At 71.3% G+C, this 54,702-nt stretch carries 58 protein-coding genes and 1 pseudogene (2 of these 59 cut by a window edge); 20 read left to right on the forward strand and 39 right to left on the reverse strand.

Annotated features, from left to right (window positions below; translation table 11 throughout):
• From IG90_RS0102775 to IG90_RS0102825, 11 genes are all read right to left on the reverse strand, one after another.
• Positions 1–406 carry the 5' end (the start) of a pectate lyase family protein gene (locus tag IG90_RS0102775; RefSeq protein WP_030576896.1) on the reverse strand. Its footprint begins 935 nt before the window's first position, so 406 of the gene's 1,341 nt are visible here — the first part of the coding sequence; the start codon lies at positions 404–406; its stop codon lies beyond the left edge, outside the window.
• A gap of 75 nt (positions 407–481) precedes the next feature.
• On the reverse strand, positions 482–1,312 hold the full coding sequence (locus tag IG90_RS0102780) for a rhamnogalacturonan acetylesterase (RefSeq protein WP_030576899.1): 831 nt from the start codon (positions 1,310–1,312) through the stop codon (positions 482–484).
• A gap of 124 nt (positions 1,313–1,436) precedes the next feature.
• A complete protein-coding gene (locus IG90_RS0102785) occupies positions 1,437–2,771 on the reverse strand; it encodes an ABC transporter substrate-binding protein (RefSeq protein WP_030576902.1) in 1,335 nt (444 codons plus the stop codon).
• A 79-nt stretch (positions 2,772–2,850) separates the two neighbouring features.
• Positions 2,851–4,398: a glycoside hydrolase family 43 protein gene (locus IG90_RS0102790; RefSeq protein ID WP_030576905.1), complete on the reverse strand. Its 1,548-nt coding sequence runs from the start codon at positions 4,396–4,398 to the stop codon at positions 2,851–2,853.
• Positions 4,395–5,258, reverse strand: coding sequence for a DUF6807 domain-containing protein (locus IG90_RS0102795; protein ID WP_030576907.1), 864 nt, complete (start codon positions 5,256–5,258; stop codon positions 4,395–4,397). Before IG90_RS0102795 ends, IG90_RS0102790 begins: the two co-directional genes overlap by 4 nt.
• Positions 5,255–6,481, reverse strand: coding sequence for a Gfo/Idh/MocA family protein (locus tag IG90_RS0102800; protein WP_030576910.1), 1,227 nt, complete (start codon positions 6,479–6,481; stop codon positions 5,255–5,257). The genes IG90_RS0102795 and IG90_RS0102800 overlap by 4 nt, the downstream gene beginning before the upstream one ends.
• Positions 6,478–7,389 (reverse strand): carbohydrate ABC transporter permease, encoded by a 912-nt coding sequence (locus IG90_RS0102805; RefSeq protein WP_030576913.1) that lies wholly within the window; start codon positions 7,387–7,389, stop codon positions 6,478–6,480. The genes IG90_RS0102800 and IG90_RS0102805 overlap by 4 nt, the downstream gene beginning before the upstream one ends.
• Complete coding sequence (locus IG90_RS0102810; RefSeq protein WP_030576915.1) at positions 7,386–8,318, reverse strand: carbohydrate ABC transporter permease; 933 nt, start codon at positions 8,316–8,318, stop codon at positions 7,386–7,388. The genes IG90_RS0102805 and IG90_RS0102810 overlap by 4 nt, the downstream gene beginning before the upstream one ends.
• A gap of 133 nt (positions 8,319–8,451) precedes the next feature.
• On the reverse strand, positions 8,452–10,194 hold the full coding sequence (araD, locus tag IG90_RS0102815; RefSeq protein WP_030576917.1) for an L-arabinonate dehydratase: 1,743 nt from the start codon (positions 10,192–10,194) through the stop codon (positions 8,452–8,454).
• Entirely contained in the window at positions 10,191–11,093 is a 903-nt protein-coding gene (locus IG90_RS0102820) for a dihydrodipicolinate synthase family protein (protein WP_030576919.1), read from the reverse strand. Before IG90_RS0102820 ends, araD begins: the two co-directional genes overlap by 4 nt.
• A gap of 50 nt (positions 11,094–11,143) precedes the next feature.
• On the reverse strand, positions 11,144–11,800 hold the full coding sequence (locus IG90_RS0102825; protein WP_030576921.1) for a GntR family transcriptional regulator: 657 nt from the start codon (positions 11,798–11,800) through the stop codon (positions 11,144–11,146).
• Positions 11,801–12,067: 267 nt separating this feature from the next.
• Between IG90_RS0102825 and IG90_RS0102830 the strand changes: the two genes are divergently transcribed.
• From IG90_RS0102830 to IG90_RS0102850, 5 genes and pseudogenes are all read left to right on the forward strand, one after another.
• A complete protein-coding gene (locus tag IG90_RS0102830) occupies positions 12,068–12,877 on the forward strand; it encodes an NAD-dependent epimerase/dehydratase family protein (RefSeq protein ID WP_030576924.1) in 810 nt (269 codons plus the stop codon).
• Between the two features lie 144 nt (positions 12,878–13,021).
• A complete protein-coding gene (locus tag IG90_RS0102835; protein ID WP_030576927.1) occupies positions 13,022–13,411 on the forward strand; it encodes a VOC family protein in 390 nt (129 codons plus the stop codon).
• A gap of 10 nt (positions 13,412–13,421) precedes the next feature.
• A pseudogene (locus tag IG90_RS0102840) lies at positions 13,422–13,838 on the forward strand (aldo/keto reductase); the annotation flags it as partial.
• Between the two features lie 80 nt (positions 13,839–13,918).
• The gene (locus IG90_RS0102845; protein WP_030576933.1) at positions 13,919–14,146 is read left to right on the forward strand and encodes a type II toxin-antitoxin system VapB family antitoxin; all 228 of its coding nucleotides are present in this window, start codon (positions 13,919–13,921) and stop codon (positions 14,144–14,146) included.
• Complete coding sequence (locus tag IG90_RS0102850; RefSeq protein WP_030576936.1) at positions 14,143–14,550, forward strand: PIN domain nuclease; 408 nt, start codon at positions 14,143–14,145, stop codon at positions 14,548–14,550. Before IG90_RS0102845 ends, IG90_RS0102850 begins: the two co-directional genes overlap by 4 nt.
• An 89-nt stretch (positions 14,551–14,639) precedes the next feature.
• Here the strand turns inward: IG90_RS0102850 and IG90_RS0102855 are convergent, their stop codons facing one another.
• The 4 genes from IG90_RS0102855 to IG90_RS0102880 form a co-directional block, all read right to left on the reverse strand.
• Positions 14,640–14,960: a MafI family immunity protein gene (locus IG90_RS0102855; protein ID WP_030576939.1), complete on the reverse strand. Its 321-nt coding sequence runs from the start codon at positions 14,958–14,960 to the stop codon at positions 14,640–14,642.
• 219 nt (positions 14,961–15,179) lie between these two features.
• Complete coding sequence (locus tag IG90_RS45475) at positions 15,180–15,920, reverse strand: DUF397 domain-containing protein (protein WP_233435886.1); 741 nt, start codon at positions 15,918–15,920, stop codon at positions 15,180–15,182.
• Positions 15,921–16,076: 156 nt separating this feature from the next.
• The gene (locus tag IG90_RS0102875) at positions 16,077–16,331 is read right to left on the reverse strand and encodes a DUF6332 family protein (protein WP_030576942.1); all 255 of its coding nucleotides are present in this window, start codon (positions 16,329–16,331) and stop codon (positions 16,077–16,079) included.
• Positions 16,332–16,584: 253 nt separating this feature from the next.
• Positions 16,585–17,463 carry an MOSC domain-containing protein gene (locus tag IG90_RS0102880; RefSeq protein ID WP_030576944.1) on the reverse strand — a complete coding sequence of 293 codons (879 nt, stop codon included), beginning with the start codon at positions 17,461–17,463 and terminating at the stop codon, positions 16,585–16,587.
• 272 nt (positions 17,464–17,735) lie between these two features.
• Here IG90_RS0102880 and IG90_RS0102885 point away from each other — a divergent pair, with 272 nt between their 5' ends.
• Entirely contained in the window at positions 17,736–17,978 is a 243-nt protein-coding gene (locus tag IG90_RS0102885) for a type II toxin-antitoxin system Phd/YefM family antitoxin (protein ID WP_030576946.1), read from the forward strand.
• Positions 17,975–18,421, forward strand: coding sequence for a PIN domain-containing protein (locus tag IG90_RS0102890; protein ID WP_030576948.1), 447 nt, complete (start codon positions 17,975–17,977; stop codon positions 18,419–18,421). The genes IG90_RS0102885 and IG90_RS0102890 overlap by 4 nt, the downstream gene beginning before the upstream one ends.
• Positions 18,422–18,449: 28 nt before the next feature.
• Here IG90_RS0102890 and IG90_RS0102895 read toward each other — a convergent pair whose 3' ends face one another.
• Both IG90_RS0102895 and IG90_RS0102900 read right to left on the reverse strand, forming a co-directional pair.
• A complete protein-coding gene (locus IG90_RS0102895; protein ID WP_030576950.1) occupies positions 18,450–20,375 on the reverse strand; it encodes an AMP-dependent synthetase/ligase in 1,926 nt (641 codons plus the stop codon).
• 117 nt (positions 20,376–20,492) lie between these two features.
• Positions 20,493–21,788 carry an acetyl-CoA C-acetyltransferase gene (locus tag IG90_RS0102900; RefSeq protein WP_030576952.1) on the reverse strand — a complete coding sequence of 432 codons (1,296 nt, stop codon included), beginning with the start codon at positions 21,786–21,788 and terminating at the stop codon, positions 20,493–20,495.
• A gap of 100 nt (positions 21,789–21,888) precedes the next feature.
• Here IG90_RS0102900 and IG90_RS0102905 point away from each other — a divergent pair, with 100 nt between their 5' ends.
• Both IG90_RS0102905 and IG90_RS0102910 read left to right on the forward strand, forming a co-directional pair.
• Positions 21,889–23,214, forward strand: a complete 1,326-nt coding sequence (locus tag IG90_RS0102905; protein ID WP_030576955.1) for a 3-oxoacyl-ACP reductase — start codon at positions 21,889–21,891, stop codon at positions 23,212–23,214.
• 5 nt (positions 23,215–23,219) lie between these two features.
• Positions 23,220–24,086, forward strand: coding sequence for a MaoC family dehydratase (locus IG90_RS0102910; protein ID WP_030576958.1), 867 nt, complete (start codon positions 23,220–23,222; stop codon positions 24,084–24,086).
• Between the two features lie 61 nt (positions 24,087–24,147).
• Here IG90_RS0102910 and IG90_RS0102915 read toward each other — a convergent pair whose 3' ends face one another.
• Positions 24,148–24,792, reverse strand: a complete 645-nt coding sequence (locus IG90_RS0102915) for a TetR/AcrR family transcriptional regulator (RefSeq protein WP_030576962.1) — start codon at positions 24,790–24,792, stop codon at positions 24,148–24,150.
• Between the two features lie 199 nt (positions 24,793–24,991).
• Here IG90_RS0102915 and IG90_RS0102920 point away from each other — a divergent pair, with 199 nt between their 5' ends.
• On the forward strand, positions 24,992–26,230 hold the full coding sequence (locus IG90_RS0102920; RefSeq protein WP_030576964.1) for an alpha/beta hydrolase family protein: 1,239 nt from the start codon (positions 24,992–24,994) through the stop codon (positions 26,228–26,230).
• Positions 26,231–26,319: 89 nt separating this feature from the next.
• On the opposite strand, the gene IG90_RS0102925 is transcribed toward IG90_RS0102920, so the two are convergent.
• The 5 genes from IG90_RS0102925 to IG90_RS0102945 form a co-directional block, all read right to left on the reverse strand.
• Positions 26,320–27,693: a dicarboxylate/amino acid:cation symporter gene (locus IG90_RS0102925; protein WP_030576968.1), complete on the reverse strand. Its 1,374-nt coding sequence runs from the start codon at positions 27,691–27,693 to the stop codon at positions 26,320–26,322.
• Between the two features lie 494 nt (positions 27,694–28,187).
• The gene (locus IG90_RS0102930; protein WP_030576971.1) at positions 28,188–28,481 is read right to left on the reverse strand and encodes a DUF4229 domain-containing protein; all 294 of its coding nucleotides are present in this window, start codon (positions 28,479–28,481) and stop codon (positions 28,188–28,190) included.
• Between the two features lie 109 nt (positions 28,482–28,590).
• Complete coding sequence (locus tag IG90_RS0102935) at positions 28,591–29,127, reverse strand: GNAT family N-acetyltransferase (RefSeq protein WP_030576974.1); 537 nt, start codon at positions 29,125–29,127, stop codon at positions 28,591–28,593.
• Positions 29,128–29,245: 118 nt separating this feature from the next.
• Positions 29,246–30,409, reverse strand: coding sequence for an aminofutalosine synthase MqnE (gene mqnE, locus IG90_RS0102940; RefSeq protein WP_030576977.1), 1,164 nt, complete (start codon positions 30,407–30,409; stop codon positions 29,246–29,248).
• Positions 30,410–30,504: 95 nt separating this feature from the next.
• Positions 30,505–30,960, reverse strand: a complete 456-nt coding sequence (locus IG90_RS0102945; RefSeq protein ID WP_030576980.1) for an Lrp/AsnC family transcriptional regulator — start codon at positions 30,958–30,960, stop codon at positions 30,505–30,507.
• A 121-nt stretch (positions 30,961–31,081) separates the two neighbouring features.
• On the opposite strand from IG90_RS0102945, the gene IG90_RS44195 reads away from it, so the two are divergent.
• Complete coding sequence (locus tag IG90_RS44195) at positions 31,082–31,228, forward strand: hypothetical protein (RefSeq protein ID WP_157846280.1); 147 nt, start codon at positions 31,082–31,084, stop codon at positions 31,226–31,228.
• A gap of 7 nt (positions 31,229–31,235) precedes the next feature.
• On the opposite strand, the gene IG90_RS0102955 is transcribed toward IG90_RS44195, so the two are convergent.
• Positions 31,236–31,922 (reverse strand): UbiX family flavin prenyltransferase, encoded by a 687-nt coding sequence (locus IG90_RS0102955; protein ID WP_030576982.1) that lies wholly within the window; start codon positions 31,920–31,922, stop codon positions 31,236–31,238.
• A 122-nt stretch (positions 31,923–32,044) separates the two neighbouring features.
• Here IG90_RS0102955 and IG90_RS0102960 point away from each other — a divergent pair, with 122 nt between their 5' ends.
• Entirely contained in the window at positions 32,045–32,671 is a 627-nt protein-coding gene (locus IG90_RS0102960; protein ID WP_030576985.1) for a rhomboid family intramembrane serine protease, read from the forward strand.
• 42 nt (positions 32,672–32,713) lie between these two features.
• Here IG90_RS0102960 and mqnP read toward each other — a convergent pair whose 3' ends face one another.
• Positions 32,714–33,634: a menaquinone biosynthesis prenyltransferase MqnP gene (gene mqnP, locus IG90_RS0102965; protein ID WP_030576987.1), complete on the reverse strand. Its 921-nt coding sequence runs from the start codon at positions 33,632–33,634 to the stop codon at positions 32,714–32,716.
• Positions 33,631–35,088, reverse strand: a complete 1,458-nt coding sequence (locus tag IG90_RS0102970; RefSeq protein WP_030576989.1) for a menaquinone biosynthesis decarboxylase — start codon at positions 35,086–35,088, stop codon at positions 33,631–33,633. Before IG90_RS0102970 ends, mqnP begins: the two co-directional genes overlap by 4 nt.
• 156 nt (positions 35,089–35,244) lie before the next feature.
• On the opposite strand from IG90_RS0102970, the gene IG90_RS0102975 reads away from it, so the two are divergent.
• A complete protein-coding gene (locus IG90_RS0102975) occupies positions 35,245–35,604 on the forward strand; it encodes a PLD nuclease N-terminal domain-containing protein (protein WP_030576991.1) in 360 nt (119 codons plus the stop codon).
• Positions 35,605–35,845: 241 nt separating this feature from the next.
• Here IG90_RS0102975 and ccsB read toward each other — a convergent pair whose 3' ends face one another.
• The 7 genes from ccsB to hemL all read right to left on the reverse strand — a co-directional run bounded on the left by ccsB (position 35,846) and on the right by hemL (position 43,789).
• On the reverse strand, positions 35,846–36,925 hold the full coding sequence (ccsB, locus tag IG90_RS0102980) for a c-type cytochrome biogenesis protein CcsB (protein WP_030576992.1): 1,080 nt from the start codon (positions 36,923–36,925) through the stop codon (positions 35,846–35,848).
• A complete protein-coding gene (gene resB, locus IG90_RS0102985; protein WP_030576994.1) occupies positions 36,922–38,667 on the reverse strand; it encodes a cytochrome c biogenesis protein ResB in 1,746 nt (581 codons plus the stop codon). Before resB ends, ccsB begins: the two co-directional genes overlap by 4 nt.
• Positions 38,668–38,671: 4 nt before the next feature.
• Positions 38,672–39,454, reverse strand: a complete 783-nt coding sequence (locus tag IG90_RS0102990; RefSeq protein WP_030576996.1) for a cytochrome c biogenesis CcdA family protein — start codon at positions 39,452–39,454, stop codon at positions 38,672–38,674.
• A 4-nt stretch (positions 39,455–39,458) separates the two neighbouring features.
• On the reverse strand, positions 39,459–40,061 hold the full coding sequence (locus IG90_RS0102995; protein ID WP_030576998.1) for a TlpA family protein disulfide reductase: 603 nt from the start codon (positions 40,059–40,061) through the stop codon (positions 39,459–39,461).
• A gap of 67 nt (positions 40,062–40,128) precedes the next feature.
• Positions 40,129–41,388 (reverse strand): polysaccharide deacetylase family protein, encoded by a 1,260-nt coding sequence (locus tag IG90_RS0103000; protein WP_030576999.1) that lies wholly within the window; start codon positions 41,386–41,388, stop codon positions 40,129–40,131.
• 392 nt (positions 41,389–41,780) lie between these two features.
• The gene (locus tag IG90_RS0103005) at positions 41,781–42,485 is read right to left on the reverse strand and encodes a histidine phosphatase family protein (protein ID WP_030577002.1); all 705 of its coding nucleotides are present in this window, start codon (positions 42,483–42,485) and stop codon (positions 41,781–41,783) included.
• Complete coding sequence (gene hemL, locus IG90_RS0103010) at positions 42,482–43,789, reverse strand: glutamate-1-semialdehyde 2,1-aminomutase (RefSeq protein WP_030577004.1); 1,308 nt, start codon at positions 43,787–43,789, stop codon at positions 42,482–42,484. The genes IG90_RS0103005 and hemL overlap by 4 nt, the downstream gene beginning before the upstream one ends.
• 294 nt (positions 43,790–44,083) lie before the next feature.
• On the opposite strand from hemL, the gene IG90_RS0103015 reads away from it, so the two are divergent.
• Entirely contained in the window at positions 44,084–44,668 is a 585-nt protein-coding gene (locus IG90_RS0103015; RefSeq protein ID WP_073780093.1) for a hypothetical protein, read from the forward strand.
• Between the two features lie 229 nt (positions 44,669–44,897).
• Entirely contained in the window at positions 44,898–45,224 is a 327-nt protein-coding gene (locus tag IG90_RS0103020; RefSeq protein WP_030577006.1) for a hypothetical protein, read from the forward strand.
• On the opposite strand, the gene IG90_RS0103025 is transcribed toward IG90_RS0103020, so the two are convergent.
• A complete protein-coding gene (locus IG90_RS0103025; RefSeq protein ID WP_030577008.1) occupies positions 45,148–45,732 on the reverse strand; it encodes a TIGR03086 family metal-binding protein in 585 nt (194 codons plus the stop codon). The genes IG90_RS0103020 and IG90_RS0103025 overlap by 77 nt on opposite strands.
• A gap of 85 nt (positions 45,733–45,817) precedes the next feature.
• Here IG90_RS0103025 and IG90_RS0103030 point away from each other — a divergent pair, with 85 nt between their 5' ends.
• Both IG90_RS0103030 and IG90_RS0103035 read left to right on the forward strand, forming a co-directional pair.
• Complete coding sequence (locus IG90_RS0103030) at positions 45,818–46,639, forward strand: helix-turn-helix domain-containing protein (RefSeq protein ID WP_030577010.1); 822 nt, start codon at positions 45,818–45,820, stop codon at positions 46,637–46,639.
• A 95-nt stretch (positions 46,640–46,734) separates the two neighbouring features.
• Complete coding sequence (locus tag IG90_RS0103035) at positions 46,735–47,469, forward strand: Mut7-C RNAse domain-containing protein (protein ID WP_030577012.1); 735 nt, start codon at positions 46,735–46,737, stop codon at positions 47,467–47,469.
• Between the two features lie 16 nt (positions 47,470–47,485).
• Here the strand turns inward: IG90_RS0103035 and IG90_RS39080 are convergent, their stop codons facing one another.
• A complete protein-coding gene (locus IG90_RS39080; RefSeq protein WP_051859944.1) occupies positions 47,486–47,761 on the reverse strand; it encodes a hypothetical protein in 276 nt (91 codons plus the stop codon).
• Positions 47,762–47,964: 203 nt separating this feature from the next.
• Between IG90_RS39080 and IG90_RS0103045 the strand changes: the two genes are divergently transcribed.
• Positions 47,965–48,723, forward strand: coding sequence for an SDR family NAD(P)-dependent oxidoreductase (locus IG90_RS0103045; protein ID WP_030577014.1), 759 nt, complete (start codon positions 47,965–47,967; stop codon positions 48,721–48,723).
• Between the two features lie 153 nt (positions 48,724–48,876).
• On the opposite strand, the gene IG90_RS0103050 is transcribed toward IG90_RS0103045, so the two are convergent.
• Genes IG90_RS0103050 through IG90_RS0103065 form a run of 4 tightly spaced genes read right to left on the reverse strand, consistent with a single transcriptional unit; the run spans position 48,877 to position 52,902 of the window.
• Positions 48,877–49,950, reverse strand: coding sequence for an ABC transporter ATP-binding protein (locus IG90_RS0103050; RefSeq protein WP_030577017.1), 1,074 nt, complete (start codon positions 49,948–49,950; stop codon positions 48,877–48,879).
• Entirely contained in the window at positions 49,947–50,789 is an 843-nt protein-coding gene (locus IG90_RS0103055; RefSeq protein WP_030577019.1) for an ABC transporter permease, read from the reverse strand. Before IG90_RS0103055 ends, IG90_RS0103050 begins: the two co-directional genes overlap by 4 nt.
• Positions 50,777–51,751 (reverse strand): ABC transporter permease, encoded by a 975-nt coding sequence (locus IG90_RS0103060; RefSeq protein WP_030577021.1) that lies wholly within the window; start codon positions 51,749–51,751, stop codon positions 50,777–50,779. Before IG90_RS0103060 ends, IG90_RS0103055 begins: the two co-directional genes overlap by 13 nt.
• Positions 51,752–51,753: 2 nt before the next feature.
• Complete coding sequence (locus IG90_RS0103065; protein WP_051859946.1) at positions 51,754–52,902, reverse strand: extracellular solute-binding protein; 1,149 nt, start codon at positions 52,900–52,902, stop codon at positions 51,754–51,756.
• Between the two features lie 324 nt (positions 52,903–53,226).
• Here IG90_RS0103065 and IG90_RS0103070 point away from each other — a divergent pair, with 324 nt between their 5' ends.
• Both IG90_RS0103070 and IG90_RS0103075 read left to right on the forward strand, forming a co-directional pair.
• Entirely contained in the window at positions 53,227–53,967 is a 741-nt protein-coding gene (locus IG90_RS0103070) for a GntR family transcriptional regulator (protein ID WP_030577026.1), read from the forward strand.
• 97 nt (positions 53,968–54,064) lie between these two features.
• A protein-coding gene (locus IG90_RS0103075) for an HAD family hydrolase (RefSeq protein WP_030577028.1) crosses the window boundary here: on the forward strand, positions 54,065–54,702 show its 5' portion. It continues 10 nt past the right edge of the window; only the first 638 of its 648 coding nucleotides appear in the window; its start codon is at positions 54,065–54,067; its stop codon lies off the right edge, out of view.

A 54,702-nucleotide genomic window follows, 5' to 3' on the forward strand; every position in this document is an offset into this window, starting at 1 on the left:
TGCCCCAGACCTCCGGGTCGTAGGCGGCGAGGTACTTCTCCAGGGTGTAGCCGCCGGTCTCGTACTGCTCGCAGCCGATCGGGGTGCCGTCGGCGTCGGAGTTGCCGTGGATGGTGCCGGCGACCCTGACGATCTTCGGCGCGTCGCCCGCCTCCTCGAAGGCGGCGACGAGCTCGGCCCGGTCGGTCACCGTGTAGACGTGCTCGGGTGCGGCGTCCGCGCCACCCGTTGTGGAGCCCTCGGCGGCGGCCCAGCCGTCCCCGGCGGGCAGGACGGCGCGCTCGATCCCCGCACCGTGGTGGCGCGGCTGCGGGGCGGCCTGGGCGGGGACGCTCAGCGCAAGGGCCATCGAGGCGCAGCCCAGCGTGACGGCGACGGCCCGGATGTGACGCGTGCGTGCGGGCATGGCGAATCCTTCTCTGTCGTCGGAGGAAGCGGAGGAAGGGGGGTGGAGGAGGGAGAGGGGGCTGGGGCCCGCCGGTCAGGCCGGCCGGCCCCAGGTGATCCGGTCGCCCGGGACCTCGTCGTCGAGGCGGCGGAGGTCGCGGTTCGCGAGGACGCCCACGTCCAGCAGCGCGCGTGCGGTCATCCGGGCCACGTCGACCGCGCCCGGCGGCCCGAAGTGGGTGTTGTCCTCCTTGCCCGCCGGGTAGTTGGGTGACTCGCCGGGCTCCAGCCAGAGGAAGTAGGGCAGGGTGCCGTCCGGCCCCAGCTGCTGCCAGCGGGCGAGGGACAGAGCCTGGAGGTCGAGCAGCGGGACGCCCTCCTCGGCCGCCAGGGCGCGCATGGCGGCGGGATACTCGCCGTGGGTGGGGCGGGCGGTGCCGTCGGGGGCGAACCGGCGCCGCTCGACGGAGGTGATCAGCACCGGTCGGGCCCCTCGGGCGCGGGCGCCCTTCACGTACTGGCGCAGGTACTCCTGGTAGGTGGTGTACGGGTCGGTCCCGCGGGCCGGGTCGTCGGTCTTCTCGTCGTTGTGCCCGAACTGGACGAGGACCAGGTCGTCGCGGCGGACGCCGTCCAGGAGGGCGGTGAGACGGCCCTCGTCGATGAAGCTCTTGGAACTGCGGCCGTTCACCGCGTGGTTGGCGACCCTGAGGTGGTGGGCGAGGAAGAAGGGGAGCGCCATGCCCCAGCCCGTCTCGGGCGCGGCGTCGGCGGTCTTCGCGGCGGCCGTGGAGTCGCCGGCGATGTGCACCGTACGGGGGCGGGGCCCGCCTGTGCCGCCGCCGTGGGCGAGCGCCGGGGTGGCGGTGAGGGCGAGGGGCAGGGTGATGAGTGCGGTGGCCGTCTGTCTACGGGTGAGTGACACGGGGGCTGCCTCTCTCGGAGGATGTGCGCGCGTGCGCGGGGAGAGAGACCGGCGGCGGGGCGCGACCCGGTCCGCCGCCGGTCTCCCGTCATCGGGGACTGGAACGTGCGGGACTGCGGGGGGCTCAGCCGTTGCCCAGCTCCGCCCATTCCTTGTTGGCGGCGTTCAGCTCCTCGGCCATCTTGTCCAGGAACTGCTTGGCCGTGATCTTGCCGAGGAGCAGCTTCTGGAACTCCGGCTCGTTGTCCGCCTTGCTGATGTTGTTCCAGTCGGGCAGGTAGTAGGGGAGGTCGACGACCTTGGTGGAGCCGTCCGTCAGCGCCTTCGCGGCCAGCGCGGTCGACTCGGTCTCGTTGATCCACGGGTCCTTCGCCGCTTCGGCGTTGGCCGGGATGGCGCCCGCCGACTCGTTCCACTTGCTGTTGGACGTGTGGGAGGCGGCGAACTCGATGAACTTCCACGCCGCGGTCTTGTTGTCGCTCGACCGGAAGAGGCCGAGTCCGTCGACGGGGTTGGAGACCTGCACGCGGGTGCCGCCGTCCCCGATGGGGGCCGGGATGCCGGCGAACTTGCCGTCGCCCAGGGCCTTCGCGTGGTCCTGGTAGGAGCCGAGGTTGTGGCTCAGCATGCCGATGGTGCCGGTGTCCCACTGCGCGACCATCTTGGTGAAGTCGTTGTTGACGTCGGCCGCGGGCGTGGTCCTCTTGAAGAGGCCCGCGTACTTCTCCAGGGCGGCGACGTTCTTCGGGTCGTTGAGCGTCGTCCTGTCGCCGTCCCAGAACTCCGTGATGCCGGACTGCCCGTAGACGGCGTCCAGCGCCTGGGCGATGGAGCCGGCGCCACCGCGGATGGTGTAGCCGAACTTGTTGTTCTTGGCGTCGGTGAGCTTCTCGGCCGCAGTGTAGAAGTTCGCCCAGGTGTCGGGGGCCTTCAGCCCGGCCTGCTCGAACAGGTCGGTGCGGTACCAGAGCACGCCGTTGTTCGCGGAGGTCGGGACGGAGTAGAGGTCGTCGCCCCGGCCGGCGGCCGATCTGACGCTCTCGACCATGGAGTCGACGAGCTTGCCCTCCAGGGAGGACCCCTTCAGCCGCTTGTTGACCGGCTCCAGGGCTTCCTGCGAGACCATGTTGGCGAGGTAGGCGGTGCCGACCCCGCCCACGTCGGGCAGCCCGCCGCCGGCGATCGCCGTGTCGTACTTGGACTGGACGTCGGCGATGGGGATCGGGACGTACTTCACCTTGATGTCCGGGTGCTGCTTCTCGAAGTCCTTGATGATCTCGGTCCAGATGGCGGTGCGCGGCCCGCCGTTGTTGTCCCAGAAGGTGATCTCGCCCTTGCCGCTTCCTTCCGTGCCGGCTCCGCTGCCGTCGTCGCCGCACGCGGCGGCCGTCAGCGCGAGGGCTGCCACGAGGGAGACAGCGGATGCGGTACGCCCCCGCCGGGTCTTCGAGATGTTCATGGTCGGCTCTTCCCTGTCGGATGTGTCGGGGTGGTTCTGCACGTCTGCGCTTCCGCACGTCTGCGCTTCTGCGGGGGGTTCAGTGGGTGGCGCGGAAGGTGGTGAACAGCGCCGTGCCGGCGGGGCCCGTCCCGGCCGGCGCGGTGGCGAAGAGGCCGAGGAGCGCGGCGACCCAGCGCCACGGGGTGGCGGCGAAGACCTGCCCCGACGGCCGGAAGCCGTCACCCGTGTCGGCGGAGAAGCGGCAGCGGGCCCCGGCCGTGACCTCGATACGCAGCCGGGCCCGCCCGCCGGGCGAGGCGCGGGCCTCCGCCGCGTCGCGTTCGCTCTCCGCGACGCCCTCGGCGTACCGGTGCACGAGCCGGGGCGTCCCGTCCGCCCCGGCCTCCAGACCGATCCAGCAGAAGGCGTCCCCGAGCACGGCCAGGCCCGCTTTGGCGCCCGGCTCGTCGCTGTGCAGCGCGAGGTCCACCTCGACGGTGAACTCCTCGGCGGGCAGTCGCTGGACCAGGACGTTGGGCAGCAGCCGCAGGTCGTGCGCGTCCGCCGTGCGTACGCAGCCGAGCCGCAGCCCGTCGGCGGAGGGACCGGAGGGCTCGGCGGGCCTGGTCCATACATCGGGCCGGGGGTTGGCCGTCCACTGCCACTGCTTGCCGTGGGCGCCGCCGGGGAAGTCGTCGTCCACGGCGGGCGCTGTCACCGGCTGCTCGGGGGCGGCCGGTTTGGGGTGCGTGGCGACGGGTTCGCCCGCGTCGCCGATGACGGGCCAGCCCTCCGCGTCCCAGCGCATCGGCTGGAGGTGGACGACCCGCCCGTACGCCCCGCGTGCCTGGAAGTGCAGGAACCAGTCCTCGCCGGCGGCGGTCCGCACCCAGCCGCCCTGGTGCGGCCCGTTGACGTCGGTGCGCCCCTGGGACAGCACGACGCGTTCCTCGTACGGGCCGAAGAAGTCCCGCGACCGGAAGGCGCCCTGCCAGCCGGTCTCCACCCCGCCGGCCGGGGCGAAGATCCAGAAGTGGCCGTCGTGGCGGTGGAGCTTGGGGCCTTCCAGGGTGAACCAGCCGGGTATCCGGTCGGCGTCGACCAGGGTCCGGCCCGGGTCGAGGAGTTCGCGTCCGTCGGCGCTCATGCGGTGCCCGGTGAGGCGGTTCTTGATCCCGGAGCGGGACTTGGCCCAGGCGTGGACGAGGTAGGCCTCGCCGGTCTCCTCGTCCCACAGGGGGCAGGCGTCGATGAACCCGCGGCCGGGCTTGAGCAGGTGCGGGGCGCTCCACGGCCCTTCGATGTGTTCGGCGTTGATCTGCTGGACGCCGTGGTCGGGGTCGCCCCAGAAGATCCAGAACCGGCCGGCGTGGTGCCGCAGGGAGGGCGCCCACACCCCGGCGTCGTGGCGGGGCCGGGCGAAGTCCTCGGCGGGCTCGACGCGGTCCAGGGCGTGCCCGACGAGCGTCCAGTTGACCAGGTCGCGGGAGTGCAGGAGCGGCAGCCCCGGGGCCCGGCCGAAGCTGGACGCGGTGAGGTAGTGGTCCTCACCGACGCGGACGACGTCCGGGTCGGACCAGTCGGCGTTCAGCACGGGGTTGCGGTACGTGCCGTTCCCGAGGTCGGCGGTCCAGGGCCGGTTCACGAGGTCACCGCCCGTCGGACGTACCCGGCGGCGGTCTCCCGGTCGAGCCGGCCGTCGGCGACGACGGTGACGATCCGCCGTACGACGGTGGCTCCGGCGGGTACGGGCAGCCGTTCGTCCGCCGCGAGGGAGGAGCCGACCCCCGGGTACTCGGCCGTCCGCACGAACCACGGGTCGCGCCGGGTCTCCTCGTCCGCCCCGGCGAAGACGAGGGTCCAGCCGTCCCCGGCGAGGGCGAGCCAGTCGGCGGTCCGGCCGTGCACCGCCTCCTCGCCCTCCCGGTCGGCGGTGAACACGTCCGGCGGCGCGGCCTCCTTGGGGGCACGCCAGAAGAAGCCGCCGTAGCCGGCGCCGGGGCGGCCGTTGGTCGCGGGGCTGCCGATGGAGAGGCCGCCCGCCGAGGGGTTGGTGAGCGCGAAGGAGAGGTCCAACGCCCAGGCGGCACCGGAGAGTTCTACCGCGTCCACCGTGCGGTGCTCGCGCAGCAGCTCGACGCCGTCCGCCTCCCAGGCGAGCGACTGCGCGAACCCGCCGGGGCCGTGCCGCTGCCGGCCCAGGCAGCGCTGGACGCCGTGGTTGTCGAGTTCGGTGGGCCCCTGCCCCCGGACGTAGGTGCGCCCGCCCCAGAAGTTGCGGCCGGCCACGTCGGGCACGGCGACGGAGACGCCCAGGTGGTGCCGGTGGTCGGCGGGGCGGTCCTGGGTGACGGTACGGCCGCCGAGCGTGGTGACGGGGTGCAGGCGGGGGCGGCCGTCCGCGGCTTCCCCGTAGCCGTAGTGGGCGACCGTGCGTCCGGCGCAGTCGAGGAGCTCGGGGAGCGCGGGCGGGGTGGCGGACGAGGCCGCGGCGGTCCGGGTCATGAGGCCGCCACCTCGCTGCTCCGGGCCCAGGCGGCGCCCAGTTCCGAGTAGAGGGCGAGGGATTCGGCCCCGGCGGCGACCAGGCCGTCGATGCCGTGGACCGTACGCCGCGCACCCCCGCCGGGTGTGTCGTACCGGGTCTCCCAGGCCTCGGCGGGCAGGGCGACCGGATCGGGGGCCGTCCGTACGGCCTCGACGACCCGCATGAACGCTCCTGTGCGCTCCGGCGGAACCAGGAGCGCCGTGCCGTGCTCCAGGTGGTCGACCAGGTTCTCCAGGAGGTCGGTCCGGCCGTGGACGCGCTCCTCGGGGCCGTGGCCGGCGCGTTGGATGAGGACGCGGTCCTGCTTGTACCAGAAGGTGATCCGGCCCCGGTCGCCGTGGACGATCACGTAGGGCTCCCCCGCCTGTGCCGCGCAGAGGGTGGCGGCGACGGTGACGGGCAGGCCGCCGGTGGTGGTGACGCGGACGCAGCTGGTGTCGTCCGCCTCGATGTCGTGGGCCCGGTACAGCTCGGTCTCGACGGACAGGACGTCATCGGCCGTGCCCCGGTCCGCGAGTTCGAGCGCGGTGGCGACGGCGTGCGCCAGCGGGTTGGTGAGCACGCCGTCGACCACGTCGGTGGAGCCGAGCCTGCGCCGGCCGGACCAGGGGGCCCGGCGGAAGTAGGCGTCGTCGCGGACCCAGGCCCCGGCGGCGCCGATCCCGGTGAGCTTCCCGATCGCCCCGGTGCGGACCAGCTCCTGGACGGCGGGCACGGCGTGCGAACCGAACGACTGGAAGCCCACCTGACAGGCGATGCCCGCCCGCCGGACGCCGTCGGCCATCCGCGCGTAGGCGGCCCAGCTCGCGGCGGGCGGCTTCTCCAGCAGGAGGTGGACGCCCCGGGACGCGGCGGTCAGGGCCAGGTCGGTGTGGGTCGGGATGGGGGTGCAGACGACGGCGGCCCGGGCTCCGGTGGAGTCGAGGAGCGCCCCGAAGTCGGCGGACTGCTCGGGTGTGTCGCCGCCGAGGAGGCCGAAGGCCGCCAGTTCGTCGGTGGTCAGCGGCTCCAGCTCGCAGATCCCGGCCAGCCGCACCCGGCCCTGGTGCTGGAGCCGGCGGAGGTTGGCCAGGTGCCAGCGGCCGTGGCCCCGGGCGCCGGCCAGCACGACGGGGAGAGGTGCGGCGGACGGGCCGCCGGGAACGGTCGAGGCGGGGGCGGGGGCGGTCAGGTCGCTCATCCCTTCACCGCGCCCGCGCTGAAGCCCGTGACGAGCCACTTCTGGATGAACGCGAAGACGATCACGACGGGCACCGCGGCGATGACCCCGCCCGCCGCGAGCGCGCCGAGGTCGACGCTGTCCGCCCCGATCAGGGTGTTGAGGCCGACCGGGATCGTCTGCTTGTCCTGTTCGCTGAGGAACATCAGCGCGAACAGGAAGTGGTTCCAGCTGTGGACGAAGGCGAAGGAGCCGACGGCGATCAGCCCGGGGCGCAGCAGCGGCAGGACGACCGCGCGGAAGGCGGTGAAGCGCGAGCACCCGTCGACCCAGGCGGCCTCCTCCAGGGTGACCGGGACGTTCTTGATGAACCCGCTGATCAAAATGATCGACAGCGGGAGCTGGAAGACCGTCTCCGCGATGACGACGCTCCACAGGGAGTTGATCATCTGGAGGTTCCGGAAGATCTCGAAGAGCGGCACGAGCATCAGCGCGCCGGGAATGAACTGCGAGCAGAGCAGCGCCAGCATGAACGCGCCCTTGATCTTGAAGTCGAACCGGGCCAGGGCGTATCCGCCGGCCAGGGCGACCAGGGTGGTGGCGATCAGCGTGGCGACGCCGACGATCATGCTGTTCTGGAAGAAGACGGCGAAGCTGCGCTCGTTCCAGACCTTGGAGAAGTGCTCCCCGGTCATCGGCCAGGGCACCAGCGCGGTGGAACCGGCGGGCCGCAGGGCGAACAGGAGCATCCAGTAGAACGGGATGAGCGTGAACAGCAGGTAGAGGCCGAGCGGCAGATAGATCTGCCAGCGCGGTACGTCGTCCCAGGCGCGCTCCCGTCCGGTGCGGCGGCGCGCGGGCGGCGGCGTACCGCCGGGGCGGGCGGACGGCCGGACGGCGCCGTTCTTCTCGGTGAGTACGGCGGTCACTTGTTGTCGCCTCCGAACTTGCTCAGGCGCAGATAGACGATCGAGCAGAAGAGGAGGATCACGAAGGCGACGGTGGTGAGCGCGGAGGCGTACCCGAAGTCGTGGCCCTCTATGCCGGTGTTGGCGACGTAGAGCGGCAGCGTGGTGGTCTCGCCGGCCGGTCCGCCGCCGGTGAGGGTGTAGAGCAGGTCGACGTTGTTGAACTCCCAGACCCCGCGCAGCAGGGTGGCCAGGATGATCGCGTCGCGCAGGTGCGGCAGGGTGATGTGGAAGAACTGCCGGAGCCTGCCCGCGCCGTCGACCGACGCCGCCTCGTACAGCTCCTTGGAGACGGACTGGAGGTCGGCGAGGATGAGGATGGCGAAGAAGGGCACACCGCGCCAGAGTTCGGTGACCGTGGCCGCCCAGAAGACGGTTCCGGTGTCCGAGAGCACCGAGGTGCCGTACTCCCCGATCCCGGCGTCCGCGAGGTAACGGCTGAAGCCCGTCGAGGAGTTGTAGAGCAGGATCCAGATGGTGCTGGTCAGCACACCGGACACGGCCCAGGGCGAGAAGACCATGGCCCGGGAGATGCCCCGGCCGATGAAGGTCTGGTTGACGATCAGGGCCAGCGCGAGGCCGAGCACGAGCTGCAGGGAGACCTGGGTGAAGACCCACTGGGCGCTGAAGCCGAGCGTCGACCAGAACTGGTCGTCCTCGGTGAAGATCCGCCGGAAGTTGTCCAGTCCGGCGAAGCCGTTCCGCCACGGCTTGGTGACGTTGTAGTTCTGCAGGCTGTAGTAGAAGACGCTGATCACCGGGTAGGCGATGAAGCCCAGCATCAGCAGGCCCGCGGGCGCGATCAGCAGATACGGCAGGCGGCGGGGTGTCGCCGTGCGGCGCCGGGGCGCCTTGGGCGGCGGGGTGGCCACGGCGGCGGGTTGGGCCATGACACGTCTCCGATCTCGGTACGCGCTCGATGCGCTGGATGTGCGGGCTTGCTGCCGCACAGGACAGCAAGCGCTTTCTCATGACCGCTGAGCGGCCCGGGCGCCCCGCCGCGCGGAGCCCTCGTCGCCCGGCTCACCCCACGTACGGGTCGGGCACTTCTCCTTGCCGGGCCAGGAACGCGAAGTCGCATCCGGTGTCGGCCTGGGTGATCTGGTCCTGGTACAGCGCGCCGTAGCCGCGCCCGTAGCGGGCGGGTGGCGGGCTCCACGCGGCACGGCGGCGCTCCAGCTCGTCGTCGTCGACGCCGAGGTGGAGCAGGCGGGCCTCGACGTCCAGGGTGATGAGGTCGCCGGTGCGGACCAGGGCGAGGGGCCCGCCGACGAACGACTCGGGCGCGATGTGCAGGACGCACGCCCCGTAACTGGTGCCGCTCATCCGGGCGTCGGAGATCCGCACCATGTCCCGTACACCCTGCTTCAGCAGGTAGTCCGGGATCGGCAGCATGCCGTACTCGGGCATGCCGGGGCCGCCCTTGGGTCCGGCGTTGCGCAGTACGAGGACGTGGTCCGGGGTGAGCGCCAGGGCCGGGTCGTTGATCGTGCGCTGCATCTCCCGGTAGTCGTCGAAGACGACGGCGGGCCCGGTGTGCCGCAGCAGGTGCTGCTCGGCGGCGATGTGCTTGATGACCGCGCCGTCGGGGCAGAGGTTGCCGCGCAGCACCGCCACCCCGCCCTCCTCCGCCAGCGGGTGGGACCGCTCCCGGATGACCTCGGTGTTGTGCACCCGCGCCCCGTCGAGCTGTTCGCGCAGCGTGCTGTGCGCGACGGTGGGCCGGTCCAGGTGCAGGACGTCGGTGAGCCGGGTCAGGAACCCGGGCAGCCCGCCGGCGAAGTGGAAGTCCTCCATCAGATACCGCCCGCCGGGCCGGAGGTCGGCGAGGACCGGCACGGTGCGGGCGATGCGGTCGAAGTCGTCCAGCGTGAGCTCGACGCCGGAGCGCCCCGCCATGGCGGTCAGGTGGATGACGGCGTTGGTGGAGCCGCCCAGCGCCAGGACGGTGGCGACGGCGTCCTCGTAGGCGTCGGCGGTGAGGATGTGCGACAACTTCGTCTGCTGCCAGACGAGTTCGACGATCCTCAGGCCGGACGCGGCGGCCATCCGGTCGTGCCCGGAGTCGACGGCCGGGATGGAGGAGGCCCCCGGCATGGTCACACCGAGCACTTCGGCGGCGGCCGTCAGCGTGGAGGCGGTGCCCATGGTCATGCAGTGGCCGGCCGACCGGGCGAGGCCGTTCTCCAGCTCGCCCATCTCGCAGTCGCCGATGAGCCCGGCCCGCCGGTCGTCCCAGTACTTCCACATGTCCGTGCCGGAGCCGAGGACCTCGTTGCGCCAGTGGCCCGGCAGCATCGGCCCGGCCGGCACGAAGACGGTCGGCAGGTCCACGGAGGCCGCGCCCATCAGCAGCGCGGGCGTCGACTTGTCGCAGCCGCCCAGCAGTACGGCACCGTCGACGGGGTACGAGCGGAGCAGCTCCTCCGTCTCCATCGCCAGCAGGTTGCGGTAGAGCATGGGGGTCGGCTTCTGGAAGGTCTCCGAGAGGGTGGACACCGGGAACTCCAGCGGGAATCCGCCCGCCTGCCAGACACCCCGCTTCACCGCCTGCGCCCGGTCGCGCAGGTGGGAGTGGCAGGGGTTGATGTCGGACCAGGTGTTGAGGACCGCGATGACCGGCTTGCCGAGGTGTTCCTCGGGGAGGTAGCCGAGCTGGCGGGTGCGGGCCCGGTGGCTGAAGGAGCGCAGGCCGTCGGTGCCGTACCACTGGTGGCTGCGCAGCTCCTCGGGCGCGACGGGGGCCGCTCTCCGGTCGTCGGTCACAGGGACCACCCGGCTATCTGCCCGGCGACCTCGGCCCGGCGGCCCTCCGGAAGGACCCTGCTCGGCGCGCGTACCTCGCGGCGGCAGAGGCCGAGCACGGACAGGGCCTCCTTGATGACCGTGACGTTGTTGGCGGACTGGTCCTCGGCGCGGAACTCCTCGAAGGGGCGGATCTGCTCCCACACCTTCATCGCCGCGCCGTAGTCGCCGGCCCGCAGGGCCTCCAGCATGGCGAGGGAGACGCCGGGGGCGACGTTGACGAGGCCCGAGGTGAACCCGGTGGCGCCGGTGGCGAAGTAGGAGGGGGCGTACAGCTCGGCGAGGCCGGCGACCCAGACGAACCGCTCCAGCCCGGCGTCGCGGGCGAACGCCCCGAAGTGCGCCGCGTCGGGCACCGCGTACTTCACGCCGATGACGTTGGGGCAGCTGTCGGCGAGCGCGGCGAGCCGGTCGCCGGCGAGCAGCGGGTTACGGATGTACGGGACGACTCCGAGCTCTGGGACGGCCTCGGCGATCGCCCGGTGGTAGTCGACCCAGCCCTCCTGGGCGACATAGGGGTGGACCGGCTGGTGGACCATCACCATCTCGGCGCCGGCCGCCCTGGCGTGCTCGGCGTCGGCGACGGCGGTGGGCAGGTCGTGGCCGATCCCCACCAGGACCGTGGCGCGGCCGCGGGCCTCCTCCACGGTCAGCTCGGTGACGCTGCGCCGCTCGTCGGGGGTGAGCGCGTAGAACTCCCCGGTGTTGCCGTTCGGGGTGACGGTGCGGACGCCGCCGTCGAACAGCCGGCGGACCAGGGCGCGGTGCGCCGGGGCGTCGATGCTCCCGTCCTCGGCGAACGGGGTGACGGGGATCGCCACGACGTCTGCGAGGGCCGCCTTCAGCGGGAAGATGTCCATGCGGACTGGCCTTTCGTCGAGGTGCTGGTGGTGCGCGGCCTTGGGGCGGTTCACGCCGCCCCGCCCCCGTCTTCGTCGTCGGGGAAGGCGCGGCGCACGAAGGAGGCGATGTGGTGGTGGAGAGCCCCGGCGGCGGCCTCCGCGTCGTCGGCGAGGGCGAGCCGCAGGATCTCGCGGTGCTCGGCCGCCTCCCGGTCCCAGGACGGGACGGCCGACCAGGCCACCGTCGAGACGAGGGCCGCCTGGTCGCGGACCTCGTCGAGCATCCGGGAGAGCAGCGGGTTGCCGCAGGGCAGGTACAGGGCCCGGTGGAAGTCCCGGTTGGCCAGCGACCTGTCGGCCTGGTCGAGCGCCGAGTCGGCCCGTTCCAGGGCTTCCTGGGCCGCCTCCAGCGAGGCGCCGCGGCGGATGGAACGGCGTAGCGCCTCCGGCTCCAGGAGCAGGCGTACGTCGTACACCTCCCGGGCCATCGTCGCGTCGACGAGCCGCACGGTGACGCCCTTGTACTGGTTCATCACCACGAGCCCCGTGCCCGCGAGCGTCTTCAGCGCCTCGCGCACGGGCGTCTTGGACACCCCGAACTGCGCGGCCAGTTCCGTCTCCACCAGCGCCTGCCCCGGTCGGAGTCGCGCGGTGAGGATGGCGTGCTTGATGGCCTCCAGCACGTACTGGGTCCGGGACGGGTTCGGGGCGGGCGCAAAGGTCATGGGTGACGGGCTCTCACATCTCGCGTATCGCGTCTCATATATGACGTACGAAGTACGACGCGATGAAGTTAGAGCCGCCCGGAACGCTTCGTCAACGCTTCGGACAGAACAACTTCTTCGCCCGACGGGGCGCTTGACGTAACCTCGCGGACTTCTTAGCTTGTCCACGTATGCGAATGCGGTCCACGGCCTTGAAGGCCGGGGGTGTCACGACGCCCGCCCGTCCGGTGCCGCGCCGCACTGCATCGCCCCCGAGGAGATCTCCGTATGACCGCTCCCCGCACCGTCCTGCTCACCGGCGCCGCAGGCGGCCTCGGCACCCTGATGCGGGGGCTGCTGCCCGCGTACGGCTACGACCTGCGGCTGTTCGACCTGGTCCCGGTGGACGGCACACCCGACGCGATCACCGCCGACCTCAACGACCGGGAAGCGCTGCGCGAGGCCGTGCGCGGGGTCGACGCGGTCATCCACCTGGCGGGCATCTCGCTGGAGTCCACGTTCGACAGGATCCTCCGCGCCAACATCGAGGGCACCTACCACCTCTACGAGGCCGCCCGCGAGGAGGGCGTCCGGCGCATCGTCTCCGCCTCCTCCAACCACGCCGTCGGCCACACACCGCGCCCCCTCCCCGGCGATCCGCTGATCCCGGTCGACACCCCGCACCGCCCCGACACCCTCTACGGCCTGTCGAAGTGCTTCGGTGAGGACCTGGCCCAGCTCTACTGGGACAAGCACGGCGTCGAGACCGTCTCGGTACGGATCGGGAGCTGCTTCCCGGAGCCCACCTCGGTACGCATGCTGTCGGTCTGGATGAGCCCCGGCGACGGCGCCCGCCTCTTCCACGCCGCGCTCACCGCCGAGGCCGTCGGACACACCGTCGTCCACGGCTCCTCCGCCAACACCCGCCTGTGGTGGGACCTGACATCGGCGCGCGCCCTGGGCTACGCACCGCAGGACGACTCGGAACCGTACGCGGCGAAACTCATCGCCGAACACGGCGAACTGGACCCGGACAACCCGGCCCACACCCGTCTCGGCGGCCACTTCGTCACCGACCCGCCGATCTGGCCGCACTGAGGGGTGCTCCGGCGCGGGCACCGATGAGTTCCGGGCTCGGGGCGGGTCATGAGTGGTGGGACGCGTCGAGCGACCGGGACGGCCCAGCTCCCGACGCGACCGGCAGACCGATCCACCGCCCCACCGACCGAGCGAGGAACCACCATGAATGCCTCCACGACCGAAAACGCCGACGGCATCACCGGCCTGGGGGTCGTCATCGGCAGCACCGACTCCGACGCCCTGATCACCTGGTACCGCGCGGCGCTGGAACCCTTGGGCGCCCGCTGGGCGGAGCACCTCCTGATCCTCGGCCCCGGAGCGATCATCGGCTTCGACGAACGGGACGACGTCGCGGACAAGGCGGCCGAGCCGGGCCGGCAGATGATCAACATCACCGTGCGCGACGTACGGGCTGCCGAGAGGCACCTCAACACCCTCGGGGTCACGTGGGTGCGTCCGGTCGAGGAGGTCGGGGGCGGCTGGTTCTTCTCCACGATCGTGGACCCGGTGGGCAACTACCTCCAGATCCTCCAGGGCCCGGAAACGCCCTGACACCCCCTGGATGCGCGACGAGGGCAAGGTGGCCCGGATCGGCCTCTCCGAGGTGACGACCGCCGAACTGGCCGAGGCCCGGAGGATCGTGGACATCGCGAGCGTCCAGAACCGCTACAACCTCACCGACCGCGAGCACGAGCCGGTCCTCGCGGCGTGCGAGGCGGCGGACATCGCGTTCCTGCCCTGGCGCGCGGTCGCCTGGGGCAAGGCGGGCGACCGCGCGGAGGTGGCAGCGGTCGCGGCCGAGCTGGACGCCACCCCGACCCAGGTCTGCCTGACCTGGCTGCTGGCCCACTCCCCGGTCATGCTCCCGATCCCGGGCACGTCCAGCGTCGCCCACCTGGAGGAGAACACAGCGGCGGGGGATATCGTGCTCGCCCCGGAGCTGCGGGCACGGCTGGACGGGATCGCGGCGAGCGTCTGAATCCGCTGCCGCCCGAGGCCCCTGGATACATTCGATCATGTACATTGGTACACACTGGTGTATATATCGAAGGGTGAGGCATGAGCCGAACAGTCATCGATCTGGACGACGAAGCGCTTGCGGCCGCCGCAATAGAGCTGGGAACCACGACGAAGCGCGAAACGATCAACACCGCGCTGCGCGAGGTCGTCGAGCGCAACCGCCGTCTGCGCGCCCTGAACGAGCTGCAGGACATCGCCCAGGAGGGCGGCCTGGACATGGACGTTCTTCTCGACAAGCGCCGCTATCGAGGGGGCCCTGCGGCGTGAGCGTCGCCGACTATCTCATCGACACATCGGCGCTCGCCCGCATCCTCCTGCGCCAGAGCACCGAGGACTGGACCCGCCGCATCAGTGCAGGCCTTGTCGCCCTCTGTGACCTCACCGAACTGGAACTGCTCTATTCCGCCCGCTCCGCCGAGGACCGCGAGAAGGTCCGGGAGCGTCTGGCGCTGTACACCTGGTGCCCCATGCCTGACGGGGTGTTCCGGCGCGCCCGGACCGTACAGGAAGAACTCACCTCCAAGGGAGAGCACCGAAGCGCCGGCCCCGTGGATCTGCTGCTGGCTGCCACTGCGGAACAGTCGGGTCTGACGCTGCTCCACTACGACCGCGACTTCGAGACCATCGCCCGCACCACCGGACAGCCCACCAGAATGCTGGACCTGAGGTAGCCGCCGGACTACAGCAGCCGCCCGGCCGGGGGAAGCCGCACCGGGCGCTGCCCAGCGCTCTGACCACGCAGGTCCACCGAGCCCGCAGATCATTCCCGCTCGGAAGCCGCGGCGAGGTGACGAAGGCAGGAGGCGGAAGCCTTGCGGTGGGGCGTGTTCGGCGCGTCGCTGTAGAGCCGCATCTCACGAGCTGCTCGATCCATGTGCTGCCAGAAACTGAGGGGCAGATCAAGGTCGTCAGCGAGATGGACCATGCAGTCGAAGGCGAGTCCCAGCTCGTTGTGCTCCAGGAACTCCCTCGTCGTTGAGAGATCGATGCCCGGCCGGTGCATGAGGTGGGCCCGGGCTGCGTCGAGATGGGCTCGGGTCCGCTTCCAGCTTGCCTGCAATTCCTCACGGTCGTAGGTCATGACATCAGTGTTGCGAGTGTCACCGACCGTCCATCAGCCGATTGTGGACGGCGCATTGCCCGCCCGGGAGATGGTCTGCTCGACGCGTCAGGACGGACACCTTCGGGCAGCGGGACCCGCGCGGCTTACAACACGTCACCGACGCGCAGGGTCGCCCGCTCGGAGTGGGCGACGACGACGTGGACCTCATCCATGGGGACCGCCACCTCGGCAGGCCCCCTAGAGGGAACCGTCCTGAACGGCGGCGACGAAGGCCTGCCACTGCTCGGGGCCGAAGGTGTGCGCGCCGAGGGTTCGGTCCTTGCTGTCGCCGACGGCGACGAGGCCGTCCGGCGTCGGCTGAGTCTCGACGCACGTCCCCCCGTTGTCGCCGCTGTATGAGGACTTCACCCAGGCACTGTCGGGAAGGCCGTATCGCGCCATCTGCTGCGTCCACCTCAACGCTCTGTTCATGAACTCTCGCTTCACAACCGAGATTAGTTCCATGGACTGCCGCGACGCGAGTGCCGTCGCCCTCAGTTCGTCGAAGGCCAACTGATAGCGCTCCACGGGCTGGTCTTCCTCCAGATACAACGCGCCATCCAGGTAGTCCAAGCTGACGACGTCGAGGTCCATCGGATCGGGATAGCTGTAGATGTTGAAGGCGCCGTCAGCGCCCGCGTGCCAGCCCTGGGAGAACGGCACCACCTGGATGGTGAGCTTCGGCGGATTGTTCACCTCCAGGATCTTGTCGAGCTGAGCCACCATGACAGCCGGTCCACCGACCTCTCGGCGGAGCACCGCTTCGTCGAGGAGACAGACGTACTGGGGAGGGTTGTCCCGGCTGCTCGATGCCGTACCGCAGGCCACCGAACAGCCGAGCACGACCGCCGACGCCACCACCGTCAAGACCCTGCTCGTCCACGCTTTCCCGCAGGCCACCGGTGGCGGCACCCTCTCCGTATCCGTACGGGAGAACACCGCTGACCTCCTGGACCTGGGCTCGATCGACGCCCGTACCGCGCGACGCCTGATTCGGGCATTCCAGTTCCGAACGGCCGCTTGCTGTACGGCAGTCCCGGAAGCATCACGTCGGCGTGGGCCAGCCACCGCCTCAGCCTCTCGGCTCAGGGCTGATCATCGACCGGCTCGACGGTATTCGTCATGGCGCCTGAGTACGCGGACCATTCTCCAAGCAGCGCAGATCAGTGCCACTACTCCACCGGTCACCTGCAGGGTGCTGTTCACCCGCTGAGGCAGATCCCACACCAGCGCCGGGAGCATCACGGCGCCGAATACCAACAGTGCGAGCAGGACTCCGCTCACCAACGCGAACACGATCTCAACGGTCAGCGCGTCCTTTTCCCAGCGCGATTCACGCCCCATGTCCATGGGGGCAAGCGTCGCATAGTCACCGGCCCCCCGACTCAGGCAGCGCAAGGAGTTGCTCCCCGGGTCCCCGGCCCCGTCAAGCGCGGCCGCAGTACCCCTGAGCACATCGATACGGAGGGCACGCCGGAGCTGGCCGTTCTCGCCGCCCTGGACGAGCAACTCGGCCGCGTATTCACCGGAACGTGCCGACACGTGCGGTGGGGCCATGACGGTTCCGCGGTCAACCTCGGGCGACGCGGCCGGGCCCGGGGCGTCAGCGTTCGGCGTCGCCCCACTCCTCCACGGTCACCTCGTCGCCCACCGACAGCTTGCCCGGCCGCACCACGGAGAACTTCGCCCCGAACACCACCCCGCCTGCCGAGAAACGCCGGTAGCCCGCGAGCGTCCGCAGCGGCTCCGGGCCGCCCCGGGCCCCGGCCTCCTGGTCGACCAGGGTGACCGCGCAGCGCACGGCCAGCTTGGCGTAGCCCAGTTCGGCCGCACCGATGGTCATGCGGCGGATACGGTCCTCGGCGTGGGGTTCCGCCGCCCAGTCTTCACCTCCGCGTCCCTCGGGGTGGCTGTCGACGACGATGTTCGGGCGGAAGCGGTCCATGGGCAGGGGCGGGGCGCCGCGCTCGGCCATCCGCGTGTGCAGGCGGGCGAGGGAGGCGCGGGAGAGCAGGTGGACGGCGCTGCTGTCGGCATAGCCGGAGGTGCCGGGGGTCAGACCATCGGTTCTCCGGTCGTGCTCCGGCGGTACGCGGACCAGCCGGCTCGGAGCGCCGAGGAAGTCCGAGAGCCACGAGGCGGCCTCCTCGCCCTGGTCGATCCCCCGGTACGTCACGCCGAACAGGTCGACGTCGCGCCGGGGCGCGGAGGTGGTGACATCGACGTGCACCACGCCTGCCACGCCGTCACCACCCTCCGCCTCCGCCGTCGCCAGCGTGAGCCTGCTGCCGTCGGCGCTGACGCTGGGCCGGACCAGGGCCAGGCGGGGGTCGCGGCGCTGGGTGCGGTAGGCCCCGTCGACGCTGACGACCATGAAAGCGCGGTCGTGCGCGAGACCCGCAGGGGTGAGGTGCGTACTGTCCACGGGCGTTCCCGCGCAGCCCTTGACGGGGTAGGTGATCAGATCGACGACGGTCGCCATCCGGCCCGCTCCTTCTTGAGGTCCCCTGCCCCCCGGAACTTCCGCCGTCGGGCCCGTACAGCCAGGGTGCCAGGCCGCGCGATCACGCTCGACGGGTTTCGCGCCATACCGCGACGCGCCCCACCACCAGGCGGCCCGCGCCGCCCACGGGGCAGCCGCCAGGCATCCGCACAGTCGGAGACCACCGTAACTACCGCGTAGCGGTCTGTTCCACCGCGTACTACCGTGCAGCAGCGCATACCACCGCATACCGTAGTAGTACCATGTAGTACATGGAGACCACTGCCCGCGAGTTCAACCAGCGATCCTCACAGATTCTTGCTGCGGCAGCGCGCGGCGAGACCATCACCGTCACCAAGAACGGCGCAGCTGTCGCGCGCGTCGTGCCTATCGGCGACGACGACGTTCCTCCCTATCCCACCGACCCCATGGGCGCCATACACCTGCCCGACCTGGGCCTGCCTGACCTCACCGACGAGGAGATCGAGGACACGCTCAGGGGGATGGGCTCGTGAACCTGATCGCCGTCGCCGACACCAACGCCCTCTACCGGCTTCTCGACCCGAGGCTCACCGGGCACGAAGCGCACAAGAAGGCGCTGGGAACGATCAGCCACCTGATCATCTCCCCGTTCGTCCTGGCCGAGCTGAACTACCTCATCACCACGAAGGCAGGGGCCGACAAGGCCCTGACGGCCGCGCGGTTCATCGAGCGCAACGTGGCCACCCGCCGGTTCGAGATCCCTCCCGTCGGAGCGCACCTGAGTGCGGCGATCGCCGTCGCGGAGGGCTACGTGGACGCGGACGGCGGCAAGGGCATCGGGCTGGCGGACGCGATGAACGTCGCCCTTGCCGCCGCGTACCGTACCGAGGTCGTCTTCACCTCGTACCGTCACTTCCGTATGGTCCGGCCCCTGACCGGGCACAAGGCTTTCAGGTTGCTGCCCGACGACCTGTGACGACGGCGCCCACCAACGAGGCGGCCCCTCACTTCCGGTACAACGCCTCGATCTCCCCCGTGAAGTCCCGTGCGATCGCGTCCCGCTTCAGCTTCAGCGACGGCGTCAGGTGGCCGCTCTCCTCCGTGAAGTCCACCGGCAGGACCGCGAACCTGCGGATCGACTCGGCCCGCGAGACCAGGCGGTTCGCCTCGTCCACCGCCTTCTGGAGCGAGGTGCGCAGGTCCTCGTCGTGGACCAGGTCCCGCATCGGGATGTCCTGCTTCCTGGTCATCTGGCGCCAGTGGTGGATGCCGTCCGGCTCCAGGGTGATCAGGGCGGTGATGAACGAGCGGTTGTCGCCGACGACCATGCACTGGCTGACCAGGGGGTGGGCGCGCAGCCAGTCCTCCAGGGGGGCCGGGGTGACGTTCTTGCCGCCCGACGTGATGATGATGTCCTTCTTGCGGCCCGTGATCGTCAGGTAGCCGTCCTCGTCCAGCGCACCCAGGTCGCCCGTGGGGAACCAGTCGTCCGGCAGGAGCGCCGGGGTCACCTCCGCCCGCTCGCCGTCCCAGTAGCCCCGGAAGACCTGGCCGCCCTTGAGCAGCACCTCGCCGTCGTCCGCGATGCGCACCGACGTACCGGGCAGTGGCCAGCCGACCGTGCCCAGGCGGGGTTTGAGGGGCGGGGTCACTGTGTGGGCGGCCGTGGTCTCGGTGAGACCGTAGCCCTCGAAGATGCCGATGCCCGCGCCCTCGTAGAACGCGGCGAGGCGGCGGCCCAGCGGGGAGCCGCCGCAGATCACGTACCTCACCCGCCCGCCGAGCGCCGCCCGGATCCGGCGGTAGACCAGCGGGTCGTACAGGGCGCGGGCGGCACGCAGGCCGAGGCCGGGGCCCGGTCCGGTGCCGTGTTCGGCGGCCTCCACCGCCTTGCCGTAGCGCTGGGCGATCCGCGCCGCCCGGTCGAACGACGAGGCCCGGCCCATCTTCTCGGCCGTCGCCCGGCCCGTGTTGTAGACCTTCTCCAGGACGTACGGGATGGCCAGGAGGAAGGTGGGGCGGAAGCCCGCCAGGTCGGCGAGGAGGTCCTCGGTCTGGATCGACGGCGCGTGGCCCAGGCGCACCCTCGCCCGCATGCAGCCGATCGCCACCATGCGGCCGAAGACGTGCGAGAGCGGGAGGAAGAGGAGGGTGGAGGCGGGGTCCTTCGAGACCGACTTGAAGACCGGGTGGAGAAGCTCGATCGCGTTGTCGACCTCGGCGAAGAAGTTGCCGTGGGTCAGGACGCAGCCCTTCGGGCGGCCCGTCGTGCCCGAGGTGTAGATCAGGGTGGCCGGGCTGTGCGGCTCCAGCGTGGCCCGGCGGGCCGCCACCGCCGCGTCCGGGATGTCCTTGCCCAGCGACTTCAGGTGGCCGATCGCCCCCGTGTCGAACTGCCACAGGTGCGCCAGGTCGCCGAGCTGCTTGCGCTCCTGGCTGATCAGACGGCCCTGTTCCTTGCTCTCCACCGCGCAGGCCACCGCGCCCGAGTTCTGGAGGATCCAGCGGGCCTGGAAGGCGGAGGAGGTGGGGTAGATGGGGACCGTCACCAGCCCGGCCGCCCAGGACGCGAAGTCCAGCAGCGTCCACTCGTACGTCGTCCGGGCCATGATCGCGACCCGGTCCCCCGCCCGCAGGCCCTCCGCCATCAGGCCCTTGGCGACCGCCAGTACCTCGGCGGCGAACTCGGCGGCGCTCACGTCCTGCCAGACGCCCTCGGCGTCCTTCCGGCTGAGGACCGCCTCGCCCGGGGCCTCCCGGGCGTTGTCGAACGGGATCTCGGCCAGCGAGCCGCGCTCCACGGTCGGCGCGAACTTCGGTACGGAAACCTCCTGGACCCTGCCGTCGGGGCCGCGCTTCTTCGTCGGTTCGACCAGGACGGGCGGGGATGCGGCAGGCGCGGTTGCGGCGGCGGAAGGTGGCGTTGACACGTGCGGCTCCTCGGTTCGGGGGTCGGGCGGGTCGGTTCGCCGGGTCGTCCGTCCGGCAGGGCAGCAGAAGAAGCAGGAGAGGCAGGAGGGACAGCCAAGGCAGGAGAAGGAAGCAGGTCAGGGGCGTTCCAGGATCGCCGTCACCCCCTGGCCGCCCGCCGCGCAGACCGAGATCAGTCCCCGGCCCGGGCCGTCCCGTTCGGCGAGGAGCTTCGCCAGCGTCGCCACGATCCGGGCGCCCGTGGCGGCGAAGGGGTGGCCGGTGGCCAGGGAGGAGCCGGCCACGTTCAGGCGGGTCCGGTCCACCGGGGCCAGGCCCTGCTTCTCCCAGGCCGCGAGGGTGGCCAGCACCTGGGAGGCGAACGCCTCGTGGATCTCGTAGAGGTCGAAGTCCTCGATGCCGAGACCGGCCCGCTCCAGCAGGCGCGGCACCGCGTACGCCGGGGCCATGAGGAGGCCGTCGTCGCCGTCCACGTAGTCCACCGCCGCCGTCTCGTACAGAGAGAGGTAGGCCAGCGGTTCGAGGCCCCGCTCCTCGGCCCACCCCTCCGTCGCCAGCAGGACCGTCGCCGCCCCGTCGGTGAGCGGCGTCGAATTACCCGCCGTCATCGTGGGGTCGGGCTCGGAGGTCCCGAACACCGGCTTCAGGCGCGCCAGTTTCCCGGCCGTCGAGTCCGGGCGCAGGTTCTGGTCGCGGTCCAGGCCCCGGTAGGGGACCACCAGGTCGTCCAGGAAGCCCCGTTCGTATGCCGCCGCCAGGCGCTGGTGGCTCGTCGCGGCCAGTTGGTCCTGGTCCTCCCTGCGCACCGCCCAGCGGCGCGCGGTGACGGCGGCGTGCTCGCCCATCGACAGGCCGGTGCGGGGTTCGGCGTTGCGCGGGATGTCCGGGACGAGGTGGCGGGGGCGGACCGCGGCCAGGGCCCTCAGGCGGGCGCCCGCCGTCTTCGCGCGGCGGGCGGCGAGCAGGATGCGGCGCAGTTCGTCGTTGACGCCGAGCGGGGCGTCGCTGGTCGTGTCGGAGCCGCCCGCGATCGCCGAGTCGGCGGCCCCGAGCGCGATCGTGTTCGCGGCGGCGATCACCGCCTGGAGGCCCGTGCCGCACGCCTGCTGGATGTCGTACGCCGGGGTGCGCGGGTCGAGCGCGGAGCCGAGAACGGTCTCCCTCGCCAGGTTGAAGTCGCGGCTGTGCTTGAGGACCGCGCCCGCGACGAACGTCCCGACCCGGTCGCCGGCCAGGCCGTACCGCTCCACCAGGCCGTCCAGCGCGGCCGTCAGCAGATCCTGGTTGGAGGCGGTCGCGTACGGGCCGTCGGAGCGGGCGAACGGGGTGCGGCTGCCGCCGATGACCGCCACGCGGCGCGGCTGGGGCAGGGGGAGCGGAACCAACGGGCGCGGCGTCGTCACGGTGACCATCTCGTCTCGGTCGGTCCGGGATCGTTCATCTCGACCAGCTCCTGACTCTTCAGTAACCTTACTCCAGAGTAAATCTACGACCGAGCAGGGAGTCAGGACAATGGCCGATCGCTATCTGCACCTCACCGGCACAGCACCCGGCCGCTTCCTCACCCGCCGGCTCGGCCTGCCGCAGCCCGCCCCGCTGCGCCGCTGGACCCTGGAGACGCCGAGCCTGGACGGACCGCTGCTGCACCTGACCGCCGGAGCATCGGCGATCCGGGGCGAGCTGGCGAAGGTGCTGGCCGCGACCGGGCTCACGGTCGAGGCGCAGGCCGCCCGGCCCGCGGGAATCGTGCTGGACGCCACCGGGGTCACCTCCGCCCAGGGCCTCGCCGAGGTGCACGCCGCCCTCCATCCCGTCGTACGGTCGCAGGCTCCCGGTGGCCGGATCGTCGTCATCGGCACGCCCCCGTCCTCCGAGGACCACCATCAGGCCGCTGCCCAGCAGGCGTTGGAGGGTTTCGTCCGGTCGCTGGGCAAGGAGATCGGACGCGGATCCACCGCACAGCTCCTGCGGATTCCGGCCGGCGCCGAACCGGTGTCCGCCGAGTCCACCCTCCGCTTCCTCCTCTCCCCCCGGTCCGCCTACGTCAGCGGCCAGGTGATCGAGCTGACCTCCGCCGCACCGGACCCCGTGGCCGACCGGTACGCCCCGCTCGCCGGCCGTACCGCCCTGGTCACCGGGGCGGCCCGGGGCATCGGCGCGACCGTCGCCTCGGTGCTGGCCCGCGACGGGGCCCACGTGATCGTGCTGGACGTCCCCCAGGCCCAGGACGACCTGGTGCGCACCGCCGACCGACTCGGGGCCACCGCGCTGCCGCTGGACATCACCGCACCCGACGCCGCGGTCCGCATCGCCGCCGCCGCCGCACCGGACGGGCTCGACGTCCTCGTCCACAACGCGGGCATCACCCGCGACCGCCGCCTCGCCAACATGCCGGCCGACCGCTGGGCCCAGGTCATCGAGGTCAACCTCGACAGCGTGCTCCGCACCACCGACGAGCTCCTGGCCTCGGGCACCCTCAACCGGGGCGGCCGGATCGTCGCCACCGCCTCCATCGCGGGCATCGCGGGCAACGACGGCCAGACCAACTACGCGGCCAGCAAGGCGGGCGTCATCGGTCTCGTCCGCTCGCTCGGCCCGCGCGCAGCCGCCGCGCACGGGGTCACCGTCAACGCGGTGGCCCCCGGGTTCATCGAGACGAGGATGACGGCGGCCGTGCCGTTCCTCATCCGCGAGGCGGGCCGCCGGCTGAACTCCCTTTCCCAGGGCGGGCTCCCGGCCGACGTCGCCGAGGCCGTCGCCTGGTTCGCGCAGCCCGACTCCACCGCCGTCAACGGCCAGGTGCTGCGCGTCTGCGGCCAGAGCCTGCTGGGGGCGTGAGCCCGATGACCCCACTCAGCGCCTCGCTCGTGCGCGGGGCCCTCACTTCGCCGTTCAAGCGGGCCGGGCGGCCGGACGCCACCCTGCCCCCGGGCCGCCTCACCAGCCCGGCGGCGGCCGTCGCACCCGGCCCCCTCGCCGCGTACGGCAGGATCTGCGGGTTCCCGGAGAGCGGGCCGCTTCCGCTCACGTACCCGCATGTGCCGGCCTTCCCGCTCACCATGCGGCTGATGGCCGGCCGCGCCTTCCCGCTGCCGGTGCTCGGGCTCGTCCACACCTGGATCGAGATCACCCCGCACCGGGCCGTGGACCCCGCGGAGCCGCTCGAACTGACCGTGTACGCCGACGGGTTGACCCCGCACAGGCGGGGCACCGAGGTCACGATGGCGACCGAGGCGCGGGTGGGCGGGGAGCTGGTGTGGGAGTCCCGCAGCGGCTATCTGTCCCGGCACCGGCAGGAGACGGTTCCCCCGGCGACGGCGGACCGGGCCACGGCTTCACGCACGTCCGCCCCGGCCGCCGCCCCGGCCGCCGAGGGTCTGCCCGCCGTCGCCGAGTGGCGGCTGCCCGGCGACCTCGGGCGGCGGTACGGAGCCGTCTCCGGCGACCGCAACCCCATCCACCTGCACCCGCTGACCGCCCGGCTGTTCGGCTTCCCCCGCGCCATCGCGCACGGCATGTGGACGGTGGCGCGCTGCCTCGCCGAGGCCGGGGACCCGGCCGGAATCCGCACCGTACGGGCCGAGTTCAGGGCACCTGTCCTGCTGCCCGCCACCGTGACGTACGCGGCCGACGCCACCGGAAACGCCTTCGCGCTGCGCGGGGCCGAGGGGCGGGTGCACCTCGTGGGGTCCGTGGACCGGAGCGGCTAGGAACTGTCTCACGATTCCCGCGGCCGCCCTGCGGGCGACGGCGGGAATCGTCAGACAGTTCCTAGGAAGCCGGGGGCGTCCACGGGCGGGCGTGCATCAGGTTCTCCAGGCCCGCCCAGGCGAAGTTCATCAGGGTCGCCGCGGCCTCCTTCGCCGAGACGTCCGGGGTGACGTTGGCCCAGCCCGCCAGCGACTCCGCGGCCCCCACCAGGGCCTGGGCGAGGCCCGCCACGTCCCGGTCCGCGAGTGCGGGGTCGCTGTGGGCCTCGCGGGCGGCGGCCCCGATCAGGCCCGTCACGAACGCGACGATCTCATCGCGCATACCGCCGACCTCGCTGACGAACGGCTCCCCGTGCGAGCGGGCCTGGCGGTGCAGGACCGACCAGCCGTCCGGGTTCTCCGCGGTATGGAGGAAGAACGCCCTCAGCCCCGACCACAGTTGGCCGTCGGCCGGCAGCCCCGGCTCCACCCCGGATCGGACCGCCTCCAGCAGGGCCTTCGCCTCGCGGCGGATGCAGGCGGAGAACAGCTCTTCCTTGGAGTTCAGGTACAGGTAGACCAACGGCTTGGAGACGCCCGCCAGCTCGGCGATCTCGTCCATCGAGGCAGCCCGGTAGCCGCGCTGCCCGAAGGTCCGCACCGCGGCGTCCATCATCTGCTGCTCGCGCACGGCGCGCGGCATCCGCTTGCTCTTCACTGCACCCACGTCCGGCTTCCTCCCCGCCCCACTGCCCTGCTCACCGCCCAGAGTACGGCGGCGTGCGGCGCGGCGTCGCAGGGAGCGATCACCCGCGGAAGGGATGGCCTGTTGCCACCCGCGGACGAGGAGGGTCGTCCCCTGGACCGACACCGGCTCCACCCGGCGTCCGATGTGCCCGCCCGGTCACCCCCCTAGCTTTACGGACATGACGATCCTCCTTCGGAACAGGCCGGCCGCGACCGCCGCGGTGCTCGCCCTGGCCGCCCTGGCCACCCTGGCCGGGACAGGTGTGCCCGCCTCGGCGTCCGGCCCGGCGCCGGCACCGGCCGCTGCCACGCTCGCTCCCGCTCCCGGCGACCTCGCCTTACCGTCCGCGCTGACGCTTCCCCGCCCGACCGGCTCGTACGCCATCGGCCGCGACACCCTCTTCCTGACCGACCACGCGCGGCCCGACCCCTGGGTACCGGCCGCCGGGCCACGCCAGTTGCTGGTGTCGATCCACTACCCGGCCCGCCTCGGCAGCGGCGGCGACCCCGCCCCGTACATGACGACGGAGGAAGCGCGGCTGATGCTCGCGCAGCGCGGGCTGGAGGACGTCGTGCCGGCCGGCCTCGTCGGCTCCACCCGCACCCATGCCCGTAGCGCCGCCCGGCCTGCCCCGGGACGCTTCCCGCTGGTCATGCTCTCCCCCGGCTTCGGCACACCGCGGGCCACGCTGACCGGGCTCGCGGAGGAACTGGCGAGCCGCGGTTACGTCGTGGCGACCGCGGACCACCCGTACGAGACGACCGGTACGCAGCTGCCCGACGGGCGGGTCCTCACCTGTGCCGCCTGCGACCGGGTCGACGCGCAGCCCGACGACGACGCCCGGAAAAAGGTCCTGGCCGCCGTCTCCACCGGGCGGGCCGCCGACTTCTCGTTCCTGCTGGACCGGCTGACGGGCCCGCGCCCGGCGTGGCGGCACGCCCGGACGATCGACCCGCGCCGGGTGGGCATGGCGGGCCACTCCATCGGGGGCAACGCGGCCGCCTCCACGATGGCCGCCGACCGCCGGGTGGACGCCGGCGTCAACATGGACGGCACGTTCTTCGACCCGGTGCCCGCCCGGGGACTGGGCGGGCGGCCGTTCCTGATGCTGGGGACCGATCCCGGGCACGGGCCCGGCGGCGACACGTCCTGGGACAAGGGCTGGGACCGGCTCGGCGGCTGGAAGCGGTGGCTGACGGTGCGGGACTCCGGGCACTTCACGTTCACGGACACCCCGGAGATCGGTGAGCAGCTCGGCATCGAGGACCCGGACGCGCCGCTCTCCGCGGCCCGTTCGACCACGATCACCAGGAGCTATGTGACCGCCTTCTTCGACCGGAGCCTGCGTGGCCGGCCGGCCCGGCTGCTGAACGGCCCGACCCCGGCCAACCCCGAGGTCCTCTTCCAGCGCCCCTGACCGTTCGGGGAACACGACGGCGCCCCCGGTCCACGTACAGAGACGTGGGATCCGGGGGCGTCGTCAGGGACGCTCGCCGCCATGAGGCGCTACGCGGTGACCGGCACCGCGTCCTTGGGCGCCGCGACCTCGTCCCGGTCGGCGTCGCCGAAGGCGTCGATCGGGGAGGACGAGGCGGAGTTGTACGCGTCGTGGTCGAGGATCTTCTCCCGGGCCGCGACGATCACCGGGATCAGCGCCTGGCCGGCCACGTTGGTGGCGGTGCGCATCATGTCCAGGATCGGGTCGATGGCCATCAGCAGGCCGACGCCCTCCAGCGGGAGGCCCAGCGTGGACAGGGTGAGGGTCAGCATGACCGTAGCGCCGGTGAGGCCGGCGGTGGCCGCCGAGCCGATCACCGAGACGAAGGCGATCAGCAGGTAGTCGCCGATGCCCAGCTGCACGTCGAAGATCTGCGCGATGAAGATCGCCGCCAGCGCCGGGTAGATCGCGGCGCAGCCGTCCATCTTCGTGGTCGCGCCGAACGGGACGGCGAAGGAGGCGTACTCCTTCGGAACGCCGAGGCGCTCGGTGACCCGCTGGGTGACCGGCATGGTGCCGACCGAGGAGCGGGAGACGAAGGCCAGCTGGATCGCGGGCCAGGCGCCCTTGAAGAACTGGAGCGGGCTGACCTTGGCGACGGTGGCCAGGAGCAGCGGGTACACGCCGAACATCACCAGGGCGCAGCCGATGTAGACGTCGGCGGTGAAGGTCGCGTACTTGCCGATGAGGTCCCAGCCGTAGTCGGCGATGGCGTAGCCGATGAGGCCGACGGTGCCGATCGGGGCGAGGCGGATGACCCACCACAGAGCCTTCTGGAGCAGCTCCAGGATCGACTGGCTGAGGGTGAGGATCGGCTTGGCCTTCTCGCCGAGCTTGAGGGCGGCGATGCCGGCGACGGCGGCCATGAACACGATCTGGAGCACGTTCAGCTCGGTGAACGGCGTGATCACGTCGTCCGGGACGATGCCGGTCAGGAAGTCGATCCAGCTGCCCTTGGTCTCGGAGAGCGCGCCGTCCTTCGGCGTGAGGCCGGTGCCGGAGCCCGGGTTGGTGACCAGGCCGATCGTGAGGCCGATGGCGACCGCGATCAGCGAGGTGATCATGAACCAGAGCAGGGTGCGGGTCGCGAGCCGGGCGGCGTTGTTGACCTGGCGCAGGTTGGTGATCGACACGAGGATCGCGAAGAAGACCAGCGGGGCGACGGCCAGCTTCAGCAGCTGGACGAAGAGCGAGCCGATCTCGTCGAGGGTGGTGACGAGCCAGCCGAGGTCCTGGCTGCGGGCCAGCCAGCCCAGCAGCACACCGAGGACCAGACCGGTGACGATCTGGGCCCAGAACGGGACCTTGGGTATGCGGGAACCGGAGCCGGAGCCGGTGGGCTGCTCGGCCTCGGGCGCGGCGGACGCGGGATTCGCGGACACGGACACACTCCAGTCGGGGACGCATCGGGACGCACGGAGGTATCCGTACGGACGTGCGGTGGAACGGGGACGGGGTCGCGGCGCCCGCGTCAGGGGCGGCGCCGCTGCATGATGCCGAATCAGACCTTGCGGCAACAGACCGCGGACATACAGCGGCAGAGATCGACATGCAGGCGCGCCACGAGCGGGATGCTCGCGGCATGACGGAGGCGCACAGCTGTCTTCACGTCGAATACGTTAACACTTGAACTTTGAGAACCTCAAAGCCTTTCTTTGGCCCCCGGACAGGGCTCCGCCGGGCAGGAATGGCCGGAAAGCGGCGGAAGACGCCGGAGAGCAGCGGAGAAACGCCGCGGACCCCGGTGCTGGAGCCGGTCGGCTCCCGCCCGGGGTCCGGCGGAGAAGGGGTGCGCGCGGCGTGCGCGTGTGAGGAAGCTTACGTGGCGCCTACAGGCGGTCCGGCGCGTCGGCTGGACGGGGTGGCGCCGCCGGCGCTACTGGACCGCGTCCTCGCGGGTGCGGTTGGCGTCGAGGCGGGCCTTGGTGCGGTCGACGGTGGAGACGATCTGCTCGGACATCTCGTCGCGCTGCCTGCGCAGCAGCACATAGCTGAGCGGGGCGGAGAGGAGGAGGCCGAGGAGGATCACCCAGACGACGTTGGAGCCCCCGAGCCCTGCGGGCACCAGCCCGAAGTGGACGGCGACACCGGCGGCGAGGAAGCAGCCGACGAAGATCAGCAGGCGCAACGCCGTGTAACGGATCAAGGCGCTCGGCTTGGCAGCGGACACGGCTGGCCCTCTCTTCCCATGGACTCTCGACACGCTTCTGCCCGTCCAGTGAAACATGGCCCGGTTTCTCTCGGTTCAGGGGGTTGCCGGGCCAGGGGCGCCCTGCCGGTCACGGAGTCGCCGGGCCCAGCGGGAGCAGCATGACGATGTCGTCGCGGTCGTCGCCGGGAGCGACCCGGATGGCGTCCGGCACCCGGCCGACCTCCTTGTATCCGCAGGCGGTGTAGAAGCGGTCGGCGCCGGTGCCGCCCCGGCAGGTGAGGCGGATCGCCTCGATGCCCTCGATGGAGCGGGCGGCGTCGGCGGTGGCGGTCATGAGGTCGCGGCCGTATCCCTTGCCCTGGAGGCGGGGGTGGACCATGACCGTGTAGAGCCACAGCCAGTGCCGCAGCAGCCGGTGGTCGTTGAGGGTGAGGAAGGCGGTGGCGGCGACGGTGCCGTCCTCGTCGCGGCCGACGAGCAGCCGGGTGCGGCCCTGCTCGATGGCGACCAGGTGCTTGAGCAGATCGGGCCGGACCTCCTCGGCCGTGACGGGCGCGACGAAACCGACGGCCCCGCCCGCGTTGGTGACGTCGGCCCACAGGGTGGTGATGCCGTCGCGCAGGGCAGGGGTGAACTCGGGATCCAGCTCGAAAGTAAGCGCCATAAGGCCAGAGTAACCATTACTCCTCACGGGACTCACCGCCTGTCCACAACACGGGAAAGCCCCGGCCGTGGGTGGCGGCCGGGGCTTTCCCTCGGAGCAGGGTCGGGCGGGGTGTGCCTCAGACGCGCATCGGCTGCGGCGACTCGCGCCGGTCCGCCTCCGGGCCCGGGTACTCGCGCAGGATCTCGTACCGGGTGTTCCGCTCGACCGGCCGGAATCCGGCGTCGCGGATCAGGTCCAGCAGGTCCTCACGGCCGAGCTTGTTCGGCGTACCGAAGTCGTCGGCGTCGTGCGTGATCTTGTACTCGACGACCGAGCCGTCCATGTCGTCCGCACCGTGCTGCAGCGCGAGCTGGGCGGTCTGCACGCCGTGCATCACCCAGAACACCTTGACGTGCGGCACGTTGTCGAAGAGCAGCCGGGAGACCGCGAAGGTCTTCAGCGCCTCCGCGCCGGTCGCCATCGTGGTGCGCGCCTGGAGCCTGTTGCGGACCTTGCCGTCCTTCATGTCCACGAAGTCGTGCTGGTAGCGCAGCGGGATGAAGACCTGGAAGCCGCCGGTCTCGTCCTGCATCTCCCGCAGCCGCAGCACGTGGTCGACGCGGTGACGGGGCTCCTCGATGTGCCCGTACAGCATCGTCGCGGGGGTCTTGAGCCCCTTCTCGTGCGCGAGACGGTGGATGCGCGACCAGTCCTCCCAGTGGGTGCGGTGGTCGACGATGTGCTGGCGGACCTCCCAGTCGAAGATCTCCGCGCCGCCGCCGGTCAGCGATTCGAGACCGGCCTCGATCAGCTCGTCGAGGATCTCGGAGGCCGAGAGGCCGGAGATCGTCTCGAAGTGGTGGATCTCCGTCGCCGTGAACGCCTTCAGCGCGACGTTCGGCAGGGCTTCCTTCAGCGCGCTGAGCGAACGCGGGTAGTAGCGCCACGGGAGGGTCGGGTGGAGCCCGTTGACGATGTGCAGCTCGGTGAGGTTCTCGCCCTCCATCGCCTTGGCGAGGCGGACGGCCTCCTCGATGCGCATCGTGTACGCGTCCTTCTCGCCCGGCTTCCGCTGGAACGAGCAGTACGCGCACGAGGCGGTGCACACGTTGGTCATGTTGAGGTGACGGTTGACGTTGAAGTGCACCACGTCGCCGTTCTTGCGCACGCGCACCTCGTGCGCCAGCCCGCCCAGCCACGCCAGGTCGTCGGACTCGTAGAGGGCGATCCCGTCCTCGCGGGTCAGCCGCTCGCCGGCCCGGACCTTCTCCTCCAGCTCGCGCTTGAGTCCCGCGTCCACTAGGCCGCCTCCCATATCTCCGAGTATCAGACTCCGACCCAACCGTACCCCCCCACCCTTCGGGCGGGAGGGGCCCCCTTTACGGCGCTCCGCGCCTAAGCCTCTTCGGGAAGTTCCCCGACCCGGTTCTCCCACTTGGTGGAGAGCACGATCGTCGTACGGGTCCGTGAGACGCCCTTCGTACCGCTCAGGCGCCGGATCGTCTTCTCCAGGCCGTCCACGTCGCCGACCCGGACCTTGAGCATGTACGAGTCGTCGCCCGCGATGAACCAGCAGTCCTCGATCTCCGCGAGGTCCTTCAGCCGGCGCGCCACGTCCTCGTGGTCGGCCGCGTCCGAGAGCGAGATCCCGATCAGCGCGGTCACGCCGAGCCCCAGCGACGCGGAGTCGACGGTGGCGCGGTAACCGGTGATGACCCCGGCGGTTTCCAGCCGGTTGATCCGGTCGGTGACGCTGGGCCCGGAGAGCCCCACGAGCCGCCCCAGCTCGGCGTACGAGGACCTGCCGTTCTCCCTGAGGGCCTGGATGAGCTGCCTGTCCACCGCGTCCATATGACTGAAACCTTCCATTGTTCAGCAGTACCGCGAGTTTACGTGTAGAATCTAAGGCATGCAGGGCTGACGTCCTGCAAATCTTCTAGAACATCCAAGAAACGCTTTCGAATCTTCAGGAGTGAACTTCACCGTGTACACGATCGAGATGGCCTACGCCCGGATGCGCGAGCTGCAGGACCTGGCCAACCGCTCGCGTGCCCACCAGCCCGCCGCCGCGCACCGCGTCGACAAGAGCCGCTCCCCGCGCGCGCACAAGAAGCGCTGACCCGGACCTAGCGGTCCTGCGGGTTGCGGGAGCCGCCACCGAGCTCTCCTTCCCAGCGGCGGTACAGCCGGTGCGGCACGCCCGCCGCGTCCAGCACCCGCCCCGCGACGAAATCCACCAGGTCCTGGATGTGCGTCGCACCCGCGTAGAACGCCGGAGAGGCGGGCAGCACGACCGCGCCCGCCTCGTCCAGGGCCACCATCTGCTTCAGCGTCCGGCCGCTCAGCGGGGTCTCGCGCACCGCGACGACGAGCGGGCGGCGCTCCTTGAGCGTCACGCTCGCGGCCCGCTGGAGCAGATCCTTCGACAGACCGAGCGCCACTCCGGCCACACAGGCCGTCGAGGCCGGCACGATGAGCATCCCCTTCGCCGGGTACGACCCGGAGGACGGCCCGGCGGCCAGATCACCGGCCGGCCAATGGCGTACGCGCTCCAGCTCCGCGTCGCCCACCGCGAACGCGTCGGGCTTCCCGTCGGCGCCACGATCCAGCCAACCTCGCAGGTCCTCGCGCCAGTGCCCGTCCCGGAACGCGATGCCGGTCTCGTCCAGCAGGGTGAGCCGCGAGGCCCGGCTCACCACCAGGTCCACGCTCTCACCGGCCGCCAGGAGCCCGCGCAGAACGGCGGCCGCGAACGGGGTACCCGAAGCACCGGACACCCCGACAATCCAAGGCCGCCGCTGCTGATGAGTCATTGAAGTCCTGGATTCCACACCTGCGAGCCTATCCGGCACGCCCTCGCACCCGGCACCCGGAACCGGGCGGGCGCCCCGGACGTTCTCCGGATGACGGGCAACCCGGGGGCAGAGGGAAGACCATGGGCGATCACTGGACCACCGACCGCACCTCGGACACGGGCTCCACCGGCGGCGCGCGGGCCCTGACCGCCGGGATCCTGATGGCGGGCTGGGTAGCCCTCCTGTGGGTCCTCGAAGGCATCGACACAGCCACGGGCCACGCCCTGGACACCTACGGCATCAGCCCACGTGAACCGGCGGAGCTGCGGGACGTGGTGCCCGCCGCGTTCCTGCACAGCGGCTGGGATCACCTGGCCTCCAACAGCGTCCCGCTGCTGGTCCTCGGCTTCATCGCCGCCCTCGCCGGGCTGCGCCGGTTCGCCGCCGTCGTCGTGACGATCATCCTGGCCAGCGGCCTCGGCGTCTGGCTGACCGCCCCGGAGAACACGGTGACGCTCGGCGCGTCCGGCGTGGTCTTCGGACTGCTCGGCTATCTGCTGGTCCGCGGCTTCGTGGACCGCCGGCCCTGGGACGTCCTCATAGGCATCGGCGTCGCCGTGGTCTACGGCTCGCTGCTGTGGGGCGTCCTGCCCACCCAGTCGGGCGTCAGCTGGCAGGGCCACCTCTTCGGGCTGGCCGGCGGTGTGGCGGCGGCCTTCTTCTTCCGCCGCCCGCGCCGCGCACCGGACAACCTGGTCACCGTCTGACCCCCGGTCGGCTCAGGGCGTCGGCCCGGGGCCTCACGGGCCCTACGGGGTCAGGCCCCGCGCCAGCAGGTCGAGCAGCGCACAGGCGAACAGCGCGATGCCGATGAAGCCGTTCACGGAGAAGAAGGCACGATTCAACCGGGACAGGTCGTGCGGCCGCACCACCCGGTGCTCGTAGACGAACGCCGCCGCGACGACGGCCATGCCGATCCAGTACAGGACCTCGGCGCCCGTGGCCAGCCCGAACCACACCAGCAGCCCGGTCGTGACCGCGTGGCACACCCGGGCGCCCCACAGCGAGGCCGGGATCCCGAAGCGCGCCGGGAAGGAGAGCACCCCTTGGGCCCGGTCCGCGGCCACGTCCTGGCAGGCGAAGATCAGGTCGAAGCCGCCGATCCAGATGCCCACGGCGAGCCCGAGGATCACCGCGTCCCACGACCAGCTGCCGGTCACCGCGAGCCAGGCGCCGACCGGACCGATGGCCTGCGCGAGGCCCAGGATGGCGTGCGGGAAGTTCGTGAACCGCTTGCCGTACGGGTAGACCACCATCGGCACGACGGCCAGCGGCGCGAGCGCCAGGCACAGCGGGTTGAGCAGGGCCGCCGCGCCCAGGAAGACCACCAGCGCGACGAGCGCACCGGTCCACGCGGACTTCACCGACACCGCGCCGGTCACCAGCTCGCGGCCCGCGGTGCGCGGGTTCCGGGCGTCGATCTCCCGGTCGATGATCCGGTTGGCGGCCATCGCGAAGGTCCGCAGGCCCACCATCGCCAGCGTGACGAGCAGCAGCGTGCCCCAGTGGATGGTGCCGTCGAGCAGGAACATCGCGGTCAGCGCGGCGATGTACGCGAAGGGCAGCGCGAAGACCGAGTGCTCGATCATCACGAGCCGCAGGAAGGCCTTCACCTTGCTGTCCGATGGCGCGGGCCCGGGAACGGACGCCGTTTCTGCCGCACTGCTCACAGTCCGTATTCCTTCCAACGGCGGTCGACCTTCGCCGCCGTCTCCGGATCGGACTCGACCATCTCCGGCCAGCCCCCGTCCCGGGTGTAGCCCTCCTCGGGCAGCTTCCTCGTGGCGTCGATGCCCGCCTTGCCGCCCCAGAACTGCTGGTACGAAGCGTGGTCCAGGTGATCGACCGGGCCTTCGGTGACCGTGAGGTCGCGGGCGTAGTCGGTGTTGCCGAGCGCCCGCCAGGCGACCTCGTGCAGATCGTGGACGTCGCAGTCGGAGTCCACCACCACGATCAGCTTGGTCAGCGACATCATGTGCGCCCCCCAGATCGCGCTCATCACCTTCTGGGCGTGCTTCGGGTACTTCTTGTCGATCGAGACGATCGCGCAGTTGTGGAAGCCGCCCGACTCCGGCAGGTGGTAGTCCACGATGTCCGGCACGATGATCTTCAGCAGCGGCAGGAAGAACCGCTCCGTCGCCCGGCCCAGCGGCCCGTCCTCGGTCGGCGGGCGGCCCACCACGATGGACTGGAGCAGCGGCCGCCGGCGCATCGTGATGCAGTCGATGGTCAGTGCGGGGAACGGTTCCTGCGGGGTGTAGAAGCCGGTGTGGTCCCCGAACGGGCCCTCCGGGAGCATCTCGCCCGGCTCCAGCCAGCCCTCGATGACGACCTCCGCCTGCGCGGGGACCTGGAGCGGCACGGTCTTGCAGTCGACCATCTCGATCCGCTTGCCCTGGATGAACCCGGCGAAGAGGTACTCGTCGATGTCCCCGGGCAGCGGCGCGGTGGAGGCGTACGTCACGGCGGGCGGGCAGCCGAAGGCGATGGCGACGGGCAGCCGCTCCCCGCGCCGGGCGGCGACCTGGTAGTGGTTGGCGCTGTCCTTGTGGATCTGCCAGTGCATCCCGATGGTGCGCTTGTCGTGGCGCTGGAGCCGGTAGAGGCCCAGGTTCCGGACGCCGTTCTCGGGGTGCTTGGTGTGGGTGAGGCCGAGGTTGAAGAACGATCCGCCGTCCTCGGGCCAGGTGAACAGCGCGGGCAGCTTCTCCAGGTCGACGTCGTCGCCGGTCAGGACCACTTCCTGGACGGGCGCGTCGTGGGACTTCACCTTCTTCGGCGGCACGTGCACCATCGAGCCGAGCTTCCCGAAGGCCTCCCGCACCCCGACGAAGCCCTGCGGCAGCTCCGGCTTGAGGAGCCCGCCGATCTTGTCGCTGATGTCGCTGTACGCCTTCAGTCCCAGGGCCTTCAGGAGGCGCCGGTCGGTGCCGAAGACGTTCATGGCCAGGGGCATCGAGGACCCCTTGACGTTCTCGAACAGCAGGGCGGGGCCGCCGGCCTTGTTGACCCGGTCGACGATCTCACCGACCTCCAGGTGTGGGTCGACCTCGACCTTGACGCGCTTGAGATCACCATCGCGCTCAAGAGCCCGGAGCAGGGAGCGAAGATCGTCGTAAGCCATGCGGTCCAGTTTGTCATCCCCGCCCGCGCGGCCCCGCCGGGGCTCCCCACCGCCGGGGCCCCGGATCGTTCGTGCCGAGCCGGTACCCTGGCCGCGACACCGGGGGAACACCGAGCCCCGCCGCCGCCCACTGGGGGACGCACCATGAGAGCCCTGATGTTCATCGTCCCGCTGGCTCTGACGATCTACGCGTTCATCGACTGCCTGAACACCTCGGAGGAGGACACCAAGCATCTGCCGAAGATCGCCTGGGTCTTCATCATCCTGCTGTTCTGGATCGTCGGCCCGGTCGTCTGGCTCGTCGCCGGCAAGGCCCGCCACAACGGCGCCGGGGGCGCCGGACCCTCCTCGTGGCAGCGCGCCAGGCGGCAGCAGTGGGTGGCCCCGGACGACAACCCGGACTTCCTCAAGTCGCTCAAGGCCGACAAGGCCGACAAGGACACCGAGGCCGAGGAGGAGCGGGGGCGCCGCGACGGCGGTACGAACCCCGACGACAAGGCCCCGCCCGCTTCCTGACCGGGCATTCCGGCCGGCCTGGGTGATCCTTCCGGCCGGCGCGGTGGGCGCTTCACGGGGGCGCGTCGGCCGTCCTCGGAGAGGTACCGCAGCTAAAGCGGCATGGGCGGCTACCACGGCCCGTACTCCCTGGAGACGTTCAGCCACCGCGAGGTGGTCTGGACACTCCGCTGCTGACGCGACGAAGGCTCCCCGGACGGGGATCGGTATCCGTCCGGGGAGCCTTCGTGCGTACGTGGGCTCAGACCCCGGCGTAGGAGTGCAGGCCGGAGACGAAGATGTTCACGCCGTAGTAGTTGAACAGCCAGCAGGCGAAGGCGGCGAGCGCCAGGTAGGCGGCCTTGCGGCCCTTCCAGCCGGCGGTGGCGCGGGCGTGCAGATAGGCGGCGTAGGCGACCCAGGTGATGAAGGACCAGACCTCCTTGGGGTCCCAGCCCCAGTACCGCCCCCAGGCGTCGCCGGCCCAGATCGCGCCGGCGATGATCGTGAACGTCCACAGCGGGAAGACGGCCGCGTTGATCCGGTACGCGAACTTGTCCAGCGACGACGCCGAGGGCAGCCGCTCCATGACCGAGGAGGCGAACCTGCCGGGCGTGCCGCCGGAGGCGAGCTTGTTCTCGTAGCTGTCGCGGAAGAGGTAGAGGACCGTTCCGACCGCGCCGAGGTAGAAGACGGCGCCGCAGATGATCGCGGTCGAGACGTGGATCCACAGCCAGTACGAGTGGAGTGCGGGCACCAGCTGGTCGCTGTCGGTGTAGAGCGTCGTGACCGCGATGCCGAGGTCCAGCAGGACCGTGGTGACCAGCGGGAGGCCGATCCAGCGGACGTTCTTCTTCAGCGAGAGCAGCACCAGGTAGGAGCCGACCGCCACCGTGGAGAAGGTGATGGAGAACTCGTACATGTTGGCCCAGGGGGCCCGCTGCACCGACAGGGCGCGGGTGGCGACGCCGCCCGCCTCGACGAGGAACGCGACCACGGTCAGCGAGATGGCGATCCGGCCCCACAGGTCGCCCTTGAACGTGCCGCCGGCCGCACCCGGGCCGTCGGGCACGTCCCGCGTCCCGGCGGCGGCGCGGGTGATGACCTCGGGCCGCTCCAGCACGGCGGTGCCGCCGGACCGGGCCTTCACCACCGGGGCGGCGGCAGAGGCAGCACCGGCACCGGACAGCGCGGCGGCGGTGCGGCCGACCTTGCTGCGGCTGCCGAGGACCCACTCCGCGATGTGCGCGAAGAAGGCCAGGGTGTAGACGGCCATCGACGAATAGATCAGCACATTGCTGGTGTGCGCCAGGCTTTCGTTGGTTGCGGCGGCGAGATTCACTTCTCAGCCCCTTCGGCAGGTGCTTCGGCAGGGTGTACGGGCCGGCTCCCGGCCTCGTTCGTGGCATCGGTGGCGACGGGCGCCGTGGTGACGAGAGCGGCCAAGAGGTCGCCCAGTTCCTCGGGGAGCTTCGCGGACTCGCTGCGGCCCAGGCCCGCCATCTCCACGACCGTGACGCCGTCGGCGCCCCGGACCGCCCGCACCCACACCCGGCGGCGCTGGATGAACAGCGATCCGGCGAGGCCGGCGATGGCGGCGATGGCTCCGCCGAGCGCCCAGCCGGTGCCCGGCTGCTGCGAGATCTGGAAGCTGGCCCACTCCTCGACGCCCTCGAAGGTGATCGATCCGGCGCCGTCGGACAGATCCAGCTTCTCTCCGGGCATCAGCATCTTCTTGAGCAGTTCGCCGTCCTCGTCCTTGAACTCCTTCATCTTGGACGTGTCGAGCTGGTAGACGTTCTGCGCGAGTCCGGAGTCGACGCCGAGGGAGCCCTGGTAGGCGCTGAGCGCCAGCACCGGGAAGTCCAGGCCGGGAAACTGCGAGAACATCTGGCCCTTGCCGTGGCCGGCGAAGGTCGGCACGAAGAACGCCTTGAAGCCCAACTGGGTCTTGACGCCCTTCTTGTCCTTGTAGCCGTCCATCACCTTGATGGCGCCGGACGAGGTGATGTTGTTGTCGATCGGCAGCAGCGGTACGGCGGACCGCGAGACGACCTTGCCCTCGCCGTCCCGGACGGTGACGACGGGGGCGTAGCCGTGGGCGATCAGGTAGACCTTGGTGCCGTCCACGACGAGCGGCTCGTTGACCTTGATGACGCCCTTGCGCTCCGCGCCGTCGGCGCCCTCGCTGTAGGTCACCCGGGCCTCGAAGGTGCGCGGGGTGCCGCGCTGCGGGCCGCTCTTCTCGTACGTACCGACGAAGTCGTCCAGCACGAAGCTGAACGGGGCCAGCGAGTCGGAGTCGTAGAGCGTGCCGGGCTTGTAGTCGTCGTACTGGGTGAGCGTGTTGGAGAAGCCGTCGCCCTCGACGACGAGCTTGCCGCCCTCGAACTTGAAGAGCTGGCCGGAGGCGAAGGCCACCAGCATCACGATCAGGGCGATGTGGAAGACCAGGTTCCCGGCCTCGCGGAGGTAGCCCTTCTCGGCGGCGACCGCGTCGTCCACCTCGTGCGTCCGGAAGCGTCGCTTGCGCAGCACCGCGAGGGCCGCCTCGCGGACCTCCTCGGGCTCGGCCTCCGTGCGCCAGGTGGTGTACGCGGGCAGCCGCGTCAGCCGCTTCGGCGCGCCCGGCGGGCGGCTGCGCAGCTGGCCGACGAACTGGCCGGTGCGCGGCACGATGCAGCCGATGAGCGAGACGAACAGCAGGATGTAGATCGCGGAGAACCACACCGAGCTGTAGACGTCGAAGAGCTGGAGCTTCTCGTAGACCGGGGTGAGGGTGGTGTGCTGGTCCTTGAAGGCCTGCACCTTCATGTCGTCGACGCTGTTCTGCGGGATCAGCGACCCCGGGATCGCGCCGAGGGAGAGCAGGAAGAGCAGGATCAGCGCCACCCGCATCGAGGTGAGCTGCCGCCAGAACCAGCGGACCCAGCCGATCACGCTCATCGCGGGGACGCCCGCCCCGGTGTCGGGGCGCTCCTCGCGGGGTGCGGTGGAGAGCCGGTCGCCCGCCGCGCCGTGGGCGGAGCCCTGCGCGCGCTCGTCCTCGCGCTGCCGCGTCTCCGCGCTGTTCGACTTGCTCATGAACTCAGATCCCTACAACGAAGCCGCTGGACCAGCCCTGCATGTGCTGCATGAGCGTGGCCCACGCACCGGTCAGCAGCAGGATTCCGGTCACGATCATCATGCCGCCGCCGATCCGCATCACCCATGCGTAGTGGCGCTTTACCCAGCCGAACGCGCCGAGCGCCTTGCGGAAGGCGACCGCGGCCAGGACGAACGGGACACCGAGACCGAGACAGTACGCGACGGTCAGTATCGCGCCGCGTCCGGCGGTGGCGCTCTCGGTCGACAGCGCCAGCACCGAGGCGAGGGTCGGGCCGATGCACGGCGTCCAGCCGATCCCGAAGAGCGCGCCGAGCAGCGGCGCGCCGGCCAGGCCGGCCGCCGGCCGCTTGTGGAGGCGGAACTCGCGCTGCGTCACGCCCGGCAGGAGTCCCATGAAGAAGATCCCCATGAGGATCATCAGGACGCCGAGGACCTTGTTGAGCACCTCGGAGTGCGTCTGAAGCTCTTGGCCGAAGTAGCCGAAGAGCGCGCCGGTGGAGGCGAACACGACCGTGAAGCCGAGGACGAACAGCGAGGCGCCCGCCACCACCCGGCCCCGGCGGGCGTCGGCCAGGTCGGTGCCGCTGACCCCGGTGACGTAACTCAGGTAGCCGGGGACCAGCGGCAGGACGCAGGGCGAGAAGAAGGAGATGAGACCGGCCAGCAGGGCGAGCGGCAGGGCGACCAGCAGCGCCCCGGACAGGACGGTGTCGTTGTACGCGGCCAGCGTGACGGTCTCGTGGTGGGTGGCGAGCGGGATCACCGGATCACTTCTCCGCGATGATCGGGTCGATCATCTTGCGCAGCTCGTCCGCGTCGAGCGCCTGGAGCGTGCGGGCCGCGATCTTCCCGTCCCGGTCGATGACCACGGTGGACGGGATGGCCTGCGGGTTCAGGGTGCCCTTGGGGAAGCGGAGGATGAGCTTGCCGATCGGGTCGTAGAAGCTCGGGTACTCGACCCCGTAGTCCTTCTCGAAGTTGATCGCGGCGTCCCGCTGGGCGTCGCGGGTGTTTATCCCGACGAACTGGACGCCCTGGTCCGCCGTCTCCTCGGAGACCTTCGCGAAGTACTTCGCCTCCAGTCGGCAGGGGCCGCACCAGGAGCCCCAGACGTTGAGCACAACGACCTTGCCCTCGAAGTCGGCGAGGTCGAGAGGCTTGCCGTCCAGGCCGTTGCCGTCGAGCTTCGGCGCCGCCACCCGGTCGCCCTTGGCGACGGTGGAGATACCCCCGCTGCCGGTGACGAAGTTGGTGTTGCCGCCGCCCCCGGCCTTGTTGCCGTCGCCGCACGCGGACAGCGTCAGGGCACCGGCCACGGCGGTGGCGGCGAGCAGGGTGAAGCGGCGTCGGGACGCGCGGCCAGAGCTCATGTGAAAAGTTTCGCATGGCAGTTTCCTGGCTTCCCCGCACCCCCCTCGGTGCCCGTAAAGCCCCTTGTCAAGCCTGTTTAAAGAAGGAGTTCCAACCACCGGCGGGCGCCTGACCGACGTCCAGCGTCCGGAGCTTGGCGAGCACGGCGGGGTCTTGTGCGTCGAGCCAGTCGACGTACTGCCGGAACGAGACGAGACGCACGTCGTCCTTGTCCGCCACCTTCTTGATCACTTCTTCCACGGCGTCCATATAGATGCCGCCGTTCCACTCCTCGAAGTGATTGCCGATGTGGAACGGAGCACGATTCGACTCGTACGCGCGCTGGAAACCGGCGAGATACGCCCCGGCCGCCTGGGTGCGCCAGCCCGGATAACGCGAAGGCATGCCCTTCGTCGAATTCTGCGACTGATTGGCGAGGATGTTGTAGTCCATCGAGAGCACCTCGAAGGAGTGCCCGGGGAACGGCATCGCCTGCAGCGGCAGATCCCAGACGCCGCCGCGCTTCACGGGCCAGGTCTGACGGCCGCCGGGCGAACTGGCGTCATAGCGCCAGCCCAGTTTGCTCGCGGTCGGCAGGAGGTTGTCCTGGCCGAGCAGACAGGGCGTGCGGCCGCCGATCAGTTCCTTCCGATAGTCGAACGGAAGCGGATCCTCGTTCTCCCAGCCGGTGTTCGTCCGCCATTCCGTGACGAAGGACACAGCCTGATTGATCTCGCTGTGCCATTGGGCGGGCGTCCAGCGCTCCACGGATCCGGAACCACCGCAGAAATGCCCGTTGAAGTGGGTGCCGATCTCGTGGCCGTCCAGCCACGCCTGGCGCACGTACTTCAGCGTGTCCTTGACGTGATCGTCGGTGAGATAGCCGATGTCGGAGGCGCCGCGGGGGTTGTTCGGCGGGCGGTAGAGGGACTTCTTCGACTCGGGCAGCAGATAGATCCCGGAGAGGAAGAACGTCATCGCCGCGTCGTGTTCCTTGGCGAGTTCGAGAAAGCGCGGGAAGAGACCGTTGCCGACCTCGCCGGCACCGTCCCAGGAAAAGATCACGAACTGCGGCGGCTTCTGGCCGGGTTCGAGCGGAACGGGCGCCGGCGGCTGGTGGGGCTGCTTGCCGGTGTCGGCGGTCGAGCCGTCACCGATCAGCCGGACCTTGCCCTTCGGCGAACCGTTTCCACTGCCGTTGCCGCCGGTGCCGGCGTCACCATTGCCGCCGCCCTGGCCGGACCCTTCATCGCCGGGGGAGCCCGAGGCGCCACAGCCGGCGAGTCCGATCGCGGCTGCGGCGCCGAGCCCTGCCCCGAGCAGGCCCCTTCGATTGATGTCGCGCATACCGTCCCCATCTGCGGTCGTTTTATCTCAAGCACATACAAACTGCTGAAGGGTTAGATGAGGCGCGTAACACGTCGGTTCCGTGCATTTGAGGACTTTCTTTACGCTTTACCTTGCCGACCGCGCGACCTCCCGGCCGATCATGGTGCGACGTCCGTACGGCGCCCGCACGCCCTTACGGGCGGCCCTGACTGGGGGACGCAGGAGCGACCCTCCGCAGTTCTGCCGCCGGCGGACGGATCGGGCGGCGGACGGATCGTCGGCGCCCGCCCGGAATCTGACGTCCCGGCGCATCGCCGTCGCTCCGTACACAGGGGACGGGACCGGCCGCCGTTGCACCGGCGGCCGGTCCCGTCAGGTCCCGCGTGTCGTTGAGGCGTCTGCGACTGTGGCTACGCGCCGAACGCCTTGGACTGCCCCGGCTTCCCCTTCACCGGCTTGGCCCCGGCCAGCAGGTGCACCGGCACCAGGTCCCGGGCCGGCTCCGAGTAGCCGACCGAGACGATCCGGTCGCCCCGGTAGGTGAAGCTGGTCAGCGAGGCCAGTGTGCACTGCCGCTTGCGCGGGTCGTGCCACAGACGGCGACGCTCGACGAAGGAACGCAGGATCCAGATCGGCAGCTGGTGGCTGACGCAGACCGCCTCGTGCCCGCGCGCCGCGTCCCGGGCGGCGTCCAGCGCGCCCATCATCCGGACGACCTGCTCGATGTACGGCTCGCCCCAGGACGGCTTGAACGGGTTGGTGAGGTGCTTCCAGTTGTCCGGCTTGCGCAACGCGCCGTCGCCGACGCCGAAGGTCTTGCCCTCGAAGACGTTGGCGGCCTCGATCAGCCGGGCGTCGGTGGCCAGGTCCAGGCCGTGCCCCTTGGCGATGGGCGCGGCCGTCTCCTGGGCTCGCTCCAGCGGGGAGGCGACGACATGGGTGACGTCGCGCTTCTCCAGGTGCTCGGCGACCCGGTCGGCCATCTCCCGGCCCAGGTCGGAGAGGTGGTAGCCGGGGCGGCGCCCGTAGAGCACGCCGTCCGGGTTGTGCACCTCGCCGTGCCGGACCACGTGCACCACGGTCAACTGCTCGTCGCGGTTCGCGTTCTCGCTCATGCGGTGGCCTCCGACGCCGCACGGGCGGCGGCGGGCAGGGCGGCGGCGATGCGCTCGACCGCCCGCTCGTCGTGGGCCGTGGAGACGAACCAGGACTCGAACGCCGAGGGCGGCAGGTAGACGCCCTGCTCAAGCATCGCGTGGAAGAACGCGGTGAAGCGGAAGACGTCCTGCTTCTTGGCGTCCTCGTAGTCACGGACGGGCCGGTCGGTGAAGAAGACGGAGAACATGTTGCTCGCGGCGGACACGGTGTGCGCGACGCCCTCCTTGGTGAGCGCGTCGCCCACCAGGGAGCGCAGCTCGGCGGAGACCGCGTCGATCTTCGCGTACGCCGCGTCGTCCAGCAGCCGCAGCTGGGCGAGCCCGGCGGCGGTGGCGACCGGGTTCCCGGAGAGGGTGCCCGCCTGGTAGACCGGGCCGGCCGGGGCCAGGTGCGCCATCACGTCGCGCCGACCGCCGAAGGCCGCGGCGGGGAAGCCGCCGCCCATCACCTTGCCGAAGGTCATCAGGTCGGGCCGGACGCCGTCGACGCCGTACCAGCCGGCCTTCGACGTACGGAAGCCCGTCATGACCTCGTCGGAGATGTACAGGGCTCCGTTGGCCGCGCACAGTTCCTTGAGCCCGGCGTTGAAGCCGTCCGCCGGCGGGACGACGCCCATGTTGCCGGGCGAGGCCTCGGTGATCACGCAGGCGATCTCGCCCGGGTGCGCGGCGAACGCGGCACGCACCGCGTCCAGGTCGTTGTACGGCAGCACGACGGTGTCGCCGGCCGTGGCGCCCGTGACCCCCGGGGTGTCGGGCAGCCCGAAGGTGGCCACGCCCGACCCGGCGGCGGCGAGCAGCGCGTCCACGTGCCCGTGGTAGCAGCCGGCGAACTTCACGACCTTGGCCCGGCCCGTGAAGCCGCGGGCCAGCCGGATCGCGGACATGGTCGCCTCGGTGCCGGAGGAGACCAGGCGCACCTGCTCGACGGGCTCGATCCGCGCCACGATCTCCTCGGCGAGCACGACCTCGCCCTCACCCGGCGTACCGAAGGAGGTGCCCCGGGACACCGCCTCCTGGACGGCGGCGATGACCTCGGGGTGAGAGTGGCCGAGAATCATCGGCCCCCACGAGCACACGAGGTCGACATACTCACGGCCGTCGGCGTCGGTGAGGTACGGACCGGTGCCGGACACCATGAACCGGGGCGTACCGCCCACGGCCCGGAAGGCACGTACGGGTGAGTTCACGCCGCCGGGCGTCACGACGGACGCCCGGTCGAACAGCGACTGCGAAACTGGGGCTTCGTATGAATACGCCACTTTGGTCCTGATCTGCGATTCGGGTATCGGGAGGCCGGGCCGGAAAATCCAAGGTAGTCCCGGCCACCGGTGAGCAGGGAGCGCGCTCCCCTCGTATCACGAAAGAGCGTCGGCACCCTCACGTCTGCGAAACTGGGGCGACATAGGGAAAGCTCACACATGCCATGGTGTCAGAGGCACGGACGGTCTTGCGGACAGGTGTTTCACCGCACGCCCGCGGGGGAGGTCACTGACACGATGATCGGGTTGCGCGGCGGGGCTGTGTCTCCTAAGAAGTAGTCGGGTGGATGAGATATGCATCGCGGTGGCGGAGTGGGCGAAGGGACCGACGACCTGGGGCCCGAGCCTGCCCGGCGAGGGCGGCACCGGCGCAGGGCCGAGCGCGCCCAGAGCAGGGGCGCGGAGAGCACGCCGCCCCCGGGGACCAGGAGCGGGGGCGGGATGGGAGTGACGTACAAGTACTTCGGCGCCCCGGACGGCGCCACCGCCGCCCGTGTGCCCATCTCCATGCGCCCGGAGGAGCTCGGCGGTGACGAGCTGGGCATGGGCGGCATGTTCACCAAGATCAAGCCGGAGACCGTGGCCGCCATGGTCCTGACCGGCATCCAGGGCATACCCCTGCACAAGGTCCCCCCGCTGGAGCTGGTCGTCCTCCACCCCGACTACGCCGTGGTCAAACTCCCGATGACCGTCGTCGACCCGCTGCGCGGTGTCGGCGAGGAGTCGGTCGGTGCGGCGGCCTTCATCTGGTCAACGGTCCCAGACCGCGGCGGCCCGCGCGACGCCTTCAACGTCTACCAGCTGCTCCACGAGTGGCAGGACTTCTCGCACCGGCTGCACGACGCGGGCCACCAGGCGTACTGCCTGGTGTGGCCCTGACCCGAGGTCGGGCGGAGTTCGAGCGGACCCGTACTCCGGAGCCGCTCGTGCCCGGCGAAGTGGTACGGCTCAGTCGACGCCCTTGACACAGACGCGGCTGCGTCCATGTATTCGGTCAGAGTATTCGGTCAGATCGAGCCATATATCACGGTGAATTGGCCGAAGCCGGTCTTCAGCGCCACCACCTCACACGCCGATCCACAGGACACCGACCATCGAGGAGTCCGCCGTGGGCGACGTTCTGCTGGCCCTGTCCATCCCCGTGCTCGTCTTCGGCGGCGGCGTCTACGCGGCCTGCGACTGCTGGTGGCGCCGCAGGCATCCGGCGCCACCGTCCCCGTACACCCACCGGGCGGCCCGGCTGGCGGAGCAGGACATGCTGCTCCTGGCCGAGGGGATCGTCGACGACGCGTACGCCGCGCTCGGCCCCCTCTACGACGCCCCGGCCGCCCCGGGCCCCGCCGGACCGCCCGCCGGGCTCAGCTCGCGGCCGCCCCGGGCGGACGCCACCCCGGATCACGCCCCGTCACGGCCAGCAGCCGCTCGAAGGCGCTAACCCCCTCCCCCACCGGGAACGGCTCACCGAACATCTTCATCTCCCGGGCCTGCGGGGCCATCTCCGCGAGCCCCGGGCCCACCTCGTCGAGCACGCTCCGCTCCGGCACGAAGTCCGCGCCGGTCGCCCGCGCCAGGTCCCAGGCGTGCACGGTCAGATCGCCGAGCACCATGAGCCCCACCGTCCGGGCCGGCAGCCCCATCTGTCCGGTCGTGCCCTCCTCGGCCCCCGGCACGTCCCACGCCTTCACCAGCCGGGCGGTCTCGGCAGCGAACCTGCCCCGCCAGTCGCCCGTCACGAACTCCGGCTCCTGGCCGAAATCCACCTCCTCGCGCGCCGCGAGCGCCTGGAAGTTCACCACCACCAGGAACAGGTGGTTCAGCAGCGCCCGTACGTCGTACTCGGCGCACGGCGTACGGTCGCCCAGCTGCCCGTCATCGATGCCCCCGACCACGGGCAGGGCCCGGGCCGCGGCGGTTTCCAGCAGGTCACTGATCTTCTGCGTCATGCCTTCCACCCTGCGCCCGCACCCCGCCGACGTCTTGAAGAAACGCGACAGGCATGTGGAGCGCGGGCGGCCTAGGATCGTGGTCATGGCCGCCGGACCCCGCCGCGACACCCGGGGCATCGTCGACGCCCCGGACCTCTTCGCCCGCGTACGCTTCCGCCGCCGCGAGCCCGCAGCCGCGCTGCGCCCGTACCTGGAGCACTACTGGCTGATCGACTGGGACCTCACCGAGCCGTACGCCGCCCATGTCGTCCCGCACCCGTCGGTGAATCTGGTACTCCAGCGGTACGGGGCCGCGGAGACCCCCGCGGAGCGGTCCGGGTACGCCGAGGTCGCGGGCGTCGACCCGGGGCTCTTCACCCGGAAACTGACCGGGCGCGGGCGGGTCTGCGGGGTGCAGTTCCGGCCCGGCGGCTTCCGCCCTTTCGCACCGGAGCACGCCCTCTGCGACCTGACGGGACGCCGGATCGCCGCCGCCGAGGTGCTGCGTACCGCGCCGCCCGTCGACGCGGTCCTCGACCCGGACGACGAGGACGCGCGGGTGGCGGCGCTGGACGCCTTCCTGCTCGCCCTGGAGCCTCGCCCCGATCCCCGGGCGACGCTGGCGATGGCCGCCGTCGACCGGGTGCGCACCGACCACACGGTGCGCCGGGTCGACCGGCTCGCCCAGGACCTGGGGCTCTCCGCCCGCTCCCTGCAACGGCTGTTCTCCGCGTACGTCGGCGTCGGCCCCAAGTGGGTCATCCTCCGCTACCGGATCCACGAGGCGCTGGAGCGCGCCGGATCCGGCCCGGCCGTCGACTGGGGGCGGCTCGCGGCGGACCTCGGCTACAGCGACCAGGCCCATCTGGTGCGGGACTTCACCGCCACGGTGGGCGTGCCCCCGACGGCGTTCGCCCCGCGCTGACGGCGCGCGCCCGCGCACCCGCGCGCCCTCGACTCCTCTGCGCATCCCCGCCAAATCCCTGGCAGGCCGTCCCGCCCCGGTGGCATCCTGACCGGGTGAACGGACCCGAGATCACCCTCGAAGTAGCCCCTGAGCTGCGGCTCTTCGTCCCGCACGACCGCCGTGACGGGCCCACGCCCCTCGTCACGGACGGCTCCTCGACCCTCGGCCATGTCATCGAGTCCCTCGGCGTCCCGCTCACCGAGGCCGGACCGATGCTGGTGAACGGCGCCCCGGTGGCCCGCTCGCATGTGCCCGGTGCCGGCGAACACGTCGTCGTACGCGCCGTGGAACGCCCCCAGCAGGTTCCCGGCGCGCCTCTGCGCTTCCTCCTCGACGTCCATCTCGGCACGCTGGCCCGCCGGTTGCGACTCCTGGGCGTCGACGCGGCGTACGAGAGCGAGGACATCGGCGACCCCGCCCTGGCCACCCTCTCGGCGCGGGAGCGGCGCGTCCTGCTCTCCCGGGACCGCGGGCTGCTGCGCCGCCGCGAGATCTGGGCGGGGGCGTACGTCTACAGCGACCGCCCCAAGGAACAGCTCCGCGACGTCCTCGGCCGCTTCGCCCCGGCCCTGGCCCCGTGGACCCGCTGCACCGCGTGCAACGGCACCCTGACCGGGGCCGCCAAGGACTCCGTGAGCGAACTTCTGGAGCACGGCACGCAGCAGTCGTACGACGTGTTCGCCCAGTGCACGGAGTGCTCCCGGGTGTACTGGCGCGGCGCCCATCACGGACACCTGGAGACGATCGTGTCCGAGGCCGTCCGCGAGTTCGGGGGCGCGGCGGCGTAGCGGCGAAGCGCACCGCTCAGAAGGCGTACGGCTCCCCGGTCGAGGGCGCCGGCACCGTGTGCGCGCCGTTCCCGGAGTCCGCGTCGCGCGCCCCGCCGCTCCACACGGTGTCGACCCGCACGACCACCTCGGCCGGGCGGCTCGCGAGCCGCAGGTCCAGTGCGGTCCACCGGGCCTGCCCGCCGGTGGTCAGGGCGCCCGTCTCGCACAGCACCGACGCCTTGCCGCCCCAGAGGCAGCCCACAGGGAGCCGCTGCCGTACGGACAGCGGCTCGGAGAAGCGCAGCCGCACCGTCGAGGCGGGTACGTCGCTGGGCCCCTGTTCTCGGTCCGGAGCCGGATCTCCGGCAGGTCGCTCCAGAGGGCGACGTGCCCGTGATGGGAGACGTCCGCGCTCTCCCCCACCCGCACAGCCCACGGCCGCCCACGCACGGGGGCCACACGACGCCTGCCTATCCTTTCCCCGTACCCGATCAGCTGTCCGAGGAGATCGCCATGGCCGCCACCCCCATCGCCGTCATCACCGGCGCGAGCAGCGGCATCGGCGCCGCGACCGCCCGTACGCTGGCCTCCGCCGGCTTCCGGGTCGTACTGACCGCCCGCCGCAAGGACCGCATCGAGGCGCTCGCGGCCGAGCTCACCGAGGCCGGCCACCAGGCGACGGCCTACGCGCTGGACGTCACCGACCGCGCGGCGGTCGACGAGTTCGCCACCGCGTTCCGCTCCCTCGCCGTCCTCGTCAACAACGCGGGCGGGGCGCTCGGGGCCGACCCGGTCGCGACCGGCGACCCCGCCGACTGGCGCCAGATGTACGAGACCAACGTGATCGGCACCCTCAACGTCACCCAGGCCCTGCTGCCCGCCCTCACCGCGAGCGGCGACGGCACGATCGTGATCCTCTCCTCGACCGCGGCGCTGTCCGCGTACGAGGGCGGCGGCGGTTACGTGGCGGCCAAGCACGGCGAGCACGTCCTGGCCGAGACCCTCCGCCTGGAGATCGTCGGCACCCCGGTCCGCGTCATCGAGGTGGCCCCCGGCATGGTCAGGACCGAGGAGTTCGCCACCACCCGCTTCCGCGGCGACACCGAGAAGGCCGCCAAGGTCTACGCGGGCGTCGACGCCCCGCTGACCGCCGAGGACGTGGCCGACACGATCGGCTGGGCCGTCACCCGCCCCAGCCACGTCAACATCGACCTCCTGGTGGTCCGCCCCCGCGCCCAGGCCTCCAACACGAAGGTCCACCGCACGCTGTGAGCCGGCCCCGGCCCCTGCCCCGGGTGCTCGGCGTCAGCCCACCGTGACGGTCGTCATGACCGCCGCGTGGTCCGTGGGCCCGCGGTCGCGGCCACGGCGACGGCCGCTCCGGTGGCGGCCAGGAAGATGCGACGCTCGGCACTCGCGCTGTGGTCACTCCTTCGCAGACGGGGCGACGGTTCGCTCGGCGACGAGCACGGGGTTGTCGTGCGGGGTGATCGTGCAGCGGGCTCCCGGTGCCAGCGCGGTCGCCTCCCAGCTGGGCAGGTCGGCCTTGCACACCGCCCCGGAGTCCGTGGTGAGGTGCAGCCGGGTGGTGGGCCCGAGGAAGGTCGCCACCCGTACGGTCGCGGGGGTGCCCGACCCGTCGTCGGCGGCGCCCACCGCCAGCCCCTCGGGGCGCAGCAGTACGTCGACCTCGGCGCCGGCGGCGGGGGTCGCGCCGTGGATGGGCAGCCGCCGCCCGAACAGCTCGACGACCCCGCCGTCCCGGACGGTCCCCGGCAGCCGGTTCATGGTGCCGACGAACTCGGCGACGAAGGGCGTGGCCGGGCGGTCGTACAACTCACCGGGTGCGGCGCACTGTTCGAGCCGGCCGTCCTTCATCACGGCGACGCGGTCCGCCATGGACAGCGCCTCCTCCTGATCGTGGGTGACGAAGACGGTGGTGATGCCGAGATCCAGCTGGATGCGCCGGATCTCCTCGCGCAGGTTGAGCCGCACCTTGGCGTCCAGGGCGGACAGCGGCTCGTCGAGGAGCAGCACCCTGGGCCGGATCGCCAGCGCGCGGGCGAGCGCGACGCGCTGCTGCTGGCCGCCGGAGAGCTGGTGCGGGTAGGTGCCCTCGCGGCCGGGCAGGCCGACCAGGTCCAGGAGCTCCCGGGCCCGCTCCTTGCGCTCGGCGCTCGCCCGGCCCCGTACCCGCAGGCCGTACGCGATGTTCTCGGCGGCCGTCATGTTCGGGAACAGGCTGTACGACTGGAAGACCATCCCGATGTCACGGCGGTGGGCCGGGACCGAGGTGACGTCCTGGCCGTCCATGAGCAGTTCGCCGCCGTCGGCGCTCTCGAAGCCCGCGATGATGCGCAGCGCGGTGGTCTTGCCGCAGCCGGACGGACCCAGCAGAGCGACCATCTCACCGGGGGCGATGTCCAGATCGAGTCCGTCGAGCGCGACCGTGGAGCCGAACTTCCGGCGCAGTTGCTTGAGTTGCACGGGGACGGTCATGACACGGTCTTCTTTCGGTTCTCGCGGCCGGAGTGCGCACGACGGCGGCTCCGGCCACCGGCCAGGGTGGTGAGCAGGAGCAGCAGCCCCCAGGTGATCAGCAGGCTCAGCATCGCGGCGGCGACCGAGAGCTGGGCCTCGGAGTCCTTGATCTCCACCATCCACACGGAGAACGGGCGGTAGGAGAGCACGGAGGCGACGGTGTACTCGCCGAGCACCATGGCCAGGCTGAGCACGGCGCCGCCCACCACGGCGGTCCGCAGGTTCGGCACGACGACCTGCCACAGGGTCTGCAGACGGGACGCGCCCAGGCTGCGGGCGGCCTCGACGAGGGTGCGCAGGTCGACGGCGCGCAGCCCGGCGTCCAGCGAGCGGTACAGGAACGGCAGGGACATGACCGTGTAGACGAGCACGAGGATCAGCGGGAACTCCTCGTCCCGCAGGACCTGGAAGGTCATGTACAGGGGCGTGTCGGCCAGGTCCTGTTCCCAGGACAGCACCGTGGTGACGCCCGCGACCAGCGCGATCGGCGGGACGACCAGCGGCATCATGCACAGGACCTCGACGATCCGGCGCAGCCTCGGCAGATAGAGCGAGATCGCGACCAGGGTCGGCACCATCAGGAGCAGTCCGCAGACGATGGTGGCCAGGCCCAGGCGTACCGAGAGCATCAGGCTGGTGGTCAGCCCCTCGGTGCCGAGCCCTTTGGTGTACGCGTCGAAGCTGATGCCCTCGACCTCGTTGACGCTGAACCAGACCGAGGCGCCGATGGGTACCAGGAAATACAGCGCGGCGAGCGGCAGGACGACGCCCCGCGAGGTGAACTTCATCCGAGCCATCGGGTACTCCTGCGCTGCAGCGGTATCTGTACGGCCATCACGAGCAGCGCGATCACGACCATGTTGAGGCTCATCGCGAGGGCGAGGTTCTCCTGGCCCACCAGGACGTTGCCGTTGAGGGCGTTGGCGATCTGGATGGTGATCAGCGGCTGCGACGAGCCGACCATCACGGCGGCGGTGGCGTGCGAGGCGAACGCGGTGCCGAACATCAGCACCGCACCGCCGAGCAGCGAGGGGGTCAGCACCGGGATGCCGACGTGCCGCCAGTACTGCCCGCGCGTCGCACCGCAGGACGCGGCGGCCTCCTGCCACTGGGAGCGCAGGCCGTCGAGCGCGGGCAGGACGGTCACCACCATCAGCGGGACCATGAAGTAGAGGTAGGCCAGCACCAGGCCGGTGAAGCTGTAGAGGCTGAAGCCCGTCCGGTCCAGGTGGAAGAGCTGGGTGACGGTGCCGGTGGTGCCGAGCGTCGCGATGAAGGCGAAGGCGAGCGGCGCGCCGGAGAAGTTGGCGAGCACCCCGCTGGCCGAGACGACGACGCCCCGCAGCGCCGGCCGCGGGGAACTGACGACGGCCTGCGCGATCAACGTGCCGATGACGGTCGCCAGCAGCGCGGTCACAGCTGAGAGTTCGACGCTGCCGGTGAGCCCGGTCGCGTACGCCCCGGACAGCGACCCGCTGACGTTCTCCGTCGAGAACCGGCCCTCGCCGGTCGCCGAGTCGACGACGGTGAACGCCCCGTACACCATGGTCCCGGCGGGCAGCCCGAAGCACACCGCGAGGAACGCGAAGAAGGGAACGACGACGGGCCACCGGTGCCGCCGCGCCCCGCGGCGCCGGGCGCCGCCGCCCCGTACCGGGGGCGAGGGACGGGCGGGGGCGGCCGGGCCCGCCGCGGGCACGGAGTCCGCCAGGACGGCGGCTCCGCTGCCCGCGGGGGGAGGTGCGGTCTTGTCGGCCATGCTCAGCTGACCGCCTTGCCCCAGCCCTGGACGACGGTCTCCTTGGCCTTGGCCTCCTGCTCCACGGTCGGCTCCTGGGGAGTTCCGTGGACCTCGGGAATCCGGGCGAGGGCCGCGTTGTCGGCGGTGCCGTCCTTCTTCATCGCGTCCAGGAGCGCCGGGCGGGAGAAGCCCTTGAGCCAGATGTTCTGGCCCTCGGGGCTGTAGATGAACTCCAGCCACAGGCGGGCGGCGGCCGGGTGCGGGGCGTACTTGTTGACGCCCTGGTTGTAGTAGCGCGAGTACAGGCCGTCGGAGGGCACCGCGACCTGCCAGTCGACGCCCTTGGCCTCGAGCTTCTGGCCGTAGCCCAGGTTGAGGTAGTCCCAGTCGATCGAGATCGGCGTCTCGCCCTGCTGGATGGTGGCGAGCGTGGACTTCGCGGGGACGAAGTTGCCCTTCTTCTTCAGCTTCTGGAAGTAGTCGAGACCGGGCTGCGCGTCGTCCAGGGAGCCGCCGTTGGCCAGCGAGGCGGCGATGACGGCGGCCAGCGCGGACCCGGACTCGGTCGGGTCGCCGTTGAGGGCGACCTTGTTCCGGTACTCGGGCTTGAGCAGGTCCTGATACGTCTCGGGGCAGTTCTTCACGGCCTTGGCGTCACAGCCGATGGACATGAAGCCGCCGTAGTTGTTCATGAAGGAGGCGTCCGGCTGCTTCTGCGCGTCCGGGATGTCGTCCCAGCCCTCGACCTTGTACGGCGCGAGCAGGTCCTGCTTCTTGGCCTCCTGCATGTACGAGGTGCCGAGGTCCAGCGCGTCGACGGCCCGGTCCTGGCCCTTACGCTTGGCCGCGGCGTTCAGCGCGCCCTGGCTGCTGCCGCCCGGGTCCTCGTTGTTGACCTCGATGGCGTACTTCTTCTCGAAGGCCGCGATCATCTCGCCGTAGTTGGCCCAGTCCGGCGCGAGGGCGTAGACGTTGAGCTTGCCCTCCTCCTCCGCCGCCGCTACGAGCTTCTCCATACCTCCGAGGGCCGCGGCCGACTCCGCCTTCGCGGCCTTGCTGTTCTTCGCACCGTCGTCGTCGGGTGCGGAGCCACAGCCGGTGGCCACCAGGGCGGTGAGGCCGGCGAGGGCCGCGGCGGTCAGGACGCGGCGGGGATGGTGTGCCTTCACGATGCGTACTCCTGGGTCTGCGGCGAGCCACCTGTATGGACAAGCCATCGTCAGTAAGCGAGCCGAAGCTAGCAGCCAGGCGACCAGCCGGTAAAGCTTTGTGAAGGTAAAAAGTGCAGGTCAGAAGCGTTATAAAGACGTAGGTTTACCCAACCCCAAAGCGGTTAGACGCAGGGTTCGCACTTCAGGGGCACCACCGTTTGCGCGCAGACCGAGAATGCACGGCGCAGCGCGGGGATGGCATGATCATCCCTGCGTGCGCACCACGCGCACCCAGCCAGGAAGCCCGAGAGCCCGGCAGTTCCGAGAGCCCAGAGGAGAGACGTGACCCGACGGCACCAGCAGATCGCCGATGAGCTGCGCCGCGCCATCGCCGACGGCACCCACCCCGTGGGCTCCGAGCTGCCGTCCGAGTCCGAACTGGCCCTGGCCCACGGCGTGTCCCGGGGCACCCTCCGGCAGGCCTTCGGCACGCTCCAGTCGGAGGGCCTGATCGGCTCCCGGCAGGGCGCCCGCCGGACCGTCCTGTCCACCACACCCAGCCAGAGCTTCACCGAGCTGCGCAGCTTCGCCGAGTGGGCCAGGGCCGGCGACCGCACCCCCGGCGGCCTGGTGCTCCGCTCGCGCCGCGCGAAGGCGACCGAGGCCCAGGCCGCGCTGCTCCAGCTCGCGCCCGGCGACCCGGTCCTGCACGTCCTGCGGGTGCGCACCCTGGACGGCGAACCGGCGCTCCTGGAACGCACGGTGTACGCCGGGTGGGCGGCGGCGGCCGTCGAACGACTGCCGGACGACTGCGAGTCGGTCACCCGGAGCCTGTACGACGAGGCCGGCGTGGTCATGAGCCACGGCGAGCACCATCTGGACGCGGTCGCCGCGGGCACCACGGACGCCCGCGAGCTGGGCGTACGGCGAGGCTCCCCGCTGCTGCGGGTGCGCCGCACCACGACCACGTCCGAGGGCCGGCCCGTCGAGACCTCGGACGACCGCTACCGGCCAGGTTCGGTCGTCTTCACCGTCCGCAACTCGGTGCAGGCCAACCCGCTGGTCCGCACCGCCGCCGACTGACACACCGCCGGCCGCACCCCACCCCCGACCAGCAGGGAACCCCCTTCCCCCGGTAGTCCACCCCCGGAAGTCCATCCCCAGGAACAGCGAGCCCCGCATGCCCCCGCTCCCCCGCCCCGCCGCCCTGCTGTGCGACATGGACGGCACCCTCGTCGACACCGAGCACGCCTGGCTGGACACCGTCGCCGGGTTCCTGCGGTCGCAGGGCTCCCCGGCCGGTACGGGAACCCTCGCCCCGTTCGCGGGCGCCGCGGTGGCCGACGCGGCCGGCCTGCTCGTACGCGGTGGCCTCACCGCCCTGCCGGAGGCGGAGACCGCCGCCCGGCTCGACCGGGAGTTCACCGCGCGGGTGGCGGCCGGAGTGACCGTCCAGCCGGGCGCCCTCCGCCTCCTGGACCGGGCGCGCGCGCTGGGGGTGCCGACCGCCCTGGTGACCGCGTCCGAACGGCATGTGGCCGACCTGGTGCTCGACACCCTGGGCCGGCACCGGTTCGACGCGTCGGTCGCCTCGGGCGAGACGGCACGCGGGAAGCCGCACCCCGACCCGTACCTGGCAGCCGCGGCCGCGCTGGGGGTGGCCCCGCGGGACTGCCTGGCCGTCGAGGACACCCCCACGGGCGCCGCCGCCGCACTGGCCGCGGGGTGCCGCCTGCTCGCCGTCCCGTCGGTGCCCGGCATCGAGCCGGGCCCGCGCACGGTCCTGGTCGCCTCCCTGACGGAGGCGGACCTGGCGGA

The organism is Streptomyces anulatus (assembly GCF_000721175.1).
GTDB classification, from domain to species: Bacteria; Actinomycetota; Actinomycetes; order Streptomycetales; family Streptomycetaceae; genus Streptomyces; species Streptomyces anulatus_C.

What these genes read in the sequence shown, in the direction of transcription:
- IG90_RS0102920 (WP_030576964.1), top strand. Translation starts at nt 24,992, where the DNA reads ATGACGATCCTCCTTCGGAACAGGCCGGCCGCGACCGCCGCGGTGCTC.
- IG90_RS0102955 (WP_030576982.1), bottom strand. Translation starts at nt 31,922, where the DNA reads ATGACTCATCAGCAGCGGCGGCCTTGGATTGTCGGGGTGTCCGGTGCT.
- IG90_RS0102910 (WP_030576958.1), top strand. Translation starts at nt 23,220, where the DNA reads ATGACCCCACTCAGCGCCTCGCTCGTGCGCGGGGCCCTCACTTCGCCG.
- resB (WP_030576994.1), bottom strand. Translation starts at nt 38,667, where the DNA reads ATGAGCAAGTCGAACAGCGCGGAGACGCGGCAGCGCGAGGACGAGCGC.
- IG90_RS0103000 (WP_030576999.1), bottom strand. Translation starts at nt 41,388, where the DNA reads ATGCGCGACATCAATCGAAGGGGCCTGCTCGGGGCAGGGCTCGGCGCC.
- IG90_RS0103015 (WP_073780093.1), top strand. Translation starts at nt 44,084, where the DNA reads ATGCATCGCGGTGGCGGAGTGGGCGAAGGGACCGACGACCTGGGGCCC.
- IG90_RS0103005 (WP_030577002.1), bottom strand. Translation starts at nt 42,485, where the DNA reads ATGAGCGAGAACGCGAACCGCGACGAGCAGTTGACCGTGGTGCACGTG.
- IG90_RS0102835 (WP_030576927.1), top strand. Translation starts at nt 13,022, where the DNA reads ATGAATGCCTCCACGACCGAAAACGCCGACGGCATCACCGGCCTGGGG.
- IG90_RS0103030 (WP_030577010.1), top strand. Translation starts at nt 45,818, where the DNA reads ATGGCCGCCGGACCCCGCCGCGACACCCGGGGCATCGTCGACGCCCCG.
- IG90_RS0102855 (WP_030576939.1), bottom strand. Translation starts at nt 14,960, where the DNA reads ATGACCTACGACCGTGAGGAATTGCAGGCAAGCTGGAAGCGGACCCGA.
- IG90_RS0103025 (WP_030577008.1), bottom strand. Translation starts at nt 45,732, where the DNA reads ATGACGCAGAAGATCAGTGACCTGCTGGAAACCGCCGCGGCCCGGGCC.
- IG90_RS0102970 (WP_030576989.1), bottom strand. Translation starts at nt 35,088, where the DNA reads ATGGCTTACGACGATCTTCGCTCCCTGCTCCGGGCTCTTGAGCGCGAT.
- IG90_RS0102820 (WP_030576919.1), bottom strand. Translation starts at nt 11,093, where the DNA reads ATGGACATCTTCCCGCTGAAGGCGGCCCTCGCAGACGTCGTGGCGATC.
- IG90_RS0103045 (WP_030577014.1), top strand. Translation starts at nt 47,965, where the DNA reads ATGGCCGCCACCCCCATCGCCGTCATCACCGGCGCGAGCAGCGGCATC.
- IG90_RS0102875 (WP_030576942.1), bottom strand. Translation starts at nt 16,331, where the DNA reads ATGGACATGGGGCGTGAATCGCGCTGGGAAAAGGACGCGCTGACCGTT.
- IG90_RS0102945 (WP_030576980.1), bottom strand. Translation starts at nt 30,960, where the DNA reads ATGGACGCGGTGGACAGGCAGCTCATCCAGGCCCTCAGGGAGAACGGC.
- IG90_RS0103060 (WP_030577021.1), bottom strand. Translation starts at nt 51,751, where the DNA reads ATGGCCGACAAGACCGCACCTCCCCCCGCGGGCAGCGGAGCCGCCGTC.
- IG90_RS0102900 (WP_030576952.1), bottom strand. Translation starts at nt 21,788, where the DNA reads ATGGTCACCGTGACGACGCCGCGCCCGTTGGTTCCGCTCCCCCTGCCC.
- IG90_RS0102785 (WP_030576902.1), bottom strand. Translation starts at nt 2,771, where the DNA reads ATGAACATCTCGAAGACCCGGCGGGGGCGTACCGCATCCGCTGTCTCC.
- IG90_RS0102800 (WP_030576910.1), bottom strand. Translation starts at nt 6,481, where the DNA reads ATGAGCGACCTGACCGCCCCCGCCCCCGCCTCGACCGTTCCCGGCGGC.
- IG90_RS0102960 (WP_030576985.1), top strand. Translation starts at nt 32,045, where the DNA reads ATGGGCGATCACTGGACCACCGACCGCACCTCGGACACGGGCTCCACC.
- IG90_RS0102795 (WP_030576907.1), bottom strand. Translation starts at nt 5,258, where the DNA reads ATGACCCGGACCGCCGCGGCCTCGTCCGCCACCCCGCCCGCGCTCCCC.
- IG90_RS0102830 (WP_030576924.1), top strand. Translation starts at nt 12,068, where the DNA reads ATGACCGCTCCCCGCACCGTCCTGCTCACCGGCGCCGCAGGCGGCCTC.
- IG90_RS0102935 (WP_030576974.1), bottom strand. Translation starts at nt 29,127, where the DNA reads ATGGCGCTTACTTTCGAGCTGGATCCCGAGTTCACCCCTGCCCTGCGC.
- IG90_RS0102885 (WP_030576946.1), top strand. Translation starts at nt 17,736, where the DNA reads ATGGAGACCACTGCCCGCGAGTTCAACCAGCGATCCTCACAGATTCTT.
- IG90_RS0102975 (WP_030576991.1), top strand. Translation starts at nt 35,245, where the DNA reads ATGTTCATCGTCCCGCTGGCTCTGACGATCTACGCGTTCATCGACTGC.
- IG90_RS0102995 (WP_030576998.1), bottom strand. Translation starts at nt 40,061, where the DNA reads ATGAGCTCTGGCCGCGCGTCCCGACGCCGCTTCACCCTGCTCGCCGCC.
- IG90_RS0103050 (WP_030577017.1), bottom strand. Translation starts at nt 49,950, where the DNA reads ATGACCGTCCCCGTGCAACTCAAGCAACTGCGCCGGAAGTTCGGCTCC.
- IG90_RS0102845 (WP_030576933.1), top strand. Translation starts at nt 13,919, where the DNA reads ATGAGCCGAACAGTCATCGATCTGGACGACGAAGCGCTTGCGGCCGCC.
- IG90_RS0102905 (WP_030576955.1), top strand. Translation starts at nt 21,889, where the DNA reads ATGGCCGATCGCTATCTGCACCTCACCGGCACAGCACCCGGCCGCTTC.
- IG90_RS0102825 (WP_030576921.1), bottom strand. Translation starts at nt 11,800, where the DNA reads ATGACCTTTGCGCCCGCCCCGAACCCGTCCCGGACCCAGTACGTGCTG.
- IG90_RS0103055 (WP_030577019.1), bottom strand. Translation starts at nt 50,789, where the DNA reads ATGGCTCGGATGAAGTTCACCTCGCGGGGCGTCGTCCTGCCGCTCGCC.
- IG90_RS0102810 (WP_030576915.1), bottom strand. Translation starts at nt 8,318, where the DNA reads ATGGCCCAACCCGCCGCCGTGGCCACCCCGCCGCCCAAGGCGCCCCGG.
- IG90_RS0102880 (WP_030576944.1), bottom strand. Translation starts at nt 17,463, where the DNA reads ATGGCGACCGTCGTCGATCTGATCACCTACCCCGTCAAGGGCTGCGCG.